The following is a 55,871-nucleotide window of genomic DNA, read 5'->3' as shown; positions in this document are numbered from 1 at the left end:
CTTCGGGTTTCCGGCGCCGCCACATCAGGAACCCCGAGATCGCGAGGGTGAAGAGCGCAAGCGCGGTCGCGACCCCGATCAACTGGTTGGCGAGGCCGAAGAGCTGCCCTTCATGCCACGCAATGCCGTAGCCGACCGCGCGGTCGATAGCGTGTTTCTCGGCAAAGCCGCTACGCGACACCTCGAGGCTCGTTTCGGGGTCGTAGCTCACCTTGCGCACCTGCGGACGGTTCTGCGTGAGCGTCGTGAGCGTCCAGACATTGCCGTTGGGCGGACCGAAGGCATTGGGTGCGCCCGGCGGCTGGATGATCGCGGGGGCGGGCATATGTTCGCTGCGGGCGCGGAGCACGATATATTCGAGACGCGCTTGCGGAGGCGGTCCGGCGGGCGCGGACTTTGCTATCGCATGATGGTCGTGCGCTGCGTGCGGGTCGGCGCCGCCCTTCCAGTCCTGCACTCCGGAGACCCAACCCATTTCGGCACGTAGCGTGCGAAAACCGCTCGCCCATACCTCGGTCCACGGCAACGCGGTGAAGAGCAGGATCAGCGCCAGGCCCGACACCCAGAAGCCGGTGACGGCGTGGAGATCACGTAGCGCCGCCTGGCCGCCGAGCGAGATGCGCGGCCAGAGCACGCCGGCCGCGCCTCGTCCGCGCGGCCACCAGAGATAGAGACCGGTCAGGATCATCACGATCGCCCAGCTTGCGGCGAGTTCGACGAGCAGACGGCCGATGCGACCGATCAGCAGCGTGCCGTGGATGCGCGAGAGCCACGCCGAGATGCGCTGCTCGGGGTCGGCGGCGCCGATAACCTTGCCTTGGGGTGAAACGGCGATGTCGCGCATGGCGCCGCCCGGCAGGCCGATATGGACGATCGCCGCATCCCCCGTCACCTCGGGGATGCGGTAATAATGAAAGCTGGCACCCGGATTGGCCGCGAGCGCGGCGGCAACTTGCGCATCGGCGTCGACCGCGCCCGCCGCCGGCAGGCCGCGCCACCCGCGTTCCTCCCATCGGTCGAGCTCGGGCTTGAACAGATAGGCCGCGCCCGTCGCCGACAGGAGAAGGATGAAGGGGATGACGAACAGCCCGGCATAGAAATGCCAGCGCCAGATCGTGCGATAGAGCGGAACCCGGTTGCTGTCGGCCATCCCCTGCCCTCCTATAAGCGCGCGCGAATGCCCGCGGAGACCGCGCGGCGCTCGACCGGGTAGTAGATCGCCGAGGTCGGCGTTACCGTGATTGCCGCGCTGATATCGCCGATCGCCTTCTTGCCCGTGATATTGCGGACATCGACAAAGGCGTCGATTCCGTCGGCGATCGTCGCGCCGCCGTTGACGCCGATCAGCGCATAACCGGGGGTGCGGACCTGATTGCGGTAATCGGCAAAGGGACCGTCGGGAACCCATTCGAGGTTCGGCGCGATATGGAGCGCATCGCTGCCGATCCGCAGCTCGGCGCGATAGGCGTGTTTCGGAACGACCGGCAGGCGGTTGTCGCCGAACTGCGCGTCACCCCGGAAACGGAAGTCGTTGTAGGTATAGACCTGCCGCAGCCGTAGCCAGTCTGCCGGTGCCAGATCCAATCCTGCCTCCACACCCTGATGGAGCGTGCGGTCGGCGTTGAAGGTTGCCGCGGGAATGTTGGCGTTGGTCGTGAACTGGAGCAATTCGCCCTTCAGCGTCGAGCGGTAGACGGCGATATCCCAGCGCGCGAAGCCAAGCTTGCCGCGCGTGCCGACCTCGGCGGTCCAGGCGCGTTGCGGGCGGATATCCGAAACCACCGTGCTCGTCGGCGGGGTGCCGATCGTCTGGAAGACTTCGCCGAAACCGGGGAATTCGGCCGAGCGGCTGTAGTTGGCGAAGAACTGGATATCGGCAGCGGGCTCGAACAGCAGGCCGAATTTGGGCGAGAAGGCGTCGAAGTCGATCCGGCCGTCGTTCGCCGGGGTGCTCGAAAAATTGACGGTCCGCTTGCGCCAGCCGTCGGCGTAAACGCCGCCCGCAATCAACGTTAGCGCCTCGACCGGTCGCACGCGGATTTCGCCATAGAGCGTCGCGGTCTGCGCTTTCTGGTCGGCGTCGAAGGTCAGCGCGCCGCGCCGTCCGCCGGTGTTGACGAACTGGCGCGCATCGGTGCTGCCACGGCGGATTTCGCCGCCCAGCGTGACCTCGACCGGGCCAGTCGCATAGTCGGCGCGGAAGAAGCCGCCCACATCGACCGACTTCTGGTCGATGAGCTGGAAGATCGGGTGGTGGAGCGACTTGGCGTTGACGAAGCCGCCGACGTCGAGCGTGAAGGCGCCCCAATCGAAGCTTGTGCGGTTCTGGAGGCGCAGCGAGTCGATGTCGCGCGCCTGATCGCCCGCGACCGCGCCAGCGTTGGCCTTGCGCGGGGTCGACAGAGCCTCCGCCATCGTCAGTGCGCCGGGAATTTCCTGCCGGATATGATTGACGCTGGCGTAGAAGCGCGTGTTCACCACGTCGCTGAAACGCATTCCAACATTGCCTTGAAAGCGCTGGCTGCGGCGTTTGGCATGATCGCGGTCGCCGTCCGACGTATCGGCGCTGATCGCGCCCCACGCATCGACGCGGTCGCTCGCTACACCCGCCGAAATCAGCCCGCGCGCGCTGTCGAAGCTGCCGACGTCGCCGCGAAGGTAAATCCCCTGCGCGGTGCGCCCCGTCGGGGTCACGCCGTTGATTGCACCGCCCAGCGTACCCGACCCGAAGCGGAGCGCATTGGCGCCACGATAGACTTCGAGATGGTCGAAGAAGATCGGCTCGAGTTCCTGGAAATCGCCATTGTCGTCGGCGAGGTTGATCGGCACCCCGTCCTGCAACAGCGTGAGCCCGCGCATGTGGAAGCCGCGCGAGAGGCCCGAGCCGCGAACCGACAGGCGGACCTCCTGCCCGTAACGCGGCTGGAGATAGACGCCGGGCGAGAAGGCGAGCGTGTCGCGCAAGGACACGACCGACTTGTCGGCATAATCGTCATAGGAGACGACGTCGGTGCCGCCGGGCGTCTGGGCTGCGCGCGCCTCGGCGGCGTCGGTGGCGGTGGGCGCGGTGACGATGATGGTCGAATCGGCGCTTTCGGCATGGGCCGGAGCGGCGACGAGACAGGTCGCAAGCGCCAGCAACGGCGCCACCCCATGGATACGGGTTTTCATGATTTTTCCTTCGCTGAATGCAGTCACGGGCCGCGCCGCGCAAAAGCGCGGGCAGCCGGTCGGTCTGGATCAGGCGAAGGCGGGTGGTCCGGTACTCGGCGGCAGCGGCGAGGCGATGCCCGGCGCGAAACCGAGCGAGCGGGCCGCCACGGGGACGGGTTCGCCCGTGACTGGCGCGGCGGCGAGCACCGGCAGGTCGGGAACGATCGGCGCATTGGCGAGCGCGCCCCACGGGCAATGCTGCTGCGCTTCGCCCGCATCGTGGCTCCCCGCTTTCTCAAGCGGAATCGTCATCGTGCCGCCGGGGTTGGCGGGGTCCGAACAGATGCGCACCGTAATCGACCCGCCCGCGTCGCTCTCGATCATCCAGCCCGGCGCGACGAGCACCCGCGCGGCGAGCGCAAGGAGCAGCGGCAAGAGCAGCAGGATGCCCGGACGGCGAAAGGCGGCGAGCAGGCTCACGTCCCGCGCCTTATGACGCGCCCACGATGCTGGCAAGCGGACAGATTGCCCTATTCGGCGGGCGTCTCGTCGGTCTTCTTACCGGTGCGCGTCCAGGGGTAGAGGAACTGGCCCCAATAATGTTTCGGCACATCTTCGGGGATGCCGTAATTTTCGGGCCAGCGGTCCTTCGGCAAATGGAAGGTGCCGAATAATTTGTCGATCCACGGGAAATGGATCGCGAAATTGACGTCGAACGCCTCGCGCTCGAGCCCGTGATGCCAGTGGTGGAAACGCGGGGTCGCGATCCAGTGGCCCAGCCGGTTGAAATTACCGCCGACATTGGCGTGGAGCAGCGACGACCAGACGTAAACGAAGCCGATATAGGCCTGCATCACCGACGGCGCGAAACCCAGGGTAAAGAGCGGCAGCGAGGTGATCGAGCGCAAGAGGATGATCTCGACGAAATGCATCCGCGAGCCCGCGAGCCAGTCCATCGACTTCGCGCTGTGGTGCACCGCGTGGAAACCCCAGAGGAAGGGGTAGCGGTGGAAGGTGCGGTGGAAGAAATATTGCGCCACGTCCGACGCGACGAGCACGATCGCGAACTGGACGATCCACGGCAGCGAGGCGACCGCGGCGCGGAACGCCTCCCAATTGCTCGTATTCTCGTTGATGATCGTCGAGGGCGCGAGCGCGAGGAAGCCCAACACCTGAACGAACATCGTGCTGACGAGATAATAGAAAAGATCCTCGCGCCATTCGGTGCGGAACAGGCGCTGCGTCCGGCGGTGCGGGAAAGCGCGTTCGAGCGGCGCGAACATGAAGCCGGTGACGAGCAGGTTCACGACGAAGAAGTCGAGTCCGAAGAAGATGCCCCAGTCGCGCGTTTCCTGCGGCTGGACGTTGGCGCCGCCGACAAGGATCGCCGCGAGTCCGATCATCAGCGCGGTGAGCCCGAGCGCCTTTCGCGGACGCAGCAGCAGGCTGAGCAGCGACAGGCCATAGCTCACGAGCAGGACCGCATGGACGAGGCCGCGAAAGCCGCCCCAATTCTTGATGATCTCAAGCTCGGGGGTCGCGAACCAGTCGGGAAAGCGCAGCGCGATCACCATGAAGAATCCCGCGATAGCGAACAGCAGCCCGAAAAAGCCCGACAGCCAGCCGCTGCCGAACCGCCGCACCTCGGTATGCGATTCGAGGTCGCGCATCAGGTCATTCAGATAGTTTCGTTTTGCCATGCGGCCCCCTCACAGCATTTCCGCCGCGCCGTCTGTGATGGCGCGCACGGCTTATTATCATCCTCTTATTCGTCATGCCGGACTTGACCCGGCACCCGCCTTTACTCCTTCAAGAAAGGCAAGCTCCGGATCAAGTCCGGGGTGACGAGGGTGGATGGTTCTCACCCCGCCGCGGCGACGATCGCCGCCCAGTCGGCCTCGTCAATCACGCGGATGCCGAGCGCGCTCGCCTGCTTGAGCTTCGACCCCGCGCCGGGACCCGCAACGACAAGATCGGTCTTGGCGCTGACGCTGCCCGCGGCCTTGGCACCGAGCGCTTCGGCCTGCGCCTTCGCCTCGTCGCGGCTCATCGTCTCGAGCTTGCCGGTGAACACGACCGTCATGCCCGACACCTCACTCTCGCGCGTCTCTACGACGTACGGTGGCGGCGAGACTTCGGAGAGAAGGTCGCTCCACAAATCGCGGTTGTGCGGTTCGTGGAAGAAATCGGCTAGCGCCTCAGCGACCGCGGGCCCGATGCCGTCGGCGCGGACTTCGAGGATCGATTTAAAGCTATCGACCTTCCGCGATGTATATTTGCCGTCGGATTCGCCCTCGCCCTGCGGGTTCGCCTCCAGATAGGCGTGGATCTCGGCAGCCTTTTCGGGGAGCCGGGCAATATCGCCCAGCCCCTTGAGCAGGTCGCGCGCGGTCACCGCGCCGACGTGACGGATGCCGAGCCCGAAGAGCAGCCGCGCGGCGTCGGGTTGGCGCTTGGCCTCGATCGCGGCGAAAAGATTGTCGACCGATTTTTCCTTCCAGCCTTCGCGCCCGAGCAGGTCGGCGCGGTAGCTTTTCAGGCGGAAGATGTCGGCGGGGCCCTTGTCGAGCCAGCCGAGATCGAGGAACTCCTGAATGCTCTTTTCGCCGAGTCCCTCGATATCGAGTGCCCCGCGACTGACGAAATGGCGGAGGCGCTCGAACTTCTGCGCATTGCATATGAGACCGCCGGTGCAGCGCACATCAACCTCGCCCTCCTCGGCGACCGCCTCGCTGTCGCAGACGGGGCAATGGTCGGGGAAGATGTACGCCGCGCGATCCTCGTCGCGGGTCAGGTTTTCGACCACTTGCGGGATCACGTCGCCCGCGCGCTGGATCACGACACGGTCGCCGGGGCGCACGCCGAGACGGCCGATTTCGTCGCGGTTGTGGAGCGTGACGTTCGACACGACGACGCCGCCGACGGTGACGGGGACGAGGCGCCCGACGGGGGTCAGCTTGCCGGTGCGGCCGACCTGGATGTCGATCGCTTCGAGCGTCGTTTGCGCGCGTTCGGCGGGGAATTTATGCGCGATGGCCCAGCGCGGCGCCTTGGCGACGAAGCCGAGACGCGCCTGCCAGTCGAGGCGGTCGACCTTGTAGACGACGCCATCGATGTCATAATCCATGTCGGCGCGGCGGCGCTCGATTTCGGCATAATGGGCGAGGATGTCGGCAACGCTGTCATAGCGTTTCAGGAACGGCGACACCGGAGCGCCCCAGCGTTCGATTTGCTTCATCACGTCGAACTGGCTTTCTGCGGGAAGCGCGCTGACCTCACCCCAGCCGTGCGCGAGGAAGCGCAAGGGGCGCGATCCGGTGACGCTCGCATCCTTCTGGCGTAGCGAGCCCGCGGCGGCGTTGCGCGGGTTGGCGAACTGGCGGACCGTGGCGGAGTCGAATTCCTGCTCGCGCTGCGCGGCGAGCGCCCTGCCTTCTTCCATCAATCGTTCGTTGAGCGCCGTGAAATCGGCCTTCGCCATATAGACTTCGCCGCGGATCTCGAAGACGTCGGGCGCTGCGCCCTTCAGTTCCTGCGGAATGTCGGCGATATGGCGAACGTTCGCGGTGACATCCTCGCCGACGCTGCCGTCGCCGCGCGTCGCGGCCTGGACGAGCTTGCCCTTTTCATAGCGCAGCGAGCAGGAGAGGCCGTCGATCTTGTCCTCGGCGGTCAGTGCGATCGCGGCGTCGGCGCCCAGATTGAGGAAGCGCCGCACGCGCGCGGCGAATTCCTCGACATCCTCAGCAGCGAAGGCGTTGTCGAGACTCATCATGCGCTGCGCGTGGGTGACCTTGGCGAGCGGCGACGCCTCGACCGCGGCGCCGACCTGGTTGTTCGGGCTGTCGGCGCGGATCAGCGCCGGGAAAGCGGCTTCGAGTTCATTGTTGCGGCGGACGAGCGCGTCATAGTCGGCGTCCGAAATCTCGGGCGCATCCTCGGCGTGATAGCGTTTGCTGTGATGGGCGATCTGCTTCGCCAGCCGCATCAATTCATTGGCGGCGTCGGCCTGCGACAGGGATTCGATTTCGGTCATGCACCGGTCTTTGCCACCGGCTTGAACTCGGCGCGAGTACCAAATCCTGCGATCAGCGGGCGACCCTTTTTGATCGCGTCCTGCACGACGGGAAGCTTTAGCGAGGCGGTGTGCGCCTCCTTGCTGTCCCACAGTTCGACGATCCAGATCGCGTCGGGGTTCGCGCTGTCCTCGCCGATCAGATAGGCGAGGTTGCCGGGCATTTCACCGATGCCTTCGGCGAGAATCGCGGCGAGCGCGGCGCGCTGGCCGGGCCGCGCCATCATCTGGCCGAGCAGGCCATATTGGGGATCGGCTTCTTCCATCTTGGCCTCCAGGGCGCGCAGTTTCGTGAGGGGGAGCAATGCCGCGGCCATCGCCAGCATCGCGGCGAGATGGGCGCGGCGGTTCATCATTTCGCGATCGCCAGCACGTGCACCTCGTGACGAATGCGGAAACCGAGCGATTCATAGAGTGCGATCGCGCCGGAATTGTCGGCATAGCTGTGGAGGAAAGGCTGTTCGCCGCGCGCGACCATTTCGCGCATGACATGGCCGATGAGTGCGCGCGCAAGCCCGCGGCCGCGGCAATCCTCCCACGTCGCGACGCCGCTAACCTCGGCCATGCTAGGGACCAATATGCGCTGCCCCGCCATCGCGAGCAGGCGGCCGTTTTCGCGAACCCCAAAGAAAGGGCCGTAACGATGCGTCTTCGGCCCCCATGGTCCGGGCTTCGCATGCTCGGCGAGCGCCGCCATTTCGGGGGCGTCATCGTCGCCCAGCGCGATGATGACGGGCTCGCCTTCGCGCGGCGGTGGCGGTGCGCCCTCGGCGACCATCTGCGCGAGCACCGCGCGCTTCATTTCGCGCGTGCCCGGAGGGACCGGCCACGGCTCGCCCTCGACGATCCAGATTTCGCCGTCATCGGGGACAAGTGCGGCGAGCGCGGCAAGCGCTTCGCCGCCGGTGTCGGGAGCGGCGCCGAAGACGCCATAGCCGCGATCGATCCGCACCGCGCGGCCATCGCCCTCGGCGAGATGCGCCTGCCGCCCGGTGAGCATGCTCCAGACCGGACGGTCAAGCGGGTGCGCCGCCGCCACGCCTCAGGTCCTTTCCATTGCGAGCGCTTCGGTCGGCAGGATTTGGATCCCCTCGAACGCATTGTCGGCATAAGGCCCGTCAGGGTCGACCCAATGCAGGAACAGGTGCGCCGACCAGCGGTTGGGATTGGGCATCATCCGCCCGTGCAGCCGGTGGACGCCTTGATAGAGCACCGCATCGCCGGGCAGCATCGGCACCGATCCATAGGCTTCGTCGCCAAAATCGGGGTCGGCACGCTGGCGCGGCGTTTCGATATGTTGCGAGCCCACTTCGAGCGGCCACGCCGCGTCATCGCTCGCCGCGAGGAGCAGCGACAGGCTGTGCTCGCAGGCGTAGCGGTCCGAATGGATGCGGCAGATGTCGCCTTTGCGATACATGCGGAAATAACAATAGGTCGGGCGCAAATCATGACCGACGAGCGCGCTGATCGCCGGGGTCATGCCCCAGAGGAAGGTCGAGAGCGGCAGATAATGCGTGCCATAAACCTCGACCGCCGCGGTCGCGAGCAAATCGTGCTTGCGCTTCAGCTGATCGAACGACACGCCGCCCTGAACAAGGTCGGACTTCAGCATGCCGAGCAAGGCATGCGTCACGTCGGTCGGCACGAAATCGGGCAGCGCGAGATAACCCTCGTCCCGATATTGTTGCGCCTGGTCGGTCATAATGTCTCCAGCAATCTTTCCGCCTGCGCGCGCGCCTCCGCGGTCACTTCGGCGCCCGACAGCATGCGCGCGATTTCCTCGCGGCGGCCGGCCTCATCGAGCGCGTGGACGCTGGTGCGGGTGACAATGCCCTGGCTCGACTTGGCGATGATGAAATGCGCGGCGCCCTTTGCGGCGACCTGCGGGCTGTGCGTGACCGCGAGCAATTGTTTTCCGGCGCCCGCGAGGCGCGCCAGCCGCTCGCCAATCGCGCTGGCGACCGCGCCGCCGACGCCGCGATCGATTTCGTCGAAGATGATCGTGTCGGCGCCGCCCTCTTCGGCGAGCGCGACCTTCAATGCGAGGATGAAGCGCGAGAGCTCACCGCCCGACGCGATCTTGGCGAGCGGCGCGAAGGGGGCGCCGGGGTTGGTCGAGATGAGATATTCGACGCGGTCCATGCCCTCCGCGCCCCAGCGTTCGGCGGGCAGGCGCTCGACGAGGGTCTGGAAGCGCGCGGCGTCGAGTTTGAGCGGCACGAGTTCGCTCGCAACCGCAGCGTCGAGGCGGGTCGCGGCCTTGCTGCGCTGGTCAGACAGCGCGGCCGCGGCGTGGGTATAAGCCGCGGCGGTTTCGGCGACCGCGGTTTCGAGCTTCGCGAGCCCCGCGCTGCCACCCTCGATCGCGTCGAGCCTTGCCGCGAGCGTGCCGGTGAGTTCGGCGAGCTCGTCGGGCTGGACATTATGCTTGCGCGCCATCGCGCGCAGTTCGAACAATCGCGTCTCGGTCGCTTCGAGCCGTTCGGGGTCATATTCCATCGCGCGCGCGGCTTCGTGAAGCTTGCTCTCGGCCTCGTCGGCCTCGATGATCGCGCGGTCGAGCCCCGCCAACGCTTCGGCGAGCAACGGATGATCGCCCGCGAGCCGGTCGAGCCGGCGCGCCGCGCCGCGCAATTGCGCGGGACCGCTGTCGCTGCCTTCGAACGCTTCCATGATCGCGCCGAGGTCGCCCGCGACCTTCTCGCCCTTTTGCATCGTGGCGCGCGCTTCGGAGAGTTCGGCGTCCTCGCCGGGTTGGGGGGCGAGCGTCTGCAGTTCGGCGACGCAATGCTCGAGCCATTCGCGGTCGCGCTCGGCTTCCGAGATGGCCGCCTTCGCCGCAGCGAGCTTGTCCTCGGCGGCGCGCCATGCGGCGTGGGCGGCGGCAACGCCGCGGGTATCGGCGCGCGCATAGGCGTCGAGCAGCGCGCGGTGCCCCGCGGGGGCGAGCAGGCCGCGGTCGTCGTGCTGGCCGTGAATCTCGACGAGCCAGGTTCCGACTTCGCGCAGCAGCGCCGCCGAACAGGGCTGGTCATTGAGGAAGGCGCGGCTGCCGCCGTCGGCCTTCAATGTGCGGCGGATCAGCAGCGGCTCGCCCGCTTCCAGCGCGATCTCGTTTTCGGTGAGCAGCGCGGCGAGCTTCGTACCGGGTGCGGGCGCGACAAAACTCGCCGTCACCTGCGCCTTGTCGGTGCCCTGACGTACCAGCGCGCTGTCGGCGCGCGCGCCGAGCGCGAGGCCCAGCGCGTCGAGCAGGATAGACTTGCCTGCCCCGGTCTCGCCGGTCAGCACACCCAGCCCGGCCTCGAAATCGAGGTCGAGCCGTTCGATCAGGACGATATTGGCGATGGATAGAGCGGTTAGCATAAGGGGTCCGAATCCACTATTGATGCGGTCGAGGCGTCAAAATGGCAAAGGGATCGGAGTGAGATGGCTGCCGCGGATAGCGGCGCTACCCGCAAAGTCAGCTCGCTTCGAGACCGAAGCCATTTTGACGTCCCTTCGGGATTTGACCGATTTGGCCCATTGCGGCGTCGGCGGCGCTGGAAATATCGACATATTCCTGCGCTTCGCCTCCTAGCACTGGGCCAAATCGCCGCAAACCTCGACCGTATCAATAGTGGATTCGGACCCCAACGTCCTTACCGCAGAACAAAGGCAGAATCTATTCCCGGCGCGATCAGGCGCTCGGTGCGTTCTTCTGCATCAGCTTGTAGGCGCGCGCATACCATTCATTGCCCGGATAGTTGGCGCCGAGCACCGCGGCCGACTTTTTCGCCTCGGACGGGATGCCGAGCGCGAGATAGCATTCGGTCAGGCGATAGAGCGCCTCGGGCGCGTGGCTGGTCGTCTGATATTTGTCGACGACCTCGCGGAAGCGGATCGAGGCCGCGAGCCAGTTCGAGCTGCGCTGGTAGAAACGGCCGATCTCCATTTCCTTGCCCGCGAGATGGTCCTGCACCAAGTCGACCTTGAGCCGCGCGTCCGACGCGTAGCGGCTGTCGGGATAGCGGCGGATCACTTCGCCGAGCGCCGCCGACGCCTGCTGCGTGATCTTCTGGTCGCGGGTGACGTCGCTGATCTGCTCATAATAGCTGAGCGCGATCAGATAATAGGCGTAGGCCGCGTCCTTGTTGCCCGGGTGGATCGCGAGGAAGCGCTGCGCCGCCTCGATGGCCGGGGTATATTCGCGGTCCATATAGTAGCTGAACGAGCTCATCAGCTGCGCGCGGCGCGCCCAGGGCGAATAGGGGTGCTGGCGCTCGACCTCGTCGAACAGTGCCGCGGCGAGGCCGTACTGCCGGCGCTCGAGGCGGTCCTGCGCGGCGCGGTACAGCGTGTTGACGTCGCGCGCGACGTAACGCGTGTCCTTCTTCACATTGCCGCCCCCGGCACAGGCCGCCAGCATGGGCGTAATGACGAGTGCAGCGGCGAGCAGGCGCATGGTCGCGCGCGAGGGGACATGTTGAGTCATGCGCGCGGTATAGCCACAGCGCGGATGAACGCAAAATAAATGATAGGGGTCCGGCGCAGCTTTACGGCGCTTTGACGACACACCCTTGTGGAGCGCCAACGGGCGCCGGGACGCGGCGTGCGGTCTTGATTGTCACTTGCGGGTCGAGCATCTGGCCGACCATCACCCCTTCGCCCGCGGTCGGCGAGATCGGGGCGTTGAAGATCGCCTCGGCGATGTCGGCACCGCCGACGATCTCGCCGAACACCGCAAAACCCGCGCCGTCGCCGCCGGGTGCATCGGCGTTGAAGCCCTTGATGTCGGACAAGAGCAGGAAGAAATCGCTCGTCGCATCGCCGGGGTTGAGCCGCGCCATCGACAGTGCCCCCTTGCAGTTGGTCAGCCCCGTCTTCGTGGTCGGCTCGTGCGCGATCGGCGGAAAATTCTTGCGCGCATCGCCGCGGTTGCCCGCCTGCACCAGCTGGTTCGCCGGACCCCAGCTTTTGGTTGAACGATAAAATTTGAACCCGTCCATCCGCTTCGCATCGACGTAGCGGAGGAAATTGGTGGCGGTGATCGGCGCGCGCTTGTTTTCGATCCGCACGGTGATCGTCCCGAGATCGGTGGCGAGCGCGACATAGGGCCGCGTGTCGGCCTCGACCACCGGGGTGACGGGGGCCGGAACCGTCGGCATCGGCGGCGGCAATTGCGTCACCTGCGGCGGGAGGGGGGTCGATTGGGCGGCGAGCGCGAGCGCGGAGAGAAGCGTGATCAGCATGGCGCCGATCATAATCCCAATGCGCCGATCGATGCGAGCGGTTTCAGAATGGTTGCCGGGAACAGTGCTGATTGGAAAAGTCCGCAAGTCGGTCTAGGCATGCGCCCCCAGCAGCGAAAGAGGATAGTGATGAGCGAAACGCCGAACCGCGACACCACGCCCGGACCTGCCGTATCCGCATCCGACGTTGCGACGATCGGTTCACGCTTTCTGCGTTATTTGCCATTCATTACGATCGCGCATTTCCTCATCGGCCTGCCCGCGCTGATCGCCTCGCTCGCGCTCGCCTATTTCGCCTTCGTTCAGGCTGACGCGACGCAGAAGATGCAGAGTGGCGGGGTGATGCCGTTCGTCACCTTCGGGACAAGCAATGGCGACAAGGAAGGCAATCAGGATATCGCGCTGACGCTGACGAACAATGGCGTTGGCCCCGCGATCCTCGGCCCCATTGAGATCCGCTATGAAGGCAAGCCGGTAAACACCCCGATCGACTTGCTCAGGACATGCTGTACGCAAACCGAGGCGCAGGCTCTGACCTTTTCCACCTCGCCTTCGACCGGAATTGCCGTGCGGCCCGGCGAGACGATCGAATTCGTCAGTTTCCCGCGCACGCCTGCGTCCGAGCAGGTCTGGCAGACGTTCAACAAGGAGCGGTGGAAGCTCAAGGTCCGTGCCTGCTATTGTTCGATCTTCAACGATTGCTGGATCACCGAAGGCATGCAGGGATTGCCGAAGGCCGTGAACAAATGCCCCGCCAACTGGTCGCTCTATCGCGAGGATGCAGGAAACCGGATCGCCGGGGTCGACGTGAAATAATTCAACCAATCGGTTGACAATCAAATCGGGCTGATCAATATTCAACCTCATGGTTGAACATGATTCGCACACCCTCGATACGATCTTTCACGCACTCGGCGACGCGACGCGCCGGGCGATGCTGGGCGAGCTGGCCGCCGGCGAACGGACGGTCGGCGAGCTGGCCGAGCCTTTCGCGATGTCGCTCGCCGCGGCGTCGAAGCATATCAAGGTGCTGGAAAGCGCCGGGATGGTGCGCCGCGACGTGCGCGGGCGCACCCATGTCTGCAGCCTCGACCCGGTGCCGCTGATGAGCGCCGACCAGTGGATCGGCATGTACCGCCGCTTCTGGACCGACCGGCTCGATACGCTCGAACGGCTGCTGCGTGCCGAGGATGCCGTTCCCCCTCCCCCCAAGAAGCCCCTCCCCGGGAAAGAAGGAGAAAAGTGATGACGACGATGCTGACCGAGAACAATTATGGCGTGCTCACCGAGCCCGCGACGCTGACGATCGAGCGCCTTCTCCCTGGCCCCGTCGAGCGCGTCTGGTCGTACCTGACCGATGGCGAGCTGCGCCGCCAATGGCTCGCCGCGGGCGCGATGGAGCAGATGGCCGGCGCGCCCGTCGAGCTCGTCTGGCGCAACGACGAACTCACCGACCCGCCGGGTGCGCGTCCCGAAGGCTTTGGCGACGAGCACCGCATGACGTGCGAAGTCGTGGCGATCGACGCCCCGCATATGCTCGCGATCAGCTGGGGCAGCACCGGCGGCGTGACCTTCACGCTCGCGAAAAAGGGCGACGAGGTGCTGCTGACGATCATCCACAGCCGTGTCGAGGATCCCTCGGTGCTGCTCAACGTCAGCGCGGGCTGGCACAGCCATGTCGATGTGCTCGAAGCGAAGCTGCGCGGCACGACGCCGGCGCCGCACTGGGACAATTTTGCGCAGCTGCGCGGCGTTTATGCCGAGCGCCTGTTCGGCTGATCGATCCGCGATCGCAAGGAGAAGGGGCTGCGCGAGCGGCCCCTTTCTTTTTTGTGGAAAAGGCGCGAGGTGTTCTATATTAATAAGACAGTCTGAACATGGAGGGCGGCCATGAAGCGGAAATGGAAGATCGCACTCGGTATCTTGGGCGCGCTGGTCGTCCTCGGCGCGGGCGGCATGGGGTGGATGATCACGCAGCCGCCGGCGCCCGCGAAAATCGTCGAGGCAGGCCCCACCGGCCAGCGGATCAACGGAGACGGCATCTTCGCCAACTATTATCCGGCGCCGGGTACCGGCCCGCATCCGGCGATCCTGCTGCTCGGCGGATCCGAAGGCGGGCTGGGCAAGGACATGCGCGCGCTGGCGCTGCTGTTGCAAGCCGAAGGCTACAGCACGCTCCAGCTCGCCTATCATAATGCGTCGGGCAAATCGGCGAAGCTCAAGAACATCCCGCTTGAGGATTTCACCAGGGGCCTCGACTGGCTCAAAGCGCAGCCCGGCGTCGATCCGGCGCGCCTCGGGATCGTCGGCTATTCGAAGGGTGCCGAGGCGGGGCTCGTCATTGCGACGCGCTATCCCGGCATCCGCGCCGCGGCGCTCGGCATGCCGTCGAGCGTCGTATGGGACGGCATGTCGGGCGAAAATTACATGTTCGGATCGTTCAGCTCGTCGTGGAGCGAAAAGGGGGAGCCCCTGTCCCACCTCGCCTACAAGGGGCAGCCGGGCGGCGACGGGTTGATGCCGGTGTTCGTGAACGGGCTCAAGGAGATCGGCGCGAATCCGGCCGCGATCATCCCGGTCGAACGGTTCAAGGGCAAGCTGCTGCTCATCTGCGGCGAGGCCGAGAAATTGTGGCCGAGTTGCCCGATGACCGACCAGATCGTCGCGCGGGCGAAGACGAAAGACGCCCCAGCGCCGGCCGTGCTGCGGTACAAGGATGCGGGGCACGGCGTAATGGGGGCGCCCTTCGCCGATCCCGTTGACGCGAAGAAGTGGAGCAAGCTTGGCGGCACCGCGAAAGGGAATGCGGCCGCGCGCATGGACAGCTGGCCGAAGATCGTGGCATTCCTGAAGGCCGAACTCGAGCCGGAACGGGTGCCTGATGGTGAACGATAGCGAGACTTATCTGCGCGAGGCGATCGCGCTGGCTTATGCCAATGCCGAAAGAGGTAGCCGACCGTTCGGTGCCGTGATCGTTCGCGATGGCCGGATCATCGCCAGGGCAGCGAACGACGTCATGGAGACCGGCGATCCGACCTCGCACGCCGAACTCAACGCCATCCGGCTCGCGAGCAGGTCACTGGGCGCCGATCTAAGCGGCTGCACGGTTTTCGCGAGCGGCCACCCCTGCCCCATGTGCATGGCTGCGATGCGCCTCGCGGGGATCAAAGCCGTAACCTACGCCTATTCGAACGAAGACGGTGAGCCTTACGGTCTGTCGACGGCGGCGATCTACGCCGATCTGGCGAAGCCCTTTGCCGAGCAGATGATGGATATCCGTCACCTGCCCGTCCGGCTGGCCGGCAGGCCCGATCTCTATGAGAGTTGGCACCAGCGGCAGGGCTGATCCACGCATAAAGATACGCCGACGACGGCTTGCGACCGGTTGCGAACGTTCAGCATCTCATCATTTCGTCATTCCCGTGAAAGCGCGAACCCAGCAGCGACGTCGGACTGGGTTCCCGCTTTCGCGGGAATGACGAAAGTGGGGGATAGCCGCTTCCCACCCCAACACTGCCAAGAAAAAAGGGGCCGCTTTCGCGGCCCCTTTCCTTTTTCCGATTAGCGGAAGGCTTAGTCCTTGAGGAAGTCGGGCACATGGCCCTGGTCTTCCGGACCTTCGCTGCGTTCGCGGCGCGGACCGCGATCGCCACGGCCTTCGCCGTCGCGGCGCGGACCGCGGTCACGGCCACCGCCGCCACGCGGGCCGCGGTCGCCACGGTCGCCGCCGTCACGGCGCGGACCGCGGTCACCGCGGGGTTCGCGCGGCGGGCGCGTGTCTTCCAGCTCTTCGCCGGTTTCCTGGTTCACGACGCGCATCGACAGGCGAACCTTGCCGCGCTGATCGATCTCGAGGACCTTGACCTTGACTTCCTGACCTTCGCTCAGGACGTCGGCGACCTTCTCGACGCGCTCGTTGGCGATTTCGCTGACGTGGACAAGGCCGTCCTTGCCGCCCATGAAATTCACGAACGCACCGAAATCAACGAGGTTGACGACCTTGCCGTCATAGATCTTGCCGACTTCGGCTTCCTCGACGATGCCCGAAATCCACTTGCGCGCGGCTTCGATCTGCTCGGGGTCGCTCGACGAGATCTTGATCAGACCTTCGTCGTCGATGTCGACCTTGGCGCCGGTTGTCGCGACGATCTCGCGGATCACCTTGCCGCCGGTGCCGATGATGTCGCGGATCTTCGACTTGTCGATCTGCATCGTTTCGATGCGCGGCGCATGCGCCGACAGCTCGGTGCGGGCTTCGCCCAGCGCCTTCGCCATTTCGCCGAGGATGTGCGCGCGGCCGTCCTTCGCCTGGTTCAGAGCGGCTTCGAAGATCTCGCGCGTGATGCCCGCGATCTTGATGTCCATCTGCATCGTGGTGATGCCGTTGGCAGTACCCGCAACCTTGAAATCCATGTCGCCGAGATGATCTTCGTCACCCAGGATGTCCGACAGGATCGCATAATCCTTGCCTTCGAGGATCAGGCCCATCGCGATGCCCGAAACCGGACGCTTCAGCGGAACGCCCGCATCCATCATCGCGAGCGAACCGCCGCAGACCGACGCCATCGACGACGAGCCGTTCGACTCGGTGATGTCGCTGGTGATGCGGATCGTGTAGGGGAACTCGTCCTTCGTCGGCAGCACCGCGTGCAGCGCGCGCCATGCCAGCTTGCCATGGCCGATGTCGCGGCGGCTGGGCGCCCCGAAACGACCGACTTCGCCGACCGAATAGGGCGGGAAGTTATAGTGCAGCATGAAGTTCGAGTAGGACAGGCCATTGAGGCCGTCGATCATCTGTTCGCTGTCCTTGGTGCCAAGGGTACAGGTCGCGATCGTCTGCGTCTCGCCGCGCGTGAACAGCGCCGAGCCATGCGCGCGGGGCAGGAAGTGCGTTTCGGCGACGATCGGACGAATCTGCGTCGTCGTGCGGCCGTCGATGCGCTTGCCGTCCTTGAGGATGGCGCCGCGAACGATTTCGGCTTCGAGCTTCTTCATCAGCTTGCCGGCGGCCATCTGGTCCTGCGGCGTCGCGTCGGCGAAAGCGGCCTTGGCGGCGGCGCGGGCTTCGTTCAGCGCATTCGAGCGGGCCGACTTGTCGGTCAGCTTGTACGCGGCGGCGATGTCCTTGCCGATCAGCTTCTTGAGCTTGTCCTTGGCGGCGGTCAGGTCGGCCTGTTCGGCCATGTCCCAAGGATCCTTGGCAGCCTGTTCGGCGAGCTTCACGATCGCCTTGACGACGTCCTTGCACGCGTCGTGCGCGAACAGCACGGCGCCGAGCATGATCTCTTCCGACAGCTCGTTGGCTTCGGATTCGACCATCATCACCGCATCGTAGGTGGCGGCGACGACGAGGTCGAGGTCGCCCTCGGCAACCTGCGCGTCGGTCGGGTTCAGGATATATTCGCCGTCGACATAACCGACGCGTGCGGCGCCGATCGGGCCCATGAAGGGCACGCCCGAGATGGTGAGCGCGGCCGACGCGGCGACCATCGCGAGGATGTCGGGTTCATTGTGACCGTCATAGCTCAGGACCTGGGCAATGACGTTGATTTCGTTGTAGAAACCTTCGGGGAACAGCGGACGGATCGGACGATCGGTCAAACGCGAAACCAAGGTTTCCTTTTCGGTCGCGCCGCGCTCGCGCTTGAAGAAACCGCCGGGGATGCGGCCCGCGCCCGAATATTTTTCCTGATAGTGGACGGTAAGCGGGAAGAAGTCCTGCCCTTCCTTGACCGTCTTTGCAGCGGTCACCGCCGCCAAAACCATCGTTTCGCCCAGCGTCGCGACAACCGCGCCGTCGGCCTGGCGGGCAACCTTGCCCGTTTCGAGGGTCAGCGTTTCACCGCCCCACTCGATCGATACTTTTTTCACGTCAAACATGGAGTTTCCTTCGCCCGCCGGGCCCGATGCCGGGCGGGGCCTCTGATTCCGGGCAATCCGGCCCGGGGCGGTTTAGGGCGTCTGTCTGCCCATATGGCGGTCCCGCCGGATGCGGGAGCGGCCCTGTGGTCCGGCAATTTGCGCGGAGCCAATATGACAGCGGCCCCGGAAATCCGGGGCCGCCAGAAATTCTTATTTACGAAGACCCAGCTTCGCGATCAGTGCCTGATAGCGGGCCTCGTCCTTCTTCTTCAGATAGTCGAGGAGGCTGCGGCGCTTGTTGACCATCATAAGGAGGCCGCGGCGGCTGTGATTGTCCTTGTGATGCGCCTTGAAGTGGGCGGTCAGCGTGTTGATGCGGTCGGTCAGGATTGCGACCTGCACTTCCGGCGAACCGGTATCGCCCTTTGCGCGGGCATTGTCGGTGATGACTTCGGTTTTGCGCTCGGCGGTAATCGACATATTTGTTTTTCCTCGAACATCCTTGTTTACAGATTGAAGCCCCGGACAACTTTCAGCGTTCCCGCCAAAGCCTCGATCAGGGCAACGGGACGCATTTCGCTGTCCCTTCCCCAATAGAGCCCGTCATCCGTGCTACCCCCGGTCCAGACGCGACCCTGACGGATCGCCCCTGCCGCTTCCGGGGAAAGGTTCAGAGCCGGGATGTCGACCAGCCCTGCCTCAAGCGGCAGAAATATTTCTGATTGGGCGGCCCCTTGGCCGAAAGCGTTCAATTTGTCCAGCGAAATCGCCTGTGACAGGTCGAACGGTCCGGCCTTTATGCGGCGGAGCATCGTGACATGCCCGACGGTGCCGACGGCATGCGCGATGTCGCGCGCGAGGCTGCGGATATAGGTGCCCTTCGAGACGTGGGCGGTGAGGGTGGCGCTTTCGAGTGGCCCAGCCGGCGCGGGGTGCAGCTCGAGCGCATGGATCGTCACGCTGCGTGCCTTCATCTCGACCGCTTCACCCTTGCGCGCGCGGTCATAGGCGCGCTGGCCGTCGATCTTGATCGCCGAATAAGCCGGCGGCACCTGTTCGATCGGGCCGGTGAAGCGCGGCAGTACCGCTTCAACCTCCGCAAGAGTCGGCCGTAGGTCGCTCATTGCAACAACCTCACCCTCGGCATCGAGCCCCGCGGTTTCGGTCCCGAACGCGATGGTGAAATCGTAAACCTTGCTCGCATCGAGCATCCGGCCGCAAAGCTTCGTCGCCTCGCCGAGCGCGATCGGGAGGACACCCGACGCGAGCGGGTCGAGCGTGCCGCCATGGCCGACCTTGACCTTGCCCAGCCCCGCCTCGCGGCACACGCGTTTCACCGCGCCCACCGCCTGCGTCGAGCCGAGGCCGACAGGTTTGTCGAGGATGATCCAGCCGTTCATCCCGCGCCGCTAGGGCGCGGGTTGAAGGCTGTCAATTTTGGGCGGCCTTTTCGGCTTCGCGCGCCGCCTTACGCTCGGCCTTTGAGGGCGGCGGCGCCGACGTCACGAAGGACGAGAGCATGCAGCGTTCGCCGCGCACGATGATCGAGGCGAATTTGTCGAGCCGCCCGGCGCCGCGCGTTTCGACGCCGATCGCCTGCGCGAAATCGACGTCGCGGCAGAGGCCGGCGAAGCTGCCATAATACCATTCGCCGCGTCGGCCCTCGATCCAGATGCCGCGATCGCGGTCGGCCTGCCAGTTGCGGATCGTGCTGTCGCTGGGGAAGACGATGCTCGATTCGACGCCGAGCGCGCGCGGTTCCTTTGCAGGCTCGTTGGCCGCCGCAGCCGCAGAAAGGGGAAGCAGCACGGCGGCCAGGGAGAGTGCGAGATTCTTTTTCATGTCATATCTTTCGGTCGGTGTTACCCTACCCGATGCGCGTGCTAGCAGAGGCAATCTGAACCGGCACTGACCCGAAAATATGGCCTCAGCGAGCCGGCCACTCGCTTGCAAGTAGCGACCAGAGGCCGGTGTCGCGCACATAGCCGGTCCAGGTGATGCGTTCGGAGCGCAGCACGCCGTCCTTGGTACAGCCGAGCTTGGCGACCGCGGCCTGGCTCCGCTTGTTGCGCTCGTCGATGCGGAATTCGATGCGGCGAATGCCGACCGCAAAGGCGTGACCCAGCATCAAGCGCTTGACCCGGCCGTTGAAGCCGGTGCCGCGCGCATCGGGGTGGATGAAGCTGTTGCCAATCTCGACCGTCTGCGCCGACCAGTCCGGCCGCAGCCAAGCGGTCATGCCGACGAGCGTGTCACCGTCCATGATCGCATAGGGCATGCGGCCGGAGCCACCGATCAGCGTGTCGAAGCTCTTGTCGAAATGGCCGGGGCCAAAGCTCGACGAATAGATCGCCCATACATCGGTATCGGCGGCGCAGACGGCGCGCAGGTCTTCGCGATGCGCTTCGGTCAGCTTGACGAGTTTGAGGTCGCCGTCGGCGAGGTCGACATAGAGGTGGTCAAGCATCGGCGCCCACTTTCCTTGGCGCTTCCGCGGCTTCGCGCCGTTTCGCCATGAAGTGGCGGCGGCACATCGCGACATAGCGGTCGTTGCCGCCAATCTCGGTCTGCGCCCCTTCGACGACGGCGCGGCCGCTTTCGTCGACGCGCAGGTTCATCGTCGCCTTGCGCCCGCATTCGCACACCGCCTTCAGCTCAACGAGCGCGTCGGCAATGCCGAGCAAAGCCGCCGATCCGGGGAACAGCTCGGCCGAAAAATCGGTGCGCAGGCCATAGCAGAGCACCGGGATGCCCACCTCGTCGGCAAGCCGCGCAAGGTCGAGCACCTGCGCGCGCGTCAGGAACTGCGCCTCGTCGACGAGCACGCAGGCGAGCGGGCGCTCGGCATTTTCGGCATTCACAGCGGCCCACAGGTCGCTGTCGGGATCGAACTTGTGCGCTTCGGCCATCAGCCCGATGCGGCTCGTCACTTGTCCCGCACCGTAGCGGTCGTCGAGCGCTGCGGTCCACAGCATCGTTTCCATGCCGCGCTCGCGATAGTTGAAATCCGCCTGCAACAGCGTCGTCGATTTGCCAGCGTTCATGCTGGCGTAGTAGAAATAGAGCTTGGCCATCGGCGCCCAATAGCGCGGACATGGGCCTTGCACCAGTTGTCAGGACCTAAAGCGTGAGCCGCCAGTGCTCGCTCTGTTCGGGCTTGCCGAATTCGTCGTGTGTCTCAACCTTTTCGATGGTGAAACCATAATCCGCATAGATGGCGCGCGCCGAGGCGAGGACCGTGTGCGTCCAAAGCACCAGTTCGGCATAGCCCGCTTCGCGCGCGAAGGTGATGCAGCGCCCGACGAGATCGCGGCCAAGACCATGGCCGCGCGCCGCGGCATCGACATAGAGCAGGCGCAGCCGCGCGACCTTGTCGGAATCCGCCACGAGGAAGACGCTGCCGAGCAGTTCGCCGTGCCGTTCGGCGACCCAGCATTGTTCACGGCCGGCATCGAAATCGCGAACGAAGCGGCTCGTAATCTCGCCGATCAAGACCTCCATCGCGTCGCCCCAGCCATAGGCGCCGCGATAATAGACCGCCTGCTGCGCGGTGATCAGCCCCATGTCGCCCGGCCGCCACGGACGGACCGCGGGCGGCGGCAGCGGCGCACCCGCCAGCCGCGCCTCGATCCATGCCAGCCGCTCGGCAAGCCCGGCCTGCTCGCCCGGCGACAGATGCGCGAGCGTCGCCGATGTCGACGCGGCGGTCGTGCGATCGAGCTCGGAAAACAGCGCCGCGCCCGCCGCCGTCAGCCGAATCGGATGCTCGCGCGCGTCGACACCACGCGTCCGCGCGATCCAGCCGAGCTGGGTGAAGCGGCGCAGGATGCGGCTGAGATAGCCGGGGTCGACCGACAGCGTCTCGACGATCCGCTTCGAGACGACCGGCTGCCCCGTGGCGATTTCATAGAGGATGCGCGCCTCGATCAGCGACAGCTCGCTGCCCATATAGCCAGGACCAAGAACCCCGGCAAAGCGCGTGTAGAAGCGGTTGAAGCGGCGCAGCGCGCCCGTGGCGGCGTCGGGTTGCGGCGCGTGATCGTCCGGCAGATGGAGGTTGACCGATGGCATGTCGATTCGATGCGTCAATTATTTGACTTTGTCAACTAACTAGCTCTGGCCCACGCGCTTGACACACCCACACCCCCTGTCATGCTGCGCATCAAAAGATGCAGCATATACAGTGGGGAGAGCTGCCATGCGGCTGATGCCGGTGACCGACGCGATGTTTCTGGTCGCGGAGACGCGCGAGACGCCGATGCATGTCGGCGGGGTCAATCTCTATACATTGCCCGACAAGGTCGACGAGACCGAGTGGCTGAACGAGCAGCTCGCGATGCTGCGCCAGTCCGAAGGGCTGCGGCGGCCGTTCAGCGAAGTGCTGAAGCTCACGCCGCTCGGCCAATACGGCCCGATCCGGCTGCAGCCCGACCGCGACATCGACATGCATTACCATGTGCGCAGCGCCGCGCTGCCCAAGCCCGGGCGCTACCGCGAGATGTTCGAGCTGGTATCGCGGCTCCACGGCACCTTGCTCGACCGCACGCGCCCGATGTGGGAGATCACCCTGATCTCCGGCCTGCCCGACCGGCAGATCGCGACCTATTTCAAGATCCACCACGCGTTGATGGACGGCGCGTCGTCGATGCATTTCACCAATGCGATGCTCAGCGCCGATTCGAAGGAGAAACGCGGCTATTCGCCGATGTCGGTCGAGGCATATGAAGCCTATAAACGGAAGTTCCCGCCGCCGAAGAAAGCACCGACGCCGAGCCTCACCGACATCAAAGCCATCGGCAGCTTCCTGAAGGAGCAATGGGGCAACAGCGTAGGGGTGACCAAGGCGCTCAACCAATATGCCGCGGCGATGTTCGGGCTCGGCGGCAGCGACCTCGCAACGCCGTGGGGCGGATTGCCGCGCACCAGCTTCAACCGCAACATCACCGGGGCGCGGCGGTTCGTCGCGCAGAGCTGGTCGCTGGAGCGCGTCCGCGCGATGGGCAAGGCGTATGACGGGACGATCAATGACGCGGTGCTCGCAATGTGTTCGGGCGCGATGCGCAAATATCTGCAATCGCTGAACGAGCTTCCCGACAAGCCCTTGAAGGCCATGGCGCCGGTGTCGATCCGTGCGAAGGACGATATCGATTCGGGCAATTCGGTCGCGGCGGTGACCGCGAACCTCGCGACGCATATCGACGATCCCGCGACGCGCATGGCGACGATCCAGGCGTCGATGAACGCCGCAAAGGCGCAGCTTCGCGAAATGACCGCGCAGCAGATCCAGATCTATACCGCGATCACCCAAATGCCGCAGATGCTGACCGCGCTGACGCGTACCGCCGACAAATTCCCGGCGTACAGCGTGACGATCTCGAATGTCCCGGGTCCGCGCGAGCAGCTCTACTGGAACGGCGCGCGGCTCGACGGCATGTATCCCGCGAGCATTCCCGTCGACGGGATGGCGATGAACATCACGCAGGTGTCGAACAACAAGAATATCGATTTTGGGATTACAGCGTGCCGGCGCAGCGTGCCGCATGTCCAGCGGCTGATCGACTATCTGGAGGACGCGCTGGTCGAGCTGGAGCGAGCGGCGGGGATCAAGGGGAAGTAGCCCCTATCGAGCCTTCCTAACCCGTTCGCATCGAGCGAAGTCGAGATGTCCCTCGACTTGGCGCTAACTCGATGGGTGTCTCGACTTCGCTCGACACAAACGGATGATGGAGGTCAGGCCTCGTCGCCCTCGCCGCTCGCCAGATCGCGCGCCACCTTCGGGTCGCGCAGCAATTTCTCGATATGGCTCGCCTCGTCGAAGCTTTCGTCCGAGAGAAATTTCAGTTTCGCGGCATATTTCATGCGGACGCGGCTGGCGACTTCGCGCTGAAGATAGGCGGTGTTGGTCCTGAGCGCTTTCAGCACCGCTTCCTCGTCCTTACCGAGCAAGGATTTCACGAACACCGTCGCGTGGCGCAGGTCGGGCGACATGCGGACTTCGGTGATGCTCACCGGATGCGTCGCGAGGACGTCGTCGTGGACGTCGCCGCGCGCGAGGATTTCGGAAAGGAGGTGGCGCACCTGTTCGCCGACGCGCAGCACCCGGACCGAGGGGCCGCTATCCTTTTTCCGGTCCTTTTCGGTTCGCATCGCCTAACCCTTTGCCTCTTCGTCCAGTTTCGCGATGATCCGCGCGATCGAGCGCATGTTGCGCGCGGTGCCCTTGTGCCCCAGCCGTCGTTCGATCAGCCGCGCGTGCAGCTTGCTGTCGCCCGCGCCGTCGCCAAAGTCGATATAGAGCGCGCGGTCGCCGAGCGCGAGGCGCTCGTTCGGCCGGACGCGGTGGTCGGTCGCCAGCGCATCGAACTGCTCCTCCGTGGGCTGGCCGTCGAGGAACATCGTGTGGACGATACGGTCCTCGTTCGTGCCCGCGAACGGATTGCCGGCGATCGCCGCGGCGAGTTCGTCGCGGTCACGCACCAGCGCGGCACTCGTCATGTCGAAACGGTCGTAGACCATGATCGACAATTTCTCTTCGAGCCCGCGCGTCGGCCGCGCGTCATGGTCGAACAGCACATTGCCGCTCGCCACGACGGTTTCGACGTTGCTGAAACCCTCGGCTTCGAACGCCGAACGCAGGTCGGCCATCGTCAGCCGGTTGCCACCGACGTTGATGCTGCCGAACAGTGCCACATAGCGAGCCATGCCGGCGCCTCCTGATCCGCGCGGAACGGACGCCCGTTAGAGCGTCCGTTCGCGCAGTTCGACTTCAAAGACTTCGAGGTGGTCGCCCGCCTTGATGTCGTTGGTGTCCGCCAGCACGACACCGCATTCGAGACCCGCGCGCACTTCAGCGACATCGTCCTTGAAGCGGCGGAGCGACGAGATGGTCGTGGCCGAGACGATGACGTCGTCGCGCGTAAGGCGTGCGTGCAGCCCCTTGCGGATCGAGCCTTCGAGCACGAGCAGACCCGCGGCCTTGTCGCGCTTGCCGGCCGGGAAGACATCCTTGACCTCGGCGCGGCCGACGACGGTCTCGATCCGTTCGGGACCCAGCTCGCCCGCCATTTCCTTCCTGATCTCATCGGTCAGGTGATAGATGACGTCATGGTACATGAAGCGCACTTTTTCGCGCTTCGCGATATCGCGCGCCTTGGCGTTCGGACGGACGTTGAAGCCGATGATCGGCGCCTTGGTCGCCGCCGCGAGCGTCACGTCGCTCTCGGTGATCGCACCGGCGCCCGACTGGAGCACGCGAACGCGAATCTCGTCGGTCGACAGCTTGTTGAGAGCATTGACGATCGCTTCGACCGAGCCCTGCACATCGCCCTTGATGATCACCGGGAACTGGATGACGTTCGCCTTGTCGGCGAGCGCCTCGAACATGCCTTCGAGGCTGACCGGCGCCTGGACGGTGCGCTTGCGCGTCGCCTGTTCCTGACGATAGGCCGCGACTTCGCGCGCCCGCGCTTCATTCTCGACGACGGTGAGCGTGTCGCCCGCCATCGGCACGCCGCCCAGACCGAGCACTTCGACCGGCATCGACGGCGTCGCCGACTTGATCTGCTTGCCCTGGTCGTCGATCAGCGCGCGGACACGGCCGCTTTCGGCGCCGCAGACGAAGATGTCGCCGACCTTGAGCGTACCGCGGCGGACGAGGATCGTCGCCACGGGACCGCGACCCTTATCGAGCTTCGCCTCGACCACCGTGCCTTCGGCGGCGCGGTCGGGGTTGGCCTTCAGCTCCATGATTTCGGCCTGCACCGCGATCGCGTCGAGCAATTTGTCGAGGCCGGTCTTCTTGAGCGCCGACACTTCGACATTCTGCACGTCGCCGCCCATTTCCTCGACCACCAACTCGTGCTCGAGCAGGCGTTCGCGGACGCGCTGCGGATTGGCGCCTTCCTTGTCGACCTTGTTGATCGCGACAATGATCGGCACGCCCGCCGCCTTCGCATGGTTGATTGCCTCGATCGACTGCGGCTTGAGGCCGTCGTCGGCCGCAACCACCAGGATGACGATGTCGGTGACATTGGCACCGCGCTGGCGCATCTCGGTAAAGGCCTCGTGGCCCGGCGTATCGAGGAAGGTAACGAGCGAGCCGTCGGGGGTTTTCACCTGATAGGCGCCGATATGCTGGGTGATGCCGCCGGCTTCGCCCGCCTGCACATTCGCACCGCGCAGCGCGTCGAGCAGCGACGTCTTGCCATGATCGACGTGACCCATGATCGTGACGACCGGCGCGCGCGGCTTCAGATGCTCGGCATCGTCGACATCCTCGTCGTGCCGGATGTCGATATCGCCTTCGCTGACGCGGATGATCTCGTGGCCGAATTCGGTGACGAGCAGTTCGGCGGTGTCCTGATCGAGCAGGTCGGTGCTGGCCGACGGGCTGCCCATCTTGAACAGCGCCTTGATCAGATCGTTGGTCTTTTCGGCCATACGGTTCGCGAGTTCCTGAACCGTGATGCTTTCGGGCACGGTGACTTCGCGGACCTGCTTTTCGCGCGGACCCGACGAGGTCATGTGCGAACGCTTTTCCTTTTCGCGGGCGCGCTTCAGCGCCGCGAGGCTGCGTGCGCGCGCGCCTTCGTCTTCGTTCAGCGCCCGCGTGACGGTGAGCTTGCCCGACTGGCGGCGGCTGTCACCGCCACGGGCTGCCTTCGGCTCGGGCCGCTTGGGTTCGGGGCGCTGCGGAGGCGCGACCGGGGTAAAGCGGCGCGGCGCCGGAGCAGCGCTGGTCGTCGCGCGCGGCGCAGGTGTAGGCGCGGTTTCGCTCTGCGGTGCAGCGGCGGGCGCTTCGGCGACGGGGGCAGCAGCGGGCGCTTCGGCAGCGGGCGCGGCAGGCGCAGGCTCGGCGGCCTTCGCCGTCGCCTGTTCGACGCGCGCTTCGGCACGGGCCTTTTCTTCTTCGGCGGCGCGGGCGCGTGCGGCTTCGTCGCGGCGGCGATTATCCTCGAGCGCATTCATGCGCGCTTCTTCGGCCTCGCGCAGCAGCTGCGCCTGGCGTTCCTGACGCGACATCAGGCTGTCATTCTCGCTGACGCGGGGCGCGGCCGGCTTCGGAGCGGGCGCGGGTGCCGGAGCAGCGGGAGCCGGTGCGGGCGCCGGAGCGGCCTCGACCTCTTCGACCTCGACCGGGGCGGCTTCGCCCGGACGACCGAGCACGCGGCGACGCTTCACCTCGACCACCACCGTGTTGCGGCGCCCGTGGCTGAATTGTTGCTGCACCTGTCCGGCCTCGACCGTCCGCTTCAGCCCCAGGGGCTTGCGGGTAAGGGTCGGTTTGTCCTGTTCGTCACTCATCGAAAACCATCATTCCTTCAAAACGCGTCCGAAGCGGCGCTGCTGGTCGGCAACGCCCCAATATTTTCCTCGCCAGAAGCCGGCGCGGCAAGCGGGTCGGAATCGCGGTTGGCCGCGTCCCTACTCCATCCTGTGAAAAACTGCCAGCGGCTCAAATGCGCCAGCACCCGATCCGCGGCGCGGGCGTCGGTCAACGCCAGATGCACCGCATTCTCGCGGCCTAATGCCATAGATAGGGTGCCGCGGTCCACCGGCAAGACCCGGCCCTCGCGGCCCGACCCTTCGGCGTCCTCGCCGACGCGCCATGCCTGCGCCAGTTTCTTGCGCCCATCCTCGCCCGCGTCGCTGGCGTGGAGCAGCAACCGAACCTGGCCCTTGCGTGCCGCGGTTTCGATCTTTTCATTGCCGCTGAGCAAGGTGCCCGAACGCGATTCCAGTCCCAGCCGATCGAGCGTCGCGCGCTGAAGCTGCGCCTCGATACGCGCGCCGAGGTCGTCGGGGATCGTGAAATTGCCGTCCTGCAGCGCGCGCGCGAGCCCGCCTTTCAGCTTGCCCTTTGCATGGGCAGCTTCGAGCGTCGCGCGATCGACGCCGATCCACGCGCCGCGCCCCGGCGCCTTGCCATGGGCGTCGGGCGCGATCGTGCCGTCGGGCCCGAGCGCAAGGCGCACGAGCCGTTCGGCCGGCGAAACCTCGCCGGTGATGACGCAGCGCCGCTCGGGCACATGCTGGCCGCGCCGACCAGCGCGGTCTGGTTCGCTCAGCTGATCATTGTGCGGGGTCCGCATCGGCGGCCTCCCCGGTTGCCGGCTCGCTCGACTCTTCGTCGTCGAACCAGTGCGCGCGTGCCGCCATGATGATCTCGTTGCCCTGTTCTTCGCTCAGGCCATATTCGCCGAGCACGCCGCCCTTGTCCTCGGCGCGTTCGCTGCGCGGCGGGCCGCGGCGGTTGTCGGTGCGCTTCTTGGCGATCAGTTCGTCGGTCGCAAGATCGGCAAGGTCATCGAGCGTCTTGATCCCGGCCTTGCCGAGGATGACGAGCATCGCTTCGGTCAGGTGCGGGATGTCGGCAAGCGCGTCCTCGACGCCGAGCGCGCGGCGTTCCTGACGCGACGCTTCTTCGCGGCGCTCGAGCCCTTCGGCGGCGCGGCTCTGCAGTTCCTGCGCCAGTTCCTCGTCGAAACCTTCGATGCTCGCGAGTTCGTCGATGCCGACATAAGCGACTTCTTCAAGTTCGCCGAAGCCTTCGGCGACGAGCAGCTGCGCGAGCGTTTCGTCGACGTCGAGTTCTTCCTGGAACATCGTCGAACGTTCGACGAATTCGCGCTGGCGCTTTTCGCTCGCGTCGGCCTCGGTCATAATGTCGATCTGGCTGCCGGTCAGCTGGCTGGCGAGACGGACATTCTGGCCGCGGCGGCCGATGGCGAGCGACAGCTGGTCGTCGGGAACGACGACTTCGATGCGGCTGTCATCCTCGTCGATCACGACGCGCTGGACCGTTGCGGGCTGGAGCGCGTTGACGACGAAGGTCGCGGTGTCTTCGGACCAGGGGATGATGTCGATCTTTTCGCCCTGCATTTCCTGGACGACCGCCTGCACGCGGCTGCCCTTCATGCCGACGCAGGCGCCGACGGGGTCGATGCTGCCGTCATAGCTGATCACGCCGATCTTGGCGCGCGAGCCCGGGTCGCGCGCAGCGGCCTTGATCTCGATGATGCCGTCGTAGATTTCGGGGACTTCCTGCGCGAACAGCTTCTTCATGAAGTCGGGGTGCGCGCGGCTGAGGAAAATCTGGGGCCCGCGCGTTTCGCTGCGCACCGACAGGATCAGCGCGCGAACGCGGTCGCCGACGCGCATCAGTTCGCGCGGGATCTGCTGGTCGCGGCGGATCACGCCTTCGGCGCGGCCGAGGTTGACGACGATGTGGCCGAATTCGACCGACTTGACGACGCCGGTGATGATCTCGCCCGCACGGTCCTTGAATTCCTGATACTGGCGCTCGCGATCGGCTTCGCGGACCTTCTGGAAGATCACCTGCTTCGCCGACTGCGCGTCGATGCGGCCGAGGTCCACCGCGGGCAGCGGGTCGACGATGAAGTCGCCGATCTTCGCGTCCTTCTGCAGCTTCTGGCCGGCGGCCAGATCGACCTGCTTGAAATAATCCTCGACCTGCTCGACGACCTCGACGACGCGCCACAGGCGGAGGTCGCCGGTCTGCGGATCGAGCTTCGCACGAATATCGTTCTCGGCGCCGTAACGGGCGCGTGCGGCGCGCTGGATCGCTTCTTCGATGGCTTCGATGACGATGCCCTTGTCGATCATCTTCTCGCTGGCGACGCTGTTGGCAATCGCGAGGAGTTCGGCCTTGTTGGCGGAAATGGCAGTGGCCATCAGTCCTGTCCTTCTTCTTCCATTTCGTCGGCGCCCTCGATCGAGAGCGGGACTGTTGCGGCAATCAATTTGTCGGTGAGAACGAGCTTCGCGGTGTCGATCGCATCGAACGGCAGCTTGTGTTCCACACCCTCTTTATCCGAAATCGTGACGACATCGCCGTCGATGCCGATCAGCTCGCCGTTGAAGCGCTGGCGCCCGTCGCGCTTTTCCTTGAGCGCGATCTTCGCCTCATGCCCCGCCCAGTCGGCGAAGTCGGTGCGGCGCGTCAGCGGCCGGTCGATGCCGGGCGACGACACTTCCAGCCGGTACGCCTGATCGATCGGATCCTTGCCCGCTTCCTCGAGCGCGTCGAGACGGTCCGAAATGCGGCGCGACAGGTCGGCGCAATCGTCGATCGTCAGCTGGCGCGTATCGGGGCGCTCGGCCATCACCTGCAAGGTCGGGTCGCTCTCGCCGCCGAAAAAGGCGACGCGCACGAGCGCCAGGCCCAGAGCCTCGGCTTCGGGCGCGATGATCGCATTGAGGGCGTCGAGATCGGCCAATGAATTTTCCCGTTTCGGATGACCGGAAAGCATGTGGGTATAGCCGCCGCGGCCCGCGGCCCCGACGTCCCAACTGGCTAACCATGTCAAGAAGTACGGCGCATATAGGCTTTGGCGGATGAGTCGGCAAGGGGGAATGACGGCGGGGCGAGCGAAGATGGCTGCATTGCCAGCGAACATCCGCCATGCCATGAACCCGTCGATGAAATTCGGCGCCATCCTCTTTCCAGTCGCCTTGGCAGCGAGCATGCCAGCCGACGCTGCCGAGTTTCCTGCCACGGCGCTATTGTCGATGGGATTTCGCGAGGCGCAATTGAGCGATTTCTCGGAAACTGCCGAAACCAAGATGCGGGTCGCAGCGCCCGATGGCTATCTGAAAGTGACGGCCGACTTCAATGGGGACGGCAAGCTCGACGAAGCCCGGCTTCTCGTCAATGACGCGCGGCGCATCGCCTATGTTGCAGCGACTATCCTGACGTCGGAGAAGCTGGATACTTATGTGCTCGCCTCCTATCCTCTGGAAGAGATCGGAGGCGTCGCGATACGCGCGGCCAAACCCGCCCCGGTCGGGAATGCCGCCGCCCGTCACGCAGGAATCGAGATTCTCGATCTGACAACAGGCGAAGGCGAAGCCAATTATTTCGATGGCGAAGAGTTCGCCATCCGGCTCTCCGGCCCCCGGTAGGTCTGTCATGTCGTTCGACAGCGAAATCGAGGCGCTGGCCCATGACCATATCTTCCTTGGAAAGCGGCACGACGAAAATGCCCGGCGCACCTTGTGGGTGGTCGCGCTCACCGCGGTGATGATGGTCGGCGAGATCGCCGCGGGGCTTGCCTTCAACTCGATGGCGCTGCTCGCCGATGGCTTCCATATGGCGACGCATGCCGGCGCGCTCGGGATCGCGGCGATCGCCTATGCCTATGCGAAGCGCCACGCGCATGGGCGCCGCTACAGTTTCGGCACGGGCAAGGTCGGCGACCTTGCGGGCTTCGCCTCGGCGCTCGTGCTCGGCATCGTCGCGCTTGGCATCGCGTTCGAATCGGCGATGCGCCTCGTCGATCCGCGGCCGGTTGCCTTCACCGAGGCGACGATCATCGCGATGATCGGGCTGGGGGTGAATATTGTGAGCGCGCTGCTGCTCGGCCATGGGCATGATCACGACCATGGGCATCATCACGGCGAGGACCATCATCATGGCCACGCGCACGAACGCGACAATAATCTCCGCTCGGCCTATCTGCATGTCGTCGCCGATGCGCTGACCTCGGTGCTCGCGATCGCCGCCTTGCTCGGCGGGCGCTATCTGGGCTGGGTGTGGCTCGACCCGTTGATGGGGATCGTTGGATCGGTGGTGATCGCGGCGTGGGCCTGGTCGCTGATGCGCGACACCGGCGCGGTGCTACTCGACGCGACCGACGCCGCGATCGAGGCCGAGATTCGCGAACTGGTCGAAGGCCCGGGCGACGCGAAGATCACCGATCTCCACGTCTGGCGCGTCGGCCCCGGTGCGCATTCGGCGATCATCAGCGTCGTCGGCGCGACGCGCGAGACCATCTGCGCACGGGTCCAACCCGTCCACGAAATCGAACATCTGACGGTCGAGATTCGCTGAATCGGGCTGGGCACGGCAGGATATTCGATATCGGCTGCGCCGGGTAAATTCCGCTCGAATATTTCCTTCGTAAACAGCGGAGAATTACGGAAATTGCCAAAAACCTTGACTTTTTGGCAAAATAATTTCAATGTAATTTGGCTAACGTCGCCTGCGACGGAAATTTGATGCCTTTGGGCGGATACTTCCCTTCACGCGCTACCAGCTCCGCCGGTGCTTTTGCCGGAGGATTCCCTGTTTTCGTGAAAGGAAACACCCATGCCCATCGGCACCGTAAAATTCTTCAACAGCGACAAAGGCTATGGTTTCATTGCCAATGAAGATGGCTCGGGCGACAGCTTCGTCCACATCAGCGCTGTCGAGCGCGCCGGAATGGCGACGCTGAACAAGGAACAGCGCGTTTCTTACGAGCTGGAAACCGACCAGCGCGGCAAGACCTCGGCTGTCAATCTTCAGCCTGCATGAATGAAATCCGGCCTGGCGCTCATCGGGCGCCGGGCCGGACCATTCGCCGATCGTTCGGGCACCATGCTCGCGCAGTTACCCAAGGAACATCCTATGGATATGAACGAGCTTTTCTACCGGCACCAGATGGCCCTGATGGCCACCCGTCCCCTGCACGGCGCCAGCGCGCGCCATGCCGATTTCGACCTGCCCGGCCATTATGCCGACCGCATCGACGCCTATCGCGCGCGCCGCGGCATGAGCAAATATTTCGCTGAACCGGCGAGCCCCGCGCCGCTGGCCGCCCAGCCCACCATTCCGCATTTGCCCAACTAGGCCGTTCCAGCGGCGGGTCTTCGGCGCTATGCTTGCTGCGTGACCCATGCCGTACTGCCATGCCGCGACCATCTGGGCGCATCGCTGCGGCGCTGGCGCGCGCTCAATCGCATCAAGCAGTCGGCGCTGGCGGGCGAAATGGGCGTCTCGCAAACGACGGTGTCGCGGTGGGAGGCGGGCCTGCTGACCCCCGGGACAACCGAAGAGGATCGGCTGACGCGCCTCCTCGCAGCGCGACCCAACTCGGCGGCCGACAGCGCCTTGCTCAACCTTGTGCGTCAATCGCCGCAGCCGGTACATTTGATCTGCGACCTGACGCATCGGCTTTTCGCCGCTTCGCCGGCGCGGATCGCCGGCTGGCGGGTCGGGGTTGAGGAACTGGCCGGAAAGTCGCTGTGGCGATTCGCCTCGCCGGGCATCGCAGAGGGCGAGGCGGCGCTGGACGCGCTCGGCTGGTACGAACCGGTCGCGCCCGCGGTCATCGTCGATACTGAATATGCGGATTTCGACGAACTCACGATCGCCGCCGGCCGCCTTCGCTACACACGAATGCCGCTTTCGGACGGCAGCTTTGCGCGGCTGGTCCAGGACGGCGCCGCATAAATTATTCGGCGGCTTGTGTCGGCGATCCCGCCGGTTAGCCTTGCCGCATGACGACACCCTATGCCATCGCCCCGTCGCGCCTCGCCGCGATCATCGACTTTCTGCAGACGGCCGAAAAGCTGAAGGACACGCTGCGCAGCGGGATTACATCGAACGGCCGCGCCGAAAGCACAGCCGAGCATAGCTGGCGGCTCTGCCTGATGGTGATGCTGTTCGACCGCGAACTGGCAGATTATGACCGACTGAAGCTGCTCAGGCTCTGCCTCGTCCACGACCTGGGCGAAGCGATTTCGGGGGACGTCCCGGCCACATGCCAAAGTCCCGACGACGGCCGAGCGGCGCGCGAGCGCGCGGATCTCGAGACATTATGCGCGCCGCTGCCCGACGATCTGCGCGGCGAAATCCTCGGCCTGTGGGACGAGTATAGCGGCGGCACGACGCCCGAAGCCCGAATGGTCAAGGGGTTCGACAAGCTGGAGACGATGCTCCAGCACCTCATCGGACGGAACGCCGCCGATTTCGACTATGCGTTTAACCTGACCTATGGCGCGCAGCATACCGTCCGGCACCCTCTGCTTTTTCAGATACGCGAGCTGGTGGACGCGGCAACGCGCGAGCGGATTGCGACATGCGGAACGAAGGAATGACGACGTCCACAAACCTGTCCGTCGCTTAAGCTCCGCCGCTTTGCCTGTTCCACCGCAAACCCGCCGCACAGCCATTGCAACATTTTGTTGGCGTTTCAGCGTATAAGGTGGGCTGACACCCGTCCACGCGAATCGGCGGCGGGCGGAGCGATGGAATTTGATGCGCGAATGAAGCCCGAACTGTCCCTGGCCGCCCGCTCGACGTGGCGCGACCCGATGCCGGAAAAACCGGCGGGGCCGGGGCGTGCCTTCTGGGCAGCGATCGTCGCGGTGGTCGCGGTCGCGTGCCTCGCCTTCCTACTGTCGAGCGGTCAGTTTCGTGCGCCCACTTTCTTCGGACCGTATAGCGTGTCGGTGCCGCTGAATTTTCGCACTTATGATCCCGAACGCTGGGCGATTATGAATGCCGAGGATTATGCGGACGCGCTGAAAATCGACCCGACGCTGCCGAACCCCGACAGCGTCGGTTATGGCGACGCGGCCGCGCTGCCGCCCGCCGATCCGGCGCTGCTGCGCGAGGAAGCCTTTGTCGGGCCGCCCGCCAAATCCTATATATTCCGCGGCGTCACCGCGCTCGACCGCGAGCGCGCGCATTATTGCCTGACCGCCGCCATCTATTACGAGGCAGCGTCCGAAACCGACGACGGGATGCGCGGCGTCGCGCAGACGGTGATCAACCGCGTCCGCCACCCGAGCTTTCCCAACACCGTGTGCGGCGTCGTTTTCCAGGGATCGCAGCGCGCGGGCGTGTGCCAGTTCACCTTCAGCTGCGACGGCGCGATGGCGCGGAGCCCCAGCAAGCCCAACTGGCTGCGCGCGAGCCGCATCGCGTCGGCGGCTCTCGGCGGCTATGTCTTTCCCAAGGTGGGCCTCGCGACGCATTATCACACGCAGGCGATCTGGCCGCGCTGGGGCAAGAGCCTGGTGATGACCAATATCGTCGGCGCGCATATCTTCCACCGCTGGCGCGGACGCTGGGGCATGCCCGACGCGTTTCGCGCGCCCTATCTCGGCCGCGAGCCGGTGCCCGGCCCCTATCTGCCGCTCGCGCAGCAGCTCGCGATCCTGAAGGGTCAGGGTCTGCCGCCCGGCGCCGGTCCGGCGCCGATGCTCACCGGCGCCGCCGCGCCATTGCCCGATGTAGCCGCCGCGCCGCTGCCCGGAACGATGACCCCCGCCCCTGCCGCTGCCGTTGCGCCGCCGCCCGTCGCGCCTCCGGTTACGCCGACCTATGCCGATCCGCGGCTGAACCAGTCGGGCCAGGTCCGCGAAGAGTTCCGCGGCAGCGGAGAGTGGAAACAGTGACGCAAACGGCTTAGGCTGCCCGCTTCACGGGCAGGAGGCCATCATGGGGCATGTCAAAGGCATCGGTGGACTGTTTTTCCGGGCACGCGACCCCGACGCGCTGAACGCCTGGTATCGCGAGCGGTTGGGCGTGGGAGGCGGATGCAGCGCCGACGAGAGCGTGCCGCCGAACCAATGGGTGTGGAATGTGACCGCTGGGCCGCTCGTTTTCGCACCGTTCAAAGCCGACACCGACTATTTTCCCGCCGACCGCCAGCATATGCTGAACCTGCGCGTCGACGATCTCGACGCGGTGCTGGCGCCGTTTCGCGAAGCGGGCGACGAAATCATCACCAAGGACGAGTGGGACGACCCCGCAGTCGGGCGGTTTGCGCGGGTGCACGATCCCGAGGGCAACCCGATCGAATTGTGGGAGCCGCCGCAAATCTGACCCTATCCGTTCGTGTCGAGCGAAGTCGAGACACCCCGAAGGCGTGCATGACCGAGGGGCATCTCGACTTCGCTCGATGCGAACGGAAGTTGGTGGGTGGTTCTTTACCGCCCCTGGCTGCGCCAGCGCTTGACGACGCGCTCGAGGATTTCCGCCTCGCCGCCGGTTTCGCGCCACAGTTTCGAGAAGAGCGGATCGCTCGATGCCGGCCGCTTTTCCTCTTCGAGGGTGTCGAGATAGACGCGGATCGGGATCGACACGCCCTCGCCGCAGACGATGCATTCGCGGTTACGCAGCGCCGGGATCGAATCGATGAAACCGCGCGCGCCTTCGGGCATCGCGGCCTTCACGAAATGCTGATCGCGTTCGTTGTTGAGGCGCATCGAGATGATCGTGCCGCACTGCGACAGCACGCCCTCGGCAAGGTCCGACGGGCGCTGAGTGATCAGGCCGAGAGACACGCCGTATTTACGGCCTTCCTTGGCAATCCGTTCGAGGATTTTGCGCACCGCCTGCCCCTGCCCGGTATCCTTGGACGGGATGTAACGGTGGGCTTCTTCGCAGACGAGCAGGATCGGGCGCTGCGGCTCGCCGCGCGACCAGATCGCATAGTCGAAGGTCAGGCGTGAAAGCACCGCGACAACGACGCCGGTAATGTCGCTGGGCACGCCCGACACGTCGATGATCGAGATCGGCCGGCCGTCCGACGGCAGGCGGAAAATTTTGCCGATGAAACTCGTCATCGTGTCGGCGACGAGCATGCCCGAGAACATGAAATTATAGCGCGGGTCGGCGCGCATTTCCTCGATCTTGCCCTTGATGCGCATGAACGGAGCGCTCGACGTCGCCTTGTCGAGCTTGCCCATCTCGTTTTGCAGAATGTTGAGCAGGTCGGAGAGCAGATAGGGGATCGGAGAGTCGACCGTGATCTTCGTCATGCCTTCGGCCAGCCGGTTCTTTGTGCGCGCCTGGAGCAGGCAGCGCGCGAGCACGTCGCAATCGGCCTGACGGTCGCGGCCCTCGGCGGTAACGAACACTTCGCAATGTTCCTCGAAGTTCATCAGCCAATAGGGCATGGCGAGGTTGTCGACGTCGAACAGCGCGCCGATACCCTTGAATGCCGCCGAATATTCGCCGTGCGGATCGATCATCACGATATGGCCCTGCGGCGCGAGTTCGCAGATCTTGTGAAGAATCAGCGCCGCGCTGGTCGATTTACCCGTACCGGTCGACCCGAGCAGCGCGAAATGCTTGCCGAGCATCGCGTCGACATAAAGCGACCCGCGAATATCCTTGGTCGGATAGACGGTCCCGATTTCGACATGCGCGCGCTCGTCGGCGGCGTAGATCTGCTTGAGATCGGCGCTGGTCGCCGCAAAAACCTGGCTGCCCGGGATCGGGTAGCGGGTGACGCCGCGGCGGAAATTGTGAATGCGGCCGGTGATCTTTTCTTCTTCGCCTTCGCCAAGGAAGTCGATCGTCGCGAGGATCAGCCCCTCGCCGCGTTCGTGCAGCTGCTGGTCGCGGATGCTGGCGATCAGCCAGATATTGCCGACACGCACCTTGACCTGCGCCCCGACCTGCCCCGCCATCGCCACGGCGGAATCGCTGGACGAAGACAATTTGCCGATCACCGCGGCGTCGAGCAGGATGCGCGAGGCCGATCCCGAAATGTCGACGACTTCGCCGATCATCAGGTCGTCGCGATGATGGTTGGTTACCGTCGCAACCGGTGCCGCTACGCCGCCGCCGGCCAGCCGAACATGCTGTGCCGCGGTCAAATCCCCGGCGTTGAATCCGCCGCCCTGCATGTCCATGTATCCGCCCCGCCTATTGTGGTCCCCGGCCGGGTATCGCAGCTGAGGGTAAATAGGCCGTGAATGATAGCTAGCGGCGGCGGAAAATAGCCGAAGCCCCGTAACCGAGCACCAGCGACAGGAGCACGGCCGACAGGCCGTACAGAAAGCCGTGCCGCTGCGCCGCGAGCGCGACGAAGCGTTCGAACCCGGCCTTGCGGATCTGGACATCGCGCGACGCGACCGCGAGCACGCGCCCACGGCTGATCAAATAGGTTTCGGCGCGGTAGGTGCCGACAGGAACGCGCGCCGGCACCGGGATGCGCGCACGATAGAGAACGCCTTCGGTGATTTCGACCGCGGCGGGATTTTCAACGAAAAGGCCCGAGCGGCGATAGAGATCGGTCAGCCCCGCCTCGAACCGCTCGAGCGTCTTCGCCTCCGAAAATCCGCTTGGCGACATCGACAGATTGGCGAGGCCGAGTTCGAAGATCGCCGCGGTCCGCTCGTCGACCAGCTTGTCGATCGGGCGCGACGAGCCGATCGCGTAAAAGCCCGGAGATGTGCGCAGGCGAATGCTGCTGGCATTGACCCATATACCCGCGACACGCCGCTTTTCGCGCAGCACGATCGGCCGCACCGGGCCTTTCAGCACGACGACGATGTCGGCGCGGTCGTCGGGCAGGCGCTGGCCGGGGTAGAGGATCGCACCGAACAGCAGCAGTTCCTCGCCGGTAAAGCTGTACTGGATATCGATCGCGCGGCTCGACACATCGGGCACCAGCCGCGGATCGGCCGCATGGGCGGCCGTAGGCAGCAGCAGCGCCGCGAGCGACAGGAGCAAGGCGCGCGGCGCGCTCATTGCACCGTGTAGATTTCGTCGGGACGGATGAAGAGGTCGACCCCCATGCGCAGCGCGACGAGCAGCACGATCGCGGCGAGCGCCATGCGCAGATATTCGGGCTTCACCTTTTGCGCGAAGCGCGCGCCGACTTGCGCGCCGATCACGCTGCCGAGCAGCAGCAGCCCCGCGAGCACGATATCGACCGCGCCGGTGGTCAGCGCGTGGACCATCGTCGTCGCGATCGTCACGAACAATATCTGAAACAGCGACGTGCCGACGACCACCTGCGTCCCCATGCCGAGCAGATAGAGCATCGCGGGCACCATGATGAAGCCGCCGCCGACGCCGAGCAGCATCGTCAGCACACCCCCGACCATGCCGAGCAGCAGCGGGGCGAGCGGCGAAATATAGAGGCCCGACCGATAGAAGCGCCAGCGCATCGGCAGGTTCGCGACCATCGGGTGATGACGCCGCTTGCGCGCGGGTGCGGGCAATCCCGTCTGCGCGGCGCGGTAGCTGCCCCACGCCTCGCGCCCCATGAAGGTGCCCACGGTGCCGAGCAAAGCGACATAGAGGATGTTGATCACCGTATCGATCTGGCCCCAGGCGGTGAGCAGTTCGAACAGCCCGGCGCCGATTAGCGATCCGAGAAGCCCGCCCGCGACGAGCACCCAGCCCATGCGCAAATCGACCCCGTCGCGCTCGAGATGCGCCATCACGCCCGACACGCTCGCGCCCGTCACCTGCGTCGCTGCCGACGCCGCGGCAACCGTCGGCGGGATGCCGTAGAAGATCAGCAAAGGCGTGGTCAGGAAACCGCCGCCGACGCCGAACATGCCCGACAGGAAACCCACCCCGCCACCGAGCAGGATGATGACCAGCGCATTGACCGACAGATTGGCGACAGGAAGGTAAAGGTCCATGGGCCCCGATTGCGCTCAGCGGCGCTGGAACCGCGCCGATTCCAAGGACCCTAGACCATTTTTTCGGCGTGGGGAATCGGCCGCGGCGGCTAAATTTTCCGAAGATCAGAAGTCGCTGGCGAGGGTCAGGGCAAGGCCGCTTTCGGGGCGCGCATCGCCCGCGACGCGCTGACGCCAGTCGAGCGCGATGCGGCTGCCCTCGCCCACATCCGGCAGGCGGAGCGTCAGCCGCGGACCGACATCGACGCGCGCCGCGCCCGGCTGCACCGCCCCCGCCGCGAGCGCGCCCAGGCGCAAGGATGTTTTTTCGGAACCAAGGCGGCGATCGACGACAATCGCCGCATCGGCAAAACCGTCGCGCCGCCGCGTTCCGACGATGCCCGCCTGCGCATAAGCATCGAGCCGGAAATCCGCAGGAAGCGCGACGTCCGAGACGCCGCCGCTCGCCATCATGGCAAGCGCGGACCGTCCCTCTTTCCCTGCCGCAACGCGTTGTTCGATCGCGAGATCGACCGGCAGCTGCGCAAGCGGGGCAAAGGCGAGGCCGAACGCAAGCTCGCGCTGCTGCGGCCGCTGCACCGCGATCGTCGCGCGTCCATAGGCGCGGAGTCGGCCGGTATCGCCGAAACCATGGGCAAGGCGAAGCCCGGCCTGACTGCCGCCGAGTTGGCTCGCGCCGCCGATGGTTTCGGGCGCATTCCCCGATCCTTCGCGCAGATAGAGCCAGCTGCCGAGCGACCAGCTCGAAAGCTGTCGCCGCAGCCAGAACGGCTTGCCCTGCCCCGGTTCGGCGCGGGCGGCGGGTGCCAACGAAGACCATGCCGGCCCGCCCGCGCCAAGCGCCGAGCGTGCGCCGCCGCCGGGGATTGGCGGCAACAGCCGCGCTATCAGGACCAGCCGAAGGGTGTGACGATCGCCGCCAAAGCCGCCCGAAACCGGCTCTTCCCCCCGCGAGAGCAGCTCATCCGCCGATCGCTCGCCCGGCGCGGCGGAACTATGCGACGCGCGCACACGCAGCGGCGGCGCGGCACGCATCGGCGCGGCGGCAACGCGCGGCGCGCTGTCCGAAACATTGTCGCTTACCGCAAAGGATGACGGCACCGCCCAAGGCATGGTGGCCGCATCGGGCGACGGCGCTATCGCGGGATTCCAGACGACCATGATCCGCACGGCAATCCAGCCGCCGACGCACAGGAGCAGGAAGCGCAGCGCCGGCGCGTCGCGCCGCGCGTCGGCCCGGCGTGCCATCACCGCGCCATCGTCCTTGCAAAAGCGTCGTCATATGCGGTTTCATGTTCCAGATGCTCGGTCTTGTCCCATATAACTTCGCCCGATCGCAGCATGCGCCAATAAAGACCGATCGCGCGCCGCGCCGCGAGCATCGCGATCACGTTCGAAAAAAAGGCGCGCGGCAGCGAAAGCATCGCTTCGCTGAGGCCGTACCAGCGCGCCGTGAAATGCCCGCGCATCGCCAGGCGCCAGCACAGCATGACCGCATTGAAGGCGAGAAGCAGCCGCATCGCGTCGCCGACGACGATCGCATTCCAGCCGAGCAGATATTGCCCCGCCCAGCCCAGCGCCGTCAGCAGCGCCCCGACATATGCCGCAAGGAGAATGAGCGCCGCGAGCGGCGCGCGGCGGTCGCGCCACAGCATCCAGCGTGCGACCCAGGCGCGGCCGCTGCGAAGATCGGCGTCATCGCGCCGCGACCCCGGCCAGCCGAGATGATCCCACCCCGCCAGCGCGATCCCGGCGATCCAGCGCGATTTCTGCCGCACCGCCTTTTCTGCCCGGCCGGGAAAGGCGCCGCGCGACACGATATGATCGCCCGCGGGGCCGACCGTGTCGACAAAGCGGGCTCCAAGGCCATAGGCGCCGATCACCATGCCGATCTCATAATCTTCGGTCAGGCTGTCGCAGCGAAAGGGTTCGCCGCCGCGTTCGATCGCCAGCAGCGCGAGCGCAGTGCGCGTCAGCGCGCAGCCAACCCCCGCCGACGGGAGCGGCAGGCCGAGGCGCGAACGAACGACGAGTTCCTTGCCATGCGCCTCGGCAAATTCGTCGCCATAATGCCCGCCGACCCAGCGCTCCGCACGCTTGATCAGGGGCACGACGGGAATTTGCACCATCGCATTTTCGCCGAGGTAGCGGCGATAGAGCGCGAGTTCGCCCGGATGCACATGATCCTCGGCATCGTGAAGGACGATCGCGGCAAACCGATCGCCCTCCGCCCGCTCGTCCTCGGCGAGCGCCGCCCACAGCCGGTTGAGGTTGTCGCCCTTGGTCGTCGGCCCTTCGCCGCTGCCGACGACAAGCCGCAGCCGCCCGTCGCGCGCGACCAGCGGCGACACGGCGAAGAGCGTCTCGGCGTCATTGGGATAGCAGCCGACATAAAGGCGGAAATCCTCGCCCTCCCACGCGCCAAGCGTCCGCCGCAGCATCGCGGGAAGCGCTTTGGCCTCGTCCCATGCGGGCACGAAGATCGCGAAGCGCCCCTCGACCGGCGGCGCGGTCGGCGTCAACGACCGTCCGCGCCCGCGCGTCGCCAGCCAAAGCGCGTCGAAAAGCAGGTCATCGAGCCCGAACAGCAGGATTCCGACCGATGCAAACAGCATCAGTTCGTGGCCGGCACCCAGCACCAGCCATTCCAGCCATGCGGTCGACAGCTCCACTGTGCTAGCCCCGCCCCCATCGATGACCTGATGTCATCGTCGCCGATAGTGCTAGTGAACGAGTCCAATTTGTAAAGTCAGGCGCCTGCTGGCAGATAATTGTCAAATTGACTGACGAACCAAGGAAGTAGTTACCCCATGAGCCGCAGTAATCCGTCCCGTTCCGCGTTGCGCGAATTCCTTGCGAGCGAAAGTGCGGGCGGCATTCTGCTCATTTTCGCGGCCATTTTGGCGATGATTGTCGCCAATTCACCGCTTGGAGCCCTCTATCACGACGCGATTCATGCCGTGACCGGACCCGTGCTCACCGACAAGCTTGGGCCGATGACCGTCCATCTGTGGATCAACGACGGGCTGATGGCGATTTTCTTCCTGCTCGTCGGGCTGGAGATCAAGCGCGAGTTCGTCGACGGGCGGCTTGCGAGCTGGGACCGGCGGCGGCTGCCGTTCATCGCCGCGGCGGCGGGGATGGCCGTGCCGGCGGCGATCTATATGGGATTTGCGAGGGGAGAAGCCGGACTGGCACAAGGCTGGGCGATCCCCGCGGCGACCGACATCGCCTTTGCGATGGGGGTACTCGCGCTGCTCGGCAGGCGCGCGCCGACTTCGCTCAAGCTGTTCCTCGTCACCGTCGCGATTGTCGACGACATGGGCGCGGTCGCGATCATCGCGCTGTTCTACACCGCGAAGATCAACCTCCTCGCGCTCGCCGCCGCCGCGGTCCTTCTCTGCGTCATGTTCGCGATGGGGCGCATGCGCGTGCGGAGCCTGCCGCTCTACCTGCTGATGTTCGCCTTGCTCTGGTATGCGATGCTGCTGTCGGGCGTGCACGCGACGATTGCCGGGGTGCTCGCGGCGATGGCGATCCCGTTCGACCGCACCCCGGGCGCGCCCGATAGCGAGACCTCGCCGCTGCACCGGCTCGAGCATGGCCTCCATCCATGGGTCGCCTTCGCGATCGTGCCGCTGTTCGGCTTCGCCAACGCCGGGGTCGATTTGAGCGGGCTGACCATCGAGCAGATTTTCGCGCCGCTGCCGCTCGGCATCGCGGCGGGGCTGTTCCTTGGCAAGCAGATCGGCATTTTCGGCAGCGTCTGGCTGGCGGTTAAACTCGGGATCGCGGGGCGGCTGCGCGGCGCGACATGGCTGCAGGTCTATGGCGTCGCGATGCTGTGCGGCATCGGCTTCACGATGAGCCTGTTCATCGGCGGCCTCGCCTTCCCGGGCGACGCGCTGCTGGTCGAGGAGGCGAAGATCGGTATCCTGATGGGGTCGCTCGCGGCTGCGCTGGCGGGCTTTGCGGTGCTGCGCTTCGCGCCGCCGCATCCCGAACATGGCATGGTCGAAAGCGCGTCGGACGCCGAGATCGCCGCCGACGGCGATGTGCGTGACACCTCCGAAAACCGCGCTATGGCGGACTGATGCGCAAACTTATCGTCCTGTCGCTGATCGCCGCCCTGCCGGGCTGCGCGACCAGCGCAACCAAATCACCCGCCACCAAACCCGGGGTCGCAACGCTCGACGTGCGCCGCACCGCGGCGTCGACCAAGGCACTCGACGAGATCGCGGCCGCCTATCTGCGGCTGACGCTCGAAATCGGGACGCATGAGGCGGGCTATATCGACGCCTATTACGGCCCGCCCGAGCTCAAGACAGCAGCCGAAGCCGCACCGCGCGACAAGCCTGCGCTGCTCGCCGCAACGCGCGAGTTGATGGCACAGATCGACCTCGCGGCGCGGCGCATCCCCGATCCGCTCGAACGCCGCCGCGCGACATTCCTGCGCGCCCAGCTTCGCGCCGCCGAAACGCGGCTGCAGATGATGCAGGGCACCCGCTTCGCCTTCGCCGACGAAGCCGAAAGGCTGTTCGGCGTGCGGCCGCGGCTGAAGCCGCTCGCAAGCTACGACCCCGAACTCGCGAAGATCGAGGCGCTCGTCCCCGGCGAGGGCGCCCTCCCGGACCGTGTCGAGGCCTATCTCGACGCTTTCACCATCCCGAAGGAGCGGTTGCAAAAGACCTTCGACGCTGTGATCGCACGCTGCCGCGGGCGCAGCATGGCGCATATCGCGATGCCCGAGGGCGAGAGCTTTCGCCTCGAGTTCGTCACCGGCAAGAGCTGGAGCGGCTATAATTATTATCAGGGCGGCTATCATAGCCTGATCCAGGTCAACACCGACCTGCCGATCCGCCTGTCGCGTGCGCTCGATCTCGGGTGCCACGAGGGCTATCCCGGCCACCACCTTCTCAACATGAAGCTGGAGGAGAAATTGGTGAAGGAGCGAGGCTGGAGCGAATTCAGCGTCTATCCGCTCTACAGCCCGCAAAGCCTGATCGCCGAGGGCAGCGCCAATTACGGCATCGACCTCGCCTTCCCCGAAAGCAGCAAGGCCGACACCGAACGCGATGTGCTGATGCCGATCGCGGAGATCGCGGTGCCGCCCGACGATCGTTACTGGCAGCTGCTCGCCGCGATCAAACGCGCGTCGGGCGCGCGGCTGACGATCGCGCAGCAGTATCTCGACGGCGAAATCGACCGCCCGACGGCTGTCGCGCTGACGCAGAAATATCTGCTCGTCTCGGCCAAGCGCGCCGAACAGTCGGTGAGCTTCACCGACCAGTATCGCAGCTATGTCATCAACTACGGCCTCGGCGAGACGATGGTGCGCGCCTTTGTCGAACGCGGCAAACCATCGCGCGACGAGATGTGGCGACGCATGGCGAAGATCGTCAGCGAACCGACCTTGCCTTCGGATTTGCTGGGGCGGTGACGCGCGAGGCGGCCGATTACTCCGCCGCCATCGCCATTTCGACGCGCTGCGGGCCGCGGATGACGCCGCCCGGCGTCGGCCCCTGCATCGCGCCATCGCGGAAGGTCACGACCCCCGACTTCACCGTCGCGACATAGCCATCGGCCTTTTGCAGCAGGCGCTTGCCGCCCGCGGGCAGGTCGAAGGCGAGCCATGGCTTGCCGAGCTTGATCGCCTCCATGTCGATGACGTTCAAATCGGCGAGATAGCCCGGCGCGAGCACGCCGCGATCTTCGAGGCCATAGAGCAAAGCCGTATCGCGACACTGGCGCTTCACCGCATGTTCGAGCGCGATGCGATGACCCTTGCGGTCGCGCACCCAATGCTGGAGCATGAAGGTCGGCGAGGCGGCGTCGCAGATCGTTCCGCAATGCGCACCGCCGTCGGACAGGCTGTTCACCGTGTCGTCCGACGCCTGCAAATCCTCGAGGAAATTGAGGTTACCGTCGCGGTAGTTCAAGATCGGGAAATAGATGAAGCCCTTGCCGTCATCCTTCATCAGCAGGTCATAGGCATATTCGGACGGTGAGACGCCCGCCGCGCCGGCGCGCGCCATGATGCTTTCGTCCATTTTCGGCTCATAGTTGAAATCGGGGTCCATTTCGAACTGCACCGGCCAACCCAGGGCGACGACCTTGAGGAAGTCGATGATGTCGCTTTCGGGCCAGATATTGTCCTCCTCGATCATCCGTGCCCTGAACGCCGGGTCTTTCAGCTTCGCCAGCTGCTGATCCCACGGCAGGTCGATGATCTCGTTCCACGCGGGCTTGAAGCGGAACGGATGCACCGTCCCCTGCCACGCCATGATGACGCCGTTGCCGCGCAGCGCGATCTGCGCGACAATGTTCGCGCCGGTCGCATTCTGCTTGCGCATCTCCGAAATCTGCTCCTCGAGCGGCAGTTCCTTGGCGATCGACTGCAATGCGGCGAAGGTCACCGGCAGCCCGGTTTCGCGGCTGAGGTCGCCCATCCACTGAAACTCGTTCCACTCGCGCTTCATGTCGCTCGCCATTTCGAACACGCCGTAACCGACGCGCCCCATCGCGCGGCCGATCGCGATCAGCTCTTCGGCGGTCGCGGTGGTGCCGGGGACGAGCTCGCCGTCGATCGACTTGTGGAGCACGGTGCGGCTGGTCGAGAAGCCGAGCGCGCCCGCGCGTACGCCTTCCTCGACGATCCGCGACATTTCCGCGATGTCCTCGTCGGTCGGGATCGCCCCGGGCTTTTCGCGGTCGCCGAGCACGTAAGCGCGCACCGCGCCGTGCGGGACGTGGCACGCGACATCGACGGTGCGGGGCAGCCTTTCGAGCGCATCCATATATTCGGGGAAGGTCTCCCAATCCCACGACATGCCTTCGGCAAGCGCGGTGCCGGGAATATCCTCGACGCCTTCCATCAGCGAAATCAGCCAGTCGTGGCGGTCGGGCTTCGCGGGTGCAAAGCCGACGCCGCAATTGCCCATCACGACGGTGGTGACGCCGTGCCAGCTCGACGGCGCCATTTCGGCATCCCACGTCGCCTGCCCGTCATAATGGGTGTGAACATCGACGAAGCCCGGCGTCACGATTTTGCCCGCGGCATCGATTTCCTCGCGTCCCGTGCCGAGGTTTTCACCCACCGCGACGATCCGGTCGCCGTCGATCGCGACGTCCGCGACAAAGGGCGCTCCGCCCGAACCATCGACGACGGTGCCGCCGCGAATCACCAGATCATGCATGTCCGCTCTCCCAATTTTTTAGTTTCACGAAGAAACCTATCATCAAAATCGCGAGATGCAAATAAACGCGCCGCGGCCTCGGCAAGGCGCTATGACGGGGCATCAAAAGCAATGGGAGTCGATGCCATGATCCGCCCGCTTACCCTCGCCCTGATGCTCGCCGTCGCGGCGACCCCGCTCGCCGCCAAGCAGGCGGCTGCCCCCAGCTACAAGGCCGCACTCGCCGATCCCGCGCGGCCCGCCGCCGACCGGACACGCGACGCCGCGCGCAAGCCCGCTGAACTGCTTGCCTTCGCGCAGATCGCACCGGGCGAAAAGGTCGGCGATTATGTGATGGGCGGCGGTTACGTCACCCGGCTGCTCGCCGCCGCGGTCGGGCCGTCGGGCAAAGTCTATGGCTTCCAGCCCGCCGAATTCATCGCGTTCAAGAAACAATATGGCGACGATCAGGCCGCGGTCGATGCCGCCTATGTCAATGTCGATGCCGTTGCCGGACCGTTTGCGGCGCCCGCCTTTCCCGAGCCGCTCGACACGATCATCACGGTGCAGAATTTCCACGATCTCTATTTGAAGCCCTTTCCCGCGGGAACGGGCGACAAGGCGAGCGCGGCGCTGTTCGCGGCGCTGAAGCCCGGCGGCACGCTGGTTGTCGTCGACCATGTCGCCGCCGACGGCAGCGGCACGACGCTGTCCGACAGCCTCCACCGGATCGACAAGGCGGCCGTCGTCGACGCGCTGACCAAGGCGGGCTTCAAGCTTGAGGCCGAAAGTGACCTCTACAAGCGCGCCGACGATCCGCACACCGCGAATGTCTTCGACGACAAGATCCGCGGCAAGACCGACCAGTTCGCACTCCGCTTCCGCAAGCCAGGATGATTTGATGACCAGCGACGAAGACGACTATGTCTATGACGAAGCGAGCGGCGAGTGGCTGTCGGCAAGCGATGCGCGCGACCGCGCGGCCGCAGCTTCGGCGGGCCCCGAGGTGCGCGATGCGGTCGGCAACCTGCTCGCCGACGGCGACTCCGTCGTGCTGGTCAAGGACCTGAACGTCAAAGGCGCGGGTCAGACGTTGAAGGTCGGCACGGTAATCAAGTCGATCCGCCTGACCGGCGACGATCAGGAAATCGATTGCCGGTTTGAAGGGATCAAAGGTCTGGTTCTGCGCGCGGAGTTTGTGCGGAAGCGGTGAAGCTTGCTTGTCCCCCTAGTCACCCCGGACTTGATCCGGGGCCCGCCTGACGTGAAGATAAGGCGGGTGCCGGGTCAAGCCCGGCATGACGAAGGTAGAAGACCGACCTATCCCAAAGTCCCTTTGCGCGGCCCCATAAATCCGAACAGATAGGCTGCGACCTTTCGCATTTGTATTTCCTCGGCGCCTTCGGTGATGCGGTAGCGGCGGTGGTGGCGGTAGATATGTTCGAACGGCTTGTGGCGTGAGTAGCCGATGCCGCCATGGACCTGCATCGCGCGGTCGGCGGCTTCGCAGACGAGCCGGTTCGCCCAGTAGTTGCACATGCTGACCTTGTCGGAGAGCGTGCGCTCGACCTCCTTGTGCGGGGTGTTGTCCATGTCCCACGCGGTCTTGCGGATCAGCAGGCGCAGCATCTCGGCCTGCGTCGCGAGCTCGACGAGCGGGAACTGGATCGCCTGGTTCTTCGCCAGCGCCTCGCCGAACGGCTTGCGGGTGCGTGCGTATTTGACGCTTTCCTCGATGCAATAGACCGCGGCGCCCAGCGAGGACGCCGCCTGCCTGATGCGGTTCTGGTGGACGAAGCTCTGCGCGATCGACAGGCCGCCGCCCTCGGGACCGAGCCTTGCGTCGTCGGGCACCCACACATCGCTGAACGTCATGCGCGGATGGTCGGTCGGCATGTTGAACGTCCACAGATATTCATCGACCGTCATGCCCGGCGTGCCGGTCGGGACGAGCAGGCAGGTGATCCCCTTCGCGTCGCCGTCCTCGCCGCTGGTGCGGCAGAAGGTCGCGCAGTGCGTCGCGCTGTGCATGCCGGTGATCCACATCTTGCGGCCATTGATGAGCCAGCCGTCGATGCCGTCGCGGGTTTCCTTGACCGCGCGCGTCTCCATATGCGTTGCGTCGCTGCCATGGTCGGGCTCGGTCAGCCCGAACGCAGTGCGGCGCTTGCCTTCGAACCCGCCGAGGATAAATTCCTGCTTCTGCTCCTCGCTCGTCGCGAACTGCTCGAACATCTCGACGAACGGGAAGTTGCCGACGATGCTGTGCTCGTTCTGGAGGTCGTTGTGGAGGCCAAGGCCCTTCGCCGCGAAGTGCTCGCGGATCACCGCCATCGCGAGGTTCGAGCCGTCCTTGCCGCCATATTTCTTCGGCGCCGAGAAGCGCCAGTGGCCCGCGGCGTCGGCCTTGCGGGTGGCTTGGCGTAGCAGCGTTTCCCACTCGTGGCGCGGCAGCCCCTGATTGTCCCAGTCGGTGCGTGCATGCTCGCGGCGGTGGTCGAAGAAGCGGATATTGTCGTCCGCCAGTTCGAGCGGCCTGATCTCGGCGTCGATAAACGCGTCGAGCTCGTCGAGATACGCCTGCAAGGCGGCGGGCATCGCAAAGTCCATGTCTCTCTCCCTGTTATCTCTATCCGCGCCAGTCGGCGCGCGCCGCACCGAGCGCGGCATATTTGGGGCTGTCGATCGCGCATTTATCGAGCACATCGCGCCGCAGCTTCGCGAGCAGGCCCGGCTCGGCGAGCGTCGTGGTTCCCGACAGCAAGGCCTCGGCGAGTGCCTTGTCTTCTGACCGCACGCCCGCACCCAGGTCGCGCAGCACGATGCCGAGCGCGTTCATCGCGACCACCGCCTCGAACTTGGCGTGGCCCCCGGCATGAGGCTTGATCGATCCCTCGATCCAGTCGCGCACCGCCTGCACGATCTCGCGGTTCGTCGGCTCGCCGGTCGGCGCCGGTGCAGCGCCGGGCGACGCGGGCAGCGCCCTTCCCCGCTCGGCCTCGGGCACCTCGTCCTCGAGCAAGCGAACGAGGTCGAGCTCCTGCTCCGCCGTCCGCCGGCCGATGACGACGCGCTCGACCGTCGGGTCGGCGCCGCTCCGCCACATCTGCCCCATCTGCAGGCACCCCAGCGCCCACCAGAGCGTCCGGTAGATCAGCCAGAAGCGGAAGCGGCCGCGATCGACCTTCGTCCCGCCCGCCGCCTCATAGGCCGCGAAGTAGTCCTCGAGGCTGCCGACCCCGAACGCCGGTTTATCGAGCTGTCCGAAGCGCCACACGGTCATGCAGCCGAACGCGAGGTCCTCATGCGCGTCGCCGCGGTGCGCGAGCTCCCAGTCGAGCACCGCCGCCAGACCGTCGGCGCCCACCATCACATTGCCCATGCGATAGTCGCCGTGCACCAGCACCGGCGGCGCCGGTTCGGGCAGATGGTCCTCGCACCAGCGGATCGCCAGCGCGATCACCGGGCGGTCGCCGCCGTACGACAGGAAGCGCGAGCGAAGCTCCGCCAGCGCCGCCGCCGTGTCCATCAGCGGGATCGCAGCGGGCACGCGGTCCAGTGGGATACGGTGGATCCGTGCCAGCTCGCGGCCGAGATCCTCCAGCAGCGACGGCGGCGGACCCGCCAAGATCTTCGCCGGCGACACCTCCGCCCGCACCCGCCGCATCACATAGCCCGTGCCCAGCCCGTCGCCCGGCTCCAGCACTCCCACCACCTCGGGCGCCCGCACCCCCGCATCAAACGCCGCCATCACCAGCGCCGCCTCGTCGACATGCCCGAACGGGCGGTCCGCCATATAATCCGCCGACGGCGCACGCCGCAGCACATAGCCCGACGTCCCGCCCGCACCCGCCCACTCGAACGCGAAGCTCTCCATGTTCGCACCGCCCGACAAACGCGTCAGGCCCGACAAAACGCCGGGGCCGACAACGCGCGCCATCAAGGCTGGGAGCAAGTCAGGAAGAACCGTCATGCGGGGATCGTGCGGTCTTCGGCCGATGCGCGCAAGCCGCCAATCGCGTCAGGATAGGTACGGAACAAGAAAGCGAAAATGCCGCCTCAAGGAGCGCCAAATCCGCTGAACCGTCACAAATCGCCCCACGATGCGTAACCCTCGACATGCGTGTTGGGCCGGCGAAAGCTCGTGAAGCTCATGCTCGCCGACAGGTCGAGCGCTTCGACCTGGTGCCACCAGCCGACGGGCAGGAAGATGGCTTCGCCCGGGCCGATGATTGTTTCGAGCACCGGCGGTACGGCCGCATCGCCATGGCCGGCGGGCAAGGCTTCATTGCCCCAGTCGGAGAAGCAATGGCGGCTGTTGCGCATCCGCGCGAACGCCCACGGCGGCGCCATCCGCACGCGCTTTCGCCCGATCACCTGCACGAGCAGATTGTTGGTGAGATCGTGATGCCATGGGGTCAGCGTCCCCTTGGGGCCAAGCCAGAAAAAGCCGTCGCGCGAGCGTGTATCGTCGAGCAGCGCGATCGGTGCCATATCGTCCCACAAGGGAGTGAGCGCCGCGGCGTTGGTGCCGCTGTTATAGGCGGTGAGGTAGACGTCGTTGCTCGCCTCGTCTTTGCGGAGCCAGTCGATCAGTTCGGCGAAACGGACGAGGCGGCGGTGATCGTCCTTGGCGAGCTCATAATCGGGATCGCGCTCGCGCTCGACCTGCGCCTCGACGACGGCATCGCCCGCGGCCGCGGCGAAATGGTCGAGCGACCAACGCGCCAGCGCCGGCCAATGATCGACGATGCCCGTCAGCTTCGCGGGCCGGTTCGCCTCATAATAGTGGCGATAGAAATGCTCGGCATCGGGGCTGGCGAGTGTGTCGAGCGCGAAGCCGCCTTCCGCTTCGCGCGCGAGCCGTTCCTGATTGGCGAGCAGCCAGCCCTGCTTCGCCATCCGCGCCGCCTGCCGCCTCAGCATCGCCGCCATCGGGTCCTTCGCCAGCCGGTCGACCTCATATTTCGCCGCCGCCGCCGACACGCCCGCGGCGGCGAGGCGCACGTGGAGCGCGCTATCGTCATCGCCGGCCGCAAGGCCTTCGGCGAGCAGGGTGCGTTTATCGGGCTGGGACATCCGCGAGTTCCTCAAAAGCTGCCGCCCACAGGCGGACATGAGGCCCAAGCCTCAAGCGCAAGTCGATGACAGAAAAATGACCGGCCTAACGCGGAACTTTCCAGTAGACCTTGTTGATATAAAAGCTCGAGACCGCGCGGCCATTGCCGTCCTTTGCCGCACGAAAGGCGGCGCGGGCCAGCATCAATTCGCATGTGCGCTGATCGAGGCTGGGGAATCCGGAACTGTCGACGATCCGGCAATCACTCACTTTCCCGTCGGGCCCAACGGGCAGCAGAAAGGTGGTCATACCCTCATTTTTGCGGGCGAAATCAGCCTGTGGATAGTCGTCCGTGGTGGCCCATCGTCCAGGGTAATTTGACGGTTCGGCGCGAGCGGTCAGCGAACGAAATTGTTTCGCATCAATCCCCCAGCTGGTAAACAGGCCATTCTCGCAAGCCTCCAAAGCCTTGAGGGCATTGCTCGCATTAGGCAGGTCAAGCGCAACATCGAGTTTTTTCGCGCCGGTGATGCGTATATGCTGATTGTCGCGCAAGGCATTGAAAAGACGGCTATCGGTGTCGTGCCAGCCAATCCCCCGTTCGTCATCCGCGTAAAACATATGAGGATTGGTCTTGAAGCGATGCGTCGGGGCGGGCGGGTCGAGCGCTATTGTGATCGACGTGGCCGAAGAATAGGTCGGAAGCGCGCCGCCATACAACGTCCAGTCGTAGCCTCCAAAACTCCAGCCTTGAGCCAATTCGAGACGATATTTCTGGCCGGACAGCGTGAAATGCCGGATCAGTCGGCATTTGGTTTTGCCGGCGTTGACCTCCCATCGCGCTTCGGGGGCAGGCTCGGTTGCGGAGAGACTTGCCGGCGCAGTCATCAGAAGCCCCGCAAGAGCAAGGCGGCCGGCTGACAGAGGTCGATCAAAAGGTCTCATCCGGACAACGATAGACATCCGGAAAAGGGATGCAAGCAGCGGCGGCCGGCGAATCGATGATGCGGATGATGGTCCGATACTTCCTTAGTCGCCCGCCGGCCCCTTGTAATCCCGTCCATAGACCGCCGCCCGAAAATCGCGGTGGAGCGTGCCGTCATAGGGGATGGTCTGGACGAAGAAGACCGCGGTCAGCCTGTTCGCCGGATCCACCCAGAAGAGCGTCGATGCCATGCCGTCCCAGAAATATTCGCCCGTCGCGCCGCGATTTTCCTGTGACGTCTGCGGCGGCGATTTCCGCACCGCGAAGTCGAAACCGAAACCGACCGCGCCTTTGCCGGGGAGCCACGCGCGTTCCTTGATCGCGGGGTCGAGCTGGTCGGTCGCCATCAGCTTGACGGTCGAAGGCTTGAGGATGCGCGCGCCATCAAGTTCCCCCTTGTTCAACAACATCCGGGCGAAGCGCTGATAATCGTCGAGGGTGGAGGCGAGGCCGAAGCCGCCGGGGGTCAGCGCATGATCCCTGAAATTCAGCACCTGCGCCTCGGCCGCGGCTTGCTGGATCAGCTTGCCATCCTTCTTCACATTCATCGCCGCGAAGCGCGGCAGCCGCGCGTCGGGCTGGCGCCACGCGGTCTCCCGCATCCCCAGCGGTTCGAAGATATGGGTTTGGACATAGGCCGCGAAGGGCTGGCCCGAGAGCTTTTCGACGAGCGCCGCCTGCACATCGACCGCGATGCTATATTCCCACTGGGTGCCGGGCTGGTACAGCAAAGGCACGCCCGCGAGGCGTTTACTCGCCTCGGCAAGCGGAATTGTCAGCGCGAGCGGTTCGGCGGCGACATAGGCGTCGTGCGCGGGCGTTGGCCCGCCGCCATAGACGAAGCCCGCGGTGTGGCGCAGGATATCGCGCACCGTGATCGGGCGCTCGGCGGCGACGTAAAGCGGCTGGCCCGCCGCATCCTTGCCCGCATAAACGCGCATGCTCGCATATTCGGGCAGATATTTGGCGAGCGGGTCGTCGAGGTGGAACTTGCCCGCCTCCCAGAGCTGCATCAGCGCGACGCCGGTGACGGGCTTGGTCATCGAATAGATTTGGGCGATCGTGTCGCGGCGCATCGGGCGCTTCGCTTCGCGGTCGGCCATGCCGGCGGTGCCGAAATAGACCTCGCGCCCGTCCTGCCAGATCAGCGCCGACGTGCCCGCGGCGCGGCCGTCGGCGATCATCGCCTTCAGCGCGGCATCGATCCGCGCCTTGTCGATCGTCAGCACTTCGCGCGGCGCCGCCTGTGCGTGCAGCGGGGGCGCGGTCGCCGCCGGGCCCGCACTCGCCATCATCATCATCGCCAACGCCAGTCGCTTGCCGCGCATATCGCCTCTCCCCTGCCCGGGCGTCCGCCGGGTTCGGCGCGCATCACATGGGATCGGGCGCGACAGGTCAACCCGAATAGGTCTGCGCAAGGCTATTCGGTCGCGGTGGCTTCCGTGGGGGGCGCCGTTGCAGCGGTGAGGCTTCCATTCTGGATCAGCCATTGCGGATGGTCCGTCTGTACCGAAGCCATGACGCGGTCGATCGCGGCGGCGACCTGCTCGCCCTCGGCCTCGCGGTCGCGCTGGACGACGACGCGGCGCGCCTGCGCGTCGATCAGCACCCGTTCGCGCGGCAGCAATGCGCCGACGGTCAGGCCGGCGAGGATTGCGCGGCTGTCCTCCTCGCGCTGTTCGAGCGCGGCGAGGCGGCGACCCAGCTGTTCCTCGACCTGCACCGCGGCGTTGGTCTGCTGCCGCAGCTGGACGATATTGACGCGCACCTCGCGGCCCAGTTCGGCGCCGATTTTCGCCGCGAGCAGCCCGTCGAGCCGTCCGGCGTAGCGGTCGACGAGCACGACGCCATCGACCGCGATGGCGTCATGTTCCATCCGCACATTGAGGCTGTCGACGCGGTCGCTTTCGCCGAGCATCGCGCGCAGTTCGGTCTGGACCACCGACCGCGCACGGACTTCGCCCGCCAGGCTGTTGAGCGTGAGCGCGAGCGGAACCGACAATATGCCTAGCGTCAGGGCGATGCCCACGACCTGCATCGCCGTATGCTGCGGCGTCAGCGACGGCCCGAAATGATTGAGCCGCGCGACGATCGTCGCGGCAAAGGCGATCGCGAGCGTGTTCGTCAGGAACAACAGCGCCGCCCCGACGGCGAAATCGAAACGCCCCGTCGCCAGGCCGAAGCCGACGGTCGACAGCGGCGGCACCAGCGCGGTCGCAATCGCAACGCCGACCATCACCCCCGACAGCTTGCGCATGATCGCATAGACGCCGGCAATCCCGCCAACCACCGCGACCCCGAGGTCGAGCAGGGTGGGCTGGGTTCGCGCGCGCAGTTCAGGGGTGACGTCCTTGATCGGCGACAGCCAGATGATCAGTATCGCGACGAGGATCGCGACCGCCGTGCCCGCGGCCAGCGTCACCAGCGAGCGGCGAATCAGATTGGTTTCGAGCGTCGCGAGGCCGAAGCCGATGCCCATGATCGGTCCCATCAGCGGCGACACGAGCATCGCACCGATGACGACCGCGGTCGAGCTTTGCAGCAGGCCCAGCGTGGCGATCATCGCCGCGAGGATGGTCAGCAGGAGGAATTTCTTGTCGAGCCGCGCATCGCGCGCGACGCTCGCCAGAATCAACGAGCGGTCGAGGGCGTCGTCGCCCTCGACCGCATCGTGATGGTCCGCGTTCCGCGCCGCGCGGCGACCGCCGGCATTGAACGGCGCGTCGCCCAGTCCGGGCACTCCGGGATGGTTACCGGCCACTGCGGCTGCCGGTTAGATCTTGCCGGTCAGTTCGGGAACGGCATTGAAGAGATCGGCGACGAGGCCGAAGTCGGCGACCTGGAAGATCGGGGCGTCTTCGTCCTTGTTGATCGCGACGATCGTCTTCGAATCCTTCATCCCGGCGAGATGCTGGATCGCGCCCGAGATGCCGATCGCGAAATAGACCTGCGGCGCGACGATCTTGCCGGTCTGGCCGACCTGATAGTCGTTGGGGACGTAACCCGCATCGACCGCGGCGCGCGAAGCACCGAGCGCCGCGCCGAGCTTGTCGGCGAGCGGTACGATGACTTCCTCATACTTCTCGCTCGAACCGAGCGCGCGGCCGCCTGACACGATGATCTTGGCCGAGGTCAACTCGGGACGCTCCGA

General features: G+C 65.5%; 55 protein-coding genes (2 of these 55 running past the window's edge). 18 read left to right on the top strand and 37 right to left on the bottom strand.

Annotated elements, in window-relative coordinates:
- The 11 genes from V8J55_RS08805 to V8J55_RS08755 all read right to left on the bottom strand — a co-directional run.
- Nucleotides 1–1,150 carry the 5' portion of a PepSY-associated TM helix domain-containing protein gene (locus V8J55_RS08805; protein WP_336445246.1) on the bottom strand. Its footprint begins 203 nt before the window's first position, so 1,150 of the gene's 1,353 nt are visible here — the first part of the coding sequence; its start codon is at nucleotides 1,148–1,150; the stop codon falls past the left edge of the window.
- Between the two features lie 11 nt (nucleotides 1,151–1,161).
- Entirely contained in the window at nucleotides 1,162–3,171 is a 2,010-nt protein-coding gene (locus V8J55_RS08800; protein WP_336445245.1) for a TonB-dependent receptor family protein, read from the bottom strand.
- A gap of 69 nt (nucleotides 3,172–3,240) precedes the next feature.
- Nucleotides 3,241–3,633 (bottom strand): DUF2946 family protein, encoded by a 393-nt coding sequence (locus V8J55_RS08795; RefSeq protein ID WP_137892845.1) that lies wholly within the window; start codon nucleotides 3,631–3,633, stop codon nucleotides 3,241–3,243.
- A 50-nt stretch (nucleotides 3,634–3,683) separates the two neighbouring features.
- Entirely contained in the window at nucleotides 3,684–4,853 is a 1,170-nt protein-coding gene (locus V8J55_RS08790; RefSeq protein WP_336445244.1) for a sterol desaturase family protein, read from the bottom strand.
- Nucleotides 4,854–5,014: 161 nt separating this feature from the next.
- Complete coding sequence (ligA, locus tag V8J55_RS08785) at nucleotides 5,015–7,189, bottom strand: NAD-dependent DNA ligase LigA (RefSeq protein ID WP_336445243.1); 2,175 nt, start codon at nucleotides 7,187–7,189, stop codon at nucleotides 5,015–5,017.
- Nucleotides 7,186–7,584 (bottom strand): putative quinol monooxygenase, encoded by a 399-nt coding sequence (locus tag V8J55_RS08780; RefSeq protein ID WP_336445242.1) that lies wholly within the window; start codon nucleotides 7,582–7,584, stop codon nucleotides 7,186–7,188. Before V8J55_RS08780 ends, ligA begins: the two co-directional genes overlap by 4 nt.
- Complete coding sequence (locus V8J55_RS08775; protein WP_336445241.1) at nucleotides 7,581–8,267, bottom strand: GNAT family N-acetyltransferase; 687 nt, start codon at nucleotides 8,265–8,267, stop codon at nucleotides 7,581–7,583. Before V8J55_RS08775 ends, V8J55_RS08780 begins: the two co-directional genes overlap by 4 nt.
- 3 nt (nucleotides 8,268–8,270) lie before the next feature.
- A complete protein-coding gene (locus V8J55_RS08770) occupies nucleotides 8,271–8,930 on the bottom strand; it encodes a hypothetical protein (RefSeq protein WP_336445240.1) in 660 nt (219 codons plus the stop codon).
- Nucleotides 8,927–10,594: a DNA repair protein RecN gene (recN, locus tag V8J55_RS08765; protein ID WP_336445239.1), complete on the bottom strand. Its 1,668-nt coding sequence runs from the start codon at nucleotides 10,592–10,594 to the stop codon at nucleotides 8,927–8,929. Before recN ends, V8J55_RS08770 begins: the two co-directional genes overlap by 4 nt.
- Nucleotides 10,595–10,907: 313 nt before the next feature.
- Nucleotides 10,908–11,702 carry an outer membrane protein assembly factor BamD gene (locus tag V8J55_RS08760; protein WP_336445238.1) on the bottom strand — a complete coding sequence of 265 codons (795 nt, stop codon included), beginning with the start codon at nucleotides 11,700–11,702 and terminating at the stop codon, nucleotides 10,908–10,910.
- A 61-nt stretch (nucleotides 11,703–11,763) separates the two neighbouring features.
- Entirely contained in the window at nucleotides 11,764–12,459 is a 696-nt protein-coding gene (locus V8J55_RS08755) for a peptidylprolyl isomerase (protein WP_336445237.1), read from the bottom strand.
- Between the two features lie 129 nt (nucleotides 12,460–12,588).
- Here V8J55_RS08755 and V8J55_RS08750 point away from each other — a divergent pair, with 129 nt between their 5' ends.
- The 5 genes from V8J55_RS08750 (at nucleotide 12,589) to V8J55_RS08730 (ending at nucleotide 15,805) form a co-directional block, all read left to right on the top strand.
- Nucleotides 12,589–13,275, top strand: coding sequence for a hypothetical protein (locus tag V8J55_RS08750; RefSeq protein WP_336445236.1), 687 nt, complete (start codon nucleotides 12,589–12,591; stop codon nucleotides 13,273–13,275).
- 49 nt (nucleotides 13,276–13,324) lie between these two features.
- Entirely contained in the window at nucleotides 13,325–13,705 is a 381-nt protein-coding gene (locus V8J55_RS08745; RefSeq protein ID WP_336445235.1) for an ArsR/SmtB family transcription factor, read from the top strand.
- Nucleotides 13,705–14,238 (top strand): SRPBCC family protein, encoded by a 534-nt coding sequence (locus V8J55_RS08740; RefSeq protein WP_336445234.1) that lies wholly within the window; start codon nucleotides 13,705–13,707, stop codon nucleotides 14,236–14,238. The genes V8J55_RS08745 and V8J55_RS08740 overlap by 1 nt, the downstream gene beginning before the upstream one ends.
- Nucleotides 14,239–14,349: 111 nt before the next feature.
- Nucleotides 14,350–15,354 carry an acyl-CoA thioester hydrolase/BAAT C-terminal domain-containing protein gene (locus V8J55_RS08735; RefSeq protein WP_336445233.1) on the top strand — a complete coding sequence of 335 codons (1,005 nt, stop codon included), beginning with the start codon at nucleotides 14,350–14,352 and terminating at the stop codon, nucleotides 15,352–15,354.
- Nucleotides 15,341–15,805, top strand: coding sequence for a nucleoside deaminase (locus V8J55_RS08730; RefSeq protein ID WP_336445232.1), 465 nt, complete (start codon nucleotides 15,341–15,343; stop codon nucleotides 15,803–15,805). The genes V8J55_RS08735 and V8J55_RS08730 overlap by 14 nt, the downstream gene beginning before the upstream one ends.
- A 227-nt stretch (nucleotides 15,806–16,032) precedes the next feature.
- Here V8J55_RS08730 and pnp read toward each other — a convergent pair whose 3' ends face one another.
- The 7 genes from pnp to V8J55_RS08695 form a co-directional block, all read right to left on the bottom strand.
- Nucleotides 16,033–18,339, bottom strand: a complete 2,307-nt coding sequence (gene pnp, locus V8J55_RS08725) for a polyribonucleotide nucleotidyltransferase (protein WP_336445231.1) — start codon at nucleotides 18,337–18,339, stop codon at nucleotides 16,033–16,035.
- Nucleotides 18,340–18,531: 192 nt separating this feature from the next.
- The gene (gene rpsO, locus V8J55_RS08720; protein ID WP_037514725.1) at nucleotides 18,532–18,801 is read right to left on the bottom strand and encodes a 30S ribosomal protein S15; all 270 of its coding nucleotides are present in this window, start codon (nucleotides 18,799–18,801) and stop codon (nucleotides 18,532–18,534) included.
- Nucleotides 18,802–18,827: 26 nt separating this feature from the next.
- Complete coding sequence (gene truB / locus V8J55_RS08715) at nucleotides 18,828–19,721, bottom strand: tRNA pseudouridine(55) synthase TruB (protein ID WP_336445230.1); 894 nt, start codon at nucleotides 19,719–19,721, stop codon at nucleotides 18,828–18,830.
- 31 nt (nucleotides 19,722–19,752) lie between these two features.
- A complete protein-coding gene (locus V8J55_RS08710; protein WP_336445229.1) occupies nucleotides 19,753–20,163 on the bottom strand; it encodes a DUF6491 family protein in 411 nt (136 codons plus the stop codon).
- A gap of 85 nt (nucleotides 20,164–20,248) precedes the next feature.
- Nucleotides 20,249–20,788, bottom strand: coding sequence for a GNAT family N-acetyltransferase (locus V8J55_RS08705; protein WP_336445228.1), 540 nt, complete (start codon nucleotides 20,786–20,788; stop codon nucleotides 20,249–20,251).
- On the bottom strand, nucleotides 20,781–21,395 hold the full coding sequence (locus V8J55_RS08700; protein ID WP_336445227.1) for a thymidine kinase: 615 nt from the start codon (nucleotides 21,393–21,395) through the stop codon (nucleotides 20,781–20,783). Before V8J55_RS08700 ends, V8J55_RS08705 begins: the two co-directional genes overlap by 8 nt.
- Before the next feature lie 46 nt (nucleotides 21,396–21,441).
- The gene (locus tag V8J55_RS08695) at nucleotides 21,442–22,392 is read right to left on the bottom strand and encodes a bifunctional helix-turn-helix transcriptional regulator/GNAT family N-acetyltransferase (RefSeq protein ID WP_336445226.1); all 951 of its coding nucleotides are present in this window, start codon (nucleotides 22,390–22,392) and stop codon (nucleotides 21,442–21,444) included.
- 127 nt (nucleotides 22,393–22,519) lie between these two features.
- On the opposite strand from V8J55_RS08695, the gene V8J55_RS08690 reads away from it, so the two are divergent.
- The gene (locus V8J55_RS08690) at nucleotides 22,520–23,938 is read left to right on the top strand and encodes a WS/DGAT/MGAT family O-acyltransferase (RefSeq protein ID WP_336445225.1); all 1,419 of its coding nucleotides are present in this window, start codon (nucleotides 22,520–22,522) and stop codon (nucleotides 23,936–23,938) included.
- A gap of 113 nt (nucleotides 23,939–24,051) precedes the next feature.
- On the opposite strand, the gene rbfA is transcribed toward V8J55_RS08690, so the two are convergent.
- From rbfA to rimP, 6 genes are read right to left on the bottom strand one after another with little or no spacing between them, the layout of a single operon-like run.
- Entirely contained in the window at nucleotides 24,052–24,468 is a 417-nt protein-coding gene (rbfA, locus tag V8J55_RS08685; protein ID WP_336445224.1) for a 30S ribosome-binding factor RbfA, read from the bottom strand.
- 3 nt (nucleotides 24,469–24,471) lie between these two features.
- Nucleotides 24,472–25,023, bottom strand: coding sequence for a DUF1697 domain-containing protein (locus V8J55_RS08680; protein ID WP_336445223.1), 552 nt, complete (start codon nucleotides 25,021–25,023; stop codon nucleotides 24,472–24,474).
- A 36-nt stretch (nucleotides 25,024–25,059) separates the two neighbouring features.
- Nucleotides 25,060–27,624, bottom strand: coding sequence for a translation initiation factor IF-2 (infB, locus tag V8J55_RS08675; protein WP_336445222.1), 2,565 nt, complete (start codon nucleotides 27,622–27,624; stop codon nucleotides 25,060–25,062).
- 17 nt (nucleotides 27,625–27,641) lie between these two features.
- Entirely contained in the window at nucleotides 27,642–28,412 is a 771-nt protein-coding gene (locus V8J55_RS08670; RefSeq protein WP_336445221.1) for a DUF448 domain-containing protein, read from the bottom strand.
- Nucleotides 28,393–30,015: a transcription termination factor NusA gene (gene nusA, locus V8J55_RS08665; RefSeq protein WP_336445220.1), complete on the bottom strand. Its 1,623-nt coding sequence runs from the start codon at nucleotides 30,013–30,015 to the stop codon at nucleotides 28,393–28,395. The genes V8J55_RS08670 and nusA overlap by 20 nt, the downstream gene beginning before the upstream one ends.
- Entirely contained in the window at nucleotides 30,015–30,560 is a 546-nt protein-coding gene (gene rimP / locus V8J55_RS08660; protein WP_336445219.1) for a ribosome maturation protein RimP, read from the bottom strand. The genes nusA and rimP overlap by 1 nt, the downstream gene beginning before the upstream one ends.
- 157 nt (nucleotides 30,561–30,717) lie before the next feature.
- On the opposite strand from rimP, the gene V8J55_RS08655 reads away from it, so the two are divergent.
- The 8 genes from V8J55_RS08655 (at nucleotide 30,718) to V8J55_RS08620 (ending at nucleotide 35,938) form a co-directional block, all read left to right on the top strand.
- Nucleotides 30,718–31,245 (top strand): hypothetical protein, encoded by a 528-nt coding sequence (locus V8J55_RS08655; protein ID WP_336445218.1) that lies wholly within the window; start codon nucleotides 30,718–30,720, stop codon nucleotides 31,243–31,245.
- Between the two features lie 7 nt (nucleotides 31,246–31,252).
- The gene (dmeF, locus tag V8J55_RS08650; protein WP_336445217.1) at nucleotides 31,253–32,173 is read left to right on the top strand and encodes a CDF family Co(II)/Ni(II) efflux transporter DmeF; all 921 of its coding nucleotides are present in this window, start codon (nucleotides 31,253–31,255) and stop codon (nucleotides 32,171–32,173) included.
- 258 nt (nucleotides 32,174–32,431) lie between these two features.
- Nucleotides 32,432–32,638 (top strand): cold-shock protein, encoded by a 207-nt coding sequence (locus V8J55_RS08645; RefSeq protein WP_037514749.1) that lies wholly within the window; start codon nucleotides 32,432–32,434, stop codon nucleotides 32,636–32,638.
- A gap of 93 nt (nucleotides 32,639–32,731) precedes the next feature.
- Nucleotides 32,732–32,953 carry a hypothetical protein gene (locus tag V8J55_RS08640; protein WP_336445215.1) on the top strand — a complete coding sequence of 74 codons (222 nt, stop codon included), beginning with the start codon at nucleotides 32,732–32,734 and terminating at the stop codon, nucleotides 32,951–32,953.
- Between the two features lie 39 nt (nucleotides 32,954–32,992).
- A complete protein-coding gene (locus V8J55_RS08635; protein WP_336445214.1) occupies nucleotides 32,993–33,556 on the top strand; it encodes a helix-turn-helix transcriptional regulator in 564 nt (187 codons plus the stop codon).
- Between the two features lie 47 nt (nucleotides 33,557–33,603).
- Nucleotides 33,604–34,203, top strand: a complete 600-nt coding sequence (locus V8J55_RS08630) for an HD domain-containing protein (RefSeq protein WP_336445213.1) — start codon at nucleotides 33,604–33,606, stop codon at nucleotides 34,201–34,203.
- Nucleotides 34,204–34,419: 216 nt separating this feature from the next.
- Entirely contained in the window at nucleotides 34,420–35,508 is a 1,089-nt protein-coding gene (locus V8J55_RS08625) for a cell wall hydrolase (RefSeq protein ID WP_336445212.1), read from the top strand.
- Nucleotides 35,509–35,551: 43 nt separating this feature from the next.
- A complete protein-coding gene (locus V8J55_RS08620) occupies nucleotides 35,552–35,938 on the top strand; it encodes a VOC family protein (protein WP_336445211.1) in 387 nt (128 codons plus the stop codon).
- 104 nt (nucleotides 35,939–36,042) lie between these two features.
- Here V8J55_RS08620 and V8J55_RS08615 read toward each other — a convergent pair whose 3' ends face one another.
- The 5 genes from V8J55_RS08615 to V8J55_RS08595 form a co-directional block, all read right to left on the bottom strand.
- Complete coding sequence (locus V8J55_RS08615; RefSeq protein WP_336445723.1) at nucleotides 36,043–37,632, bottom strand: ATP-binding protein; 1,590 nt, start codon at nucleotides 37,630–37,632, stop codon at nucleotides 36,043–36,045.
- Nucleotides 37,633–37,825: 193 nt separating this feature from the next.
- Nucleotides 37,826–38,596 (bottom strand): TIGR02186 family protein, encoded by a 771-nt coding sequence (locus V8J55_RS08610; protein ID WP_336445210.1) that lies wholly within the window; start codon nucleotides 38,594–38,596, stop codon nucleotides 37,826–37,828.
- Complete coding sequence (locus V8J55_RS08605) at nucleotides 38,593–39,501, bottom strand: sulfite exporter TauE/SafE family protein (protein WP_037514761.1); 909 nt, start codon at nucleotides 39,499–39,501, stop codon at nucleotides 38,593–38,595. Before V8J55_RS08605 ends, V8J55_RS08610 begins: the two co-directional genes overlap by 4 nt.
- A gap of 105 nt (nucleotides 39,502–39,606) precedes the next feature.
- Nucleotides 39,607–40,749 (bottom strand): hypothetical protein, encoded by a 1,143-nt coding sequence (locus V8J55_RS08600; protein WP_336445209.1) that lies wholly within the window; start codon nucleotides 40,747–40,749, stop codon nucleotides 39,607–39,609.
- On the bottom strand, nucleotides 40,749–42,173 hold the full coding sequence (locus V8J55_RS08595) for a glycosyl transferase family protein (RefSeq protein ID WP_336445208.1): 1,425 nt from the start codon (nucleotides 42,171–42,173) through the stop codon (nucleotides 40,749–40,751). The genes V8J55_RS08600 and V8J55_RS08595 overlap by 1 nt, the downstream gene beginning before the upstream one ends.
- Nucleotides 42,174–42,311: 138 nt before the next feature.
- On the opposite strand from V8J55_RS08595, the gene nhaA reads away from it, so the two are divergent.
- Together nhaA and V8J55_RS08585 are read left to right on the top strand one after the other, a co-directional pair.
- Nucleotides 42,312–43,595: a Na+/H+ antiporter NhaA gene (gene nhaA, locus V8J55_RS08590; RefSeq protein ID WP_336445207.1), complete on the top strand. Its 1,284-nt coding sequence runs from the start codon at nucleotides 42,312–42,314 to the stop codon at nucleotides 43,593–43,595.
- The gene (locus V8J55_RS08585; RefSeq protein WP_336445206.1) at nucleotides 43,595–44,941 is read left to right on the top strand and encodes a hypothetical protein; all 1,347 of its coding nucleotides are present in this window, start codon (nucleotides 43,595–43,597) and stop codon (nucleotides 44,939–44,941) included. The genes nhaA and V8J55_RS08585 overlap by 1 nt, the downstream gene beginning before the upstream one ends.
- Nucleotides 44,942–44,957: 16 nt before the next feature.
- Here the strand turns inward: V8J55_RS08585 and V8J55_RS08580 are convergent, their stop codons facing one another.
- The gene (locus V8J55_RS08580; protein WP_336445205.1) at nucleotides 44,958–46,697 is read right to left on the bottom strand and encodes an N-acyl-D-amino-acid deacylase family protein; all 1,740 of its coding nucleotides are present in this window, start codon (nucleotides 46,695–46,697) and stop codon (nucleotides 44,958–44,960) included.
- A gap of 126 nt (nucleotides 46,698–46,823) precedes the next feature.
- Here V8J55_RS08580 and V8J55_RS08575 point away from each other — a divergent pair, with 126 nt between their 5' ends.
- Nucleotides 46,824–47,573 carry a class I SAM-dependent methyltransferase gene (locus tag V8J55_RS08575; RefSeq protein ID WP_336445204.1) on the top strand — a complete coding sequence of 250 codons (750 nt, stop codon included), beginning with the start codon at nucleotides 46,824–46,826 and terminating at the stop codon, nucleotides 47,571–47,573.
- A 4-nt stretch (nucleotides 47,574–47,577) separates the two neighbouring features.
- A complete protein-coding gene (locus V8J55_RS08570) occupies nucleotides 47,578–47,889 on the top strand; it encodes an alkylphosphonate utilization protein (RefSeq protein ID WP_336445203.1) in 312 nt (103 codons plus the stop codon).
- 107 nt (nucleotides 47,890–47,996) lie between these two features.
- On the opposite strand, the gene V8J55_RS08565 is transcribed toward V8J55_RS08570, so the two are convergent.
- From V8J55_RS08565 to V8J55_RS08535, 7 genes are all read right to left on the bottom strand, one after another.
- Nucleotides 47,997–49,286: an acyl-CoA dehydrogenase family protein gene (locus V8J55_RS08565; RefSeq protein ID WP_336445202.1), complete on the bottom strand. Its 1,290-nt coding sequence runs from the start codon at nucleotides 49,284–49,286 to the stop codon at nucleotides 47,997–47,999.
- A gap of 19 nt (nucleotides 49,287–49,305) precedes the next feature.
- Entirely contained in the window at nucleotides 49,306–50,649 is a 1,344-nt protein-coding gene (locus tag V8J55_RS08560) for a phosphotransferase family protein (RefSeq protein WP_336445201.1), read from the bottom strand.
- Between the two features lie 113 nt (nucleotides 50,650–50,762).
- Nucleotides 50,763–51,755, bottom strand: coding sequence for a cupin-like domain-containing protein (locus tag V8J55_RS08555; RefSeq protein ID WP_336445200.1), 993 nt, complete (start codon nucleotides 51,753–51,755; stop codon nucleotides 50,763–50,765).
- Nucleotides 51,756–51,840: 85 nt separating this feature from the next.
- Nucleotides 51,841–52,623: an energy transducer TonB gene (locus tag V8J55_RS08550; RefSeq protein ID WP_336445199.1), complete on the bottom strand. Its 783-nt coding sequence runs from the start codon at nucleotides 52,621–52,623 to the stop codon at nucleotides 51,841–51,843.
- Nucleotides 52,624–52,764: 141 nt separating this feature from the next.
- Complete coding sequence (locus V8J55_RS08545) at nucleotides 52,765–54,048, bottom strand: serine hydrolase domain-containing protein (protein ID WP_336445198.1); 1,284 nt, start codon at nucleotides 54,046–54,048, stop codon at nucleotides 52,765–52,767.
- A 92-nt stretch (nucleotides 54,049–54,140) separates the two neighbouring features.
- Entirely contained in the window at nucleotides 54,141–55,481 is a 1,341-nt protein-coding gene (locus tag V8J55_RS08540; protein WP_336445197.1) for a DUF389 domain-containing protein, read from the bottom strand.
- Between the two features lie 12 nt (nucleotides 55,482–55,493).
- Nucleotides 55,494–55,871, bottom strand: the 3' portion of a protein-coding gene (locus V8J55_RS08535; protein WP_336445196.1) for an electron transfer flavoprotein subunit alpha/FixB family protein. The gene runs 552 nt beyond the window's last position; 378 of the gene's 930 nt are visible here — the last part of the coding sequence; its start codon lies off the right edge, out of view — the gene reads right to left on this strand; its stop codon occupies nucleotides 55,494–55,496.

The sequence above is a fragment of the Sphingopyxis sp. CCNWLW2 genome (assembly GCF_037095755.1).
Lineage (GTDB): Bacteria > Pseudomonadota > Alphaproteobacteria > Sphingomonadales > Sphingomonadaceae > Sphingopyxis.
This window is presented reverse-complemented; position numbering and strand designations above follow the sequence as displayed.

Bases quoted from the DNA above. Each gene is read 5' to 3' on its own strand.
- V8J55_RS08555 (WP_336445200.1), bottom strand. From the start codon at position 51,755: ATGTCCCAGCCCGATAAACGCACCCTGCTCGCCGAAGGCCTTGCGGCC.
- V8J55_RS08550 (WP_336445199.1), bottom strand. From the start codon at position 52,623: ATGACTGCGCCGGCAAGTCTCTCCGCAACCGAGCCTGCCCCCGAAGCG.
- rbfA (WP_336445224.1), bottom strand. From the start codon at position 24,468: ATGCGAACCGAAAAGGACCGGAAAAAGGATAGCGGCCCCTCGGTCCGG.
- V8J55_RS08545 (WP_336445198.1), bottom strand. From the start codon at position 54,048: ATGCGCGGCAAGCGACTGGCGTTGGCGATGATGATGATGGCGAGTGCG.
- V8J55_RS08710 (WP_336445229.1), bottom strand. From the start codon at position 20,163: ATGAAAAAGAATCTCGCACTCTCCCTGGCCGCCGTGCTGCTTCCCCTT.
- rpsO (WP_037514725.1), bottom strand. From the start codon at position 18,801: ATGTCGATTACCGCCGAGCGCAAAACCGAAGTCATCACCGACAATGCC.
- V8J55_RS08645 (WP_037514749.1), top strand. From the start codon at position 32,432: ATGCCCATCGGCACCGTAAAATTCTTCAACAGCGACAAAGGCTATGGT.
- V8J55_RS08700 (WP_336445227.1), bottom strand. From the start codon at position 21,395: ATGGCCAAGCTCTATTTCTACTACGCCAGCATGAACGCTGGCAAATCG.
- V8J55_RS08780 (WP_336445242.1), bottom strand. From the start codon at position 7,584: ATGATGAACCGCCGCGCCCATCTCGCCGCGATGCTGGCGATGGCCGCG.
- V8J55_RS08625 (WP_336445212.1), top strand. From the start codon at position 34,420: ATGCCGGAAAAACCGGCGGGGCCGGGGCGTGCCTTCTGGGCAGCGATC.
- V8J55_RS08585 (WP_336445206.1), top strand. From the start codon at position 43,595: ATGCGCAAACTTATCGTCCTGTCGCTGATCGCCGCCCTGCCGGGCTGC.
- recN (WP_336445239.1), bottom strand. From the start codon at position 10,594: ATGCTAACCGCTCTATCCATCGCCAATATCGTCCTGATCGAACGGCTC.
- nusA (WP_336445220.1), bottom strand. From the start codon at position 30,015: ATGGCCACTGCCATTTCCGCCAACAAGGCCGAACTCCTCGCGATTGCC.
- V8J55_RS08615 (WP_336445723.1), bottom strand. From the start codon at position 37,632: ATGATCGGCGAAGTCGTCGACATTTCGGGATCGGCCTCGCGCATCCTG.
- V8J55_RS08740 (WP_336445234.1), top strand. From the start codon at position 13,705: ATGACGACGATGCTGACCGAGAACAATTATGGCGTGCTCACCGAGCCC.
- V8J55_RS08655 (WP_336445218.1), top strand. From the start codon at position 30,718: ATGGCTGCATTGCCAGCGAACATCCGCCATGCCATGAACCCGTCGATG.
- V8J55_RS08770 (WP_336445240.1), bottom strand. From the start codon at position 8,930: ATGACCGACCAGGCGCAACAATATCGGGACGAGGGTTATCTCGCGCTG.
- V8J55_RS08695 (WP_336445226.1), bottom strand. From the start codon at position 22,392: ATGCCATCGGTCAACCTCCATCTGCCGGACGATCACGCGCCGCAACCC.
- truB (WP_336445230.1), bottom strand. From the start codon at position 19,721: ATGAACGGCTGGATCATCCTCGACAAACCTGTCGGCCTCGGCTCGACG.
- V8J55_RS08580 (WP_336445205.1), bottom strand. From the start codon at position 46,697: ATGCATGATCTGGTGATTCGCGGCGGCACCGTCGTCGATGGTTCGGGC.
- V8J55_RS08565 (WP_336445202.1), bottom strand. From the start codon at position 49,286: ATGGACTTTGCGATGCCCGCCGCCTTGCAGGCGTATCTCGACGAGCTC.
- V8J55_RS08730 (WP_336445232.1), top strand. From the start codon at position 15,341: ATGGTGAACGATAGCGAGACTTATCTGCGCGAGGCGATCGCGCTGGCT.
- V8J55_RS08760 (WP_336445238.1), bottom strand. From the start codon at position 11,702: ATGACTCAACATGTCCCCTCGCGCGCGACCATGCGCCTGCTCGCCGCT.
- V8J55_RS08600 (WP_336445209.1), bottom strand. From the start codon at position 40,749: ATGGCACGCCGGGCCGACGCGCGGCGCGACGCGCCGGCGCTGCGCTTC.
- V8J55_RS08670 (WP_336445221.1), bottom strand. From the start codon at position 28,412: ATGCGGACCCCGCACAATGATCAGCTGAGCGAACCAGACCGCGCTGGT.
- V8J55_RS08570 (WP_336445203.1), top strand. From the start codon at position 47,578: ATGACCAGCGACGAAGACGACTATGTCTATGACGAAGCGAGCGGCGAG.
- V8J55_RS08750 (WP_336445236.1), top strand. From the start codon at position 12,589: ATGAGCGAAACGCCGAACCGCGACACCACGCCCGGACCTGCCGTATCC.
- dmeF (WP_336445217.1), top strand. From the start codon at position 31,253: ATGTCGTTCGACAGCGAAATCGAGGCGCTGGCCCATGACCATATCTTC.
- V8J55_RS08735 (WP_336445233.1), top strand. From the start codon at position 14,350: ATGAAGCGGAAATGGAAGATCGCACTCGGTATCTTGGGCGCGCTGGTC.
- V8J55_RS08640 (WP_336445215.1), top strand. From the start codon at position 32,732: ATGGATATGAACGAGCTTTTCTACCGGCACCAGATGGCCCTGATGGCC.
- V8J55_RS08705 (WP_336445228.1), bottom strand. From the start codon at position 20,788: ATGCTTGACCACCTCTATGTCGACCTCGCCGACGGCGACCTCAAACTC.
- pnp (WP_336445231.1), bottom strand. From the start codon at position 18,339: ATGTTTGACGTGAAAAAAGTATCGATCGAGTGGGGCGGTGAAACGCTG.
- infB (WP_336445222.1), bottom strand. From the start codon at position 27,624: ATGAGTGACGAACAGGACAAACCGACCCTTACCCGCAAGCCCCTGGGG.
- V8J55_RS08755 (WP_336445237.1), bottom strand. From the start codon at position 12,459: ATGCTGATCACGCTTCTCTCCGCGCTCGCGCTCGCCGCCCAATCGACC.
- V8J55_RS08745 (WP_336445235.1), top strand. From the start codon at position 13,325: ATGGTTGAACATGATTCGCACACCCTCGATACGATCTTTCACGCACTC.
- nhaA (WP_336445207.1), top strand. From the start codon at position 42,312: ATGAGCCGCAGTAATCCGTCCCGTTCCGCGTTGCGCGAATTCCTTGCG.
- V8J55_RS08790 (WP_336445244.1), bottom strand. From the start codon at position 4,853: ATGGCAAAACGAAACTATCTGAATGACCTGATGCGCGACCTCGAATCG.
- V8J55_RS08680 (WP_336445223.1), bottom strand. From the start codon at position 25,023: ATGGCTCGCTATGTGGCACTGTTCGGCAGCATCAACGTCGGTGGCAAC.
- V8J55_RS08690 (WP_336445225.1), top strand. From the start codon at position 22,520: ATGCGGCTGATGCCGGTGACCGACGCGATGTTTCTGGTCGCGGAGACG.
- V8J55_RS08630 (WP_336445213.1), top strand. From the start codon at position 33,604: ATGACGACACCCTATGCCATCGCCCCGTCGCGCCTCGCCGCGATCATC.
- V8J55_RS08800 (WP_336445245.1), bottom strand. From the start codon at position 3,171: ATGAAAACCCGTATCCATGGGGTGGCGCCGTTGCTGGCGCTTGCGACC.
- V8J55_RS08605 (WP_037514761.1), bottom strand. From the start codon at position 39,501: ATGGACCTTTACCTTCCTGTCGCCAATCTGTCGGTCAATGCGCTGGTC.
- V8J55_RS08575 (WP_336445204.1), top strand. From the start codon at position 46,824: ATGATCCGCCCGCTTACCCTCGCCCTGATGCTCGCCGTCGCGGCGACC.
- V8J55_RS08610 (WP_336445210.1), bottom strand. From the start codon at position 38,596: ATGAGCGCGCCGCGCGCCTTGCTCCTGTCGCTCGCGGCGCTGCTGCTG.
- V8J55_RS08560 (WP_336445201.1), bottom strand. From the start codon at position 50,649: ATGACGGTTCTTCCTGACTTGCTCCCAGCCTTGATGGCGCGCGTTGTC.
- V8J55_RS08620 (WP_336445211.1), top strand. From the start codon at position 35,552: ATGGGGCATGTCAAAGGCATCGGTGGACTGTTTTTCCGGGCACGCGAC.
- ligA (WP_336445243.1), bottom strand. From the start codon at position 7,189: ATGACCGAAATCGAATCCCTGTCGCAGGCCGACGCCGCCAATGAATTG.